Source organism: Mesorhizobium sp. WSM4830 (genome assembly GCF_055811495.1).
On record NZ_JBVVQI010000001.1, the window covers coordinates 162309 to 219979 of the forward strand.

Below are 57671 nucleotides of genomic sequence, written 5' to 3' on the forward strand. Positions count from 1 at the left end.
CTCATCGGTGATCTCGTCGGCTGTTTTCAGTTTTCCGCGCGCGATGCCCGGCTCGCCGTGAATGCCCATGCCGATCTCCATCTCGTCCGGACCGATCTCGAAATTCGGCCGGCGGGTCTGCGGCAGCGAGCAGGGCGACAGCGCCACGCCCATGGTGAAGGTGTGATCGTTGGCCTTCCTGGCGATACGCTCGCACTCGTCGAATGACAGCATCTGGTCGCATGCGGCACCGGCGGCCTTGAATATGAAGAAATTGCCGGCGACGCCGCGCCGCTTCTGCCTCTGGTCGCGCGGCGCCGAGGCGACATCGTCGGTGGTCAGCACGGTGCGCACCTCGATGTCGTCCATTGCCGCCATTTCGGCGGCCATGTCGAAGTTCATCACGTCGCCGGCATAGTTGCCGTACATGAACAGCACGCCGGCGCCACCGCTGGCCGCCTTGGCGCATTCGAGGATCGGGTCCGGCGGGGGCGAGGCGAAGACGTTGCCAATCGCCGCGGCGTCGGCCAGCCCCTTGCCGACGAAGCCGAGGAAGGTCGGCTCATGACCCGAGCCGCCGCCGATGACAAGGCCGACCTTGCCGGGGCGTGGGCCGTCGCGGGCGATGATGGAGCGGGGGCTTCCGTCCGCACGTCCGAGATGGCGCGGATGCGCGGCCAGAATGCCCTCCAGCATCTCGTCGACAGTGCGGTTGCCGTCATTGATGATCTTCTTGGTCTGCACCGGCATCCTCCTGTTTCGTGAGATACTACAGCGCCTTACCGGGATTTCCACCCGGCGGGTGGAGGTTTCACGCCGCGATGTGTTCGCGTGCCGCCAGCAGTTGCACGCAGGCATTGGCCGCCTCTTTGCCCTTGACCCTGAAATGCTCGAAGAAGAAGCGGTGATGGTCCGCGCTGTCATGGTAGTTGTGCGGCGTCAGCACCGCCGAAAGCACCGGCACACCAGTCGACAGTTGCACGTTCATCATGCCGTCGAGGACCGCGCTTGCCACAAACTCGTGCCGGTAGATGCCGCCATTGACGACAAATGCCACGCCGAGGATAGCGGCATAGCGGCCGGTTTCGGCAAGCGTCTTTGCATGCAGGGGAATCTCATAGGCGCCGGGAACATCGAAGACATCGACGGCAAAGCGTTTCTCTCCGAGAACCGCCAGTTCCGCCTCGAATGCTTCAACGCATTGGTCGACGATATCGGCGTGCCAGCGCGCCCGAATGACGGCGACGCGGATCGTTTCATAGTCGTTGTGGGAATGCTGATTCATGGGTCCATCCTTCCGTTTCGAACCAGAATCAGGACGCACGATACGGAGTCCGAACCGCGAAAGCGGACCGTCTTCCATTTCGTTCTCTTCCATCCGGACTGTGACCGTCGGCTCCGGAATCGCACCGGATCTGCTGACCCCTCCGGCTAACCGGAAAGCGCTCGCGGGCTTGGGCCGAGACCCTTACCGCCGGTGGGGACTTTCACCCCGCCCTGAGAACATTGACGGCGTTTGTATGGAAGGGCCCGATAGTGCTGTCAACCACCGGCATCGTCGCGGATTGCGCAGAAATAGCCATCCGTTCCGACCTGGTCACCGTTGCGGGCGAGGGAAGAGAGCATCAAATAGCGATCACGGGCAAGGCAGGCAGCACCTTGTCCAAGGTGATGGGAAATTCACGCACTCGCGCGCCGGTCGCGTTGTAGATGGCGTTGGCGACAGCAGCCCCCGCACCGCACACGCCGAGTTCGCCGAGACCCTTTGCGCCAAGCGGGTTGGCCTTGTCGTCGTCTTCCTCGAGGAAGACGACCTCCATCGCGGGGACGTCGCCATTGACCGGCACATGATACTCGGCAAGATCGTGATTGACGAAGTGGCCATAGCGCGGATCGAGCACCGTCTGCTCCATCAGCGCTGCACCGATCCCCCAGGTCATGCCGCCGATGATCTGCGAGCGCGCGGTCTTGGCGTTGAGGATACGGCCCGCGCCGATCACAGCCAGCATCCGGCGCATGCGGATTTCACCGGTATCGCAATCGACAGCGACCTCTGCGAAATGCGCGCCATAGGAATGCTGCGAATAAGTCTTGTATGACTGGGTGGTGGCGCCCGCGGCTACGGAGCCTTCGGCCTCGAACCCGTCGGGAGCGATCCCTCGGATGAGATCGGCCAGGCTCGCCGACCGCTGGCCGATCCTGACCGCGCTGTCGGTAAAGCTTGCCTCGGTGGTGTTCGCGCCGCGCAACGGCGAGGCTTCGCTCGACTGCGCCGCCTCCAGGATCCGTTCCTTGAGGGCGTTGCACGCATTATACAAGGCCGAACCCGCGCTTGCTGCGCCCCAGGACCCGCCGGAGCCGGCGGTGCGCGGGAAGCGGCTGTCGCCGAGCTCCACCTTGACGGACGAGATCGGCAGACCGAGGCTCTCGGCGGCAATCTGGGTCAGGATCGTATAGGTGCCGGTCCCAATATCGGTCATGTCGAGCCGCGCCGTAACCCGAGCCTCCCGGTCGATCGCAACGCGCGCCGTCGCCGCGCCGATGTAGTTCGGACGGATCGCCGCCGCCATGCCGTAGCCGATGAGCTTGCGGCCCTCCCCGGTTCGGCCCGGTGTCGGGTTTCTCCGCTTCCAACCGAAACGGCGGGCGCCTTCCTCCATGCAGGCGACGAGATTGCGGGTGGAGAACGGCACGCCGCGCTCGGGATCCTGTGCCGGTTCGTTGCGGATCCTGAGTTCGATCGGGTCCAGGCCGACCCGCTCGGCGAGTTCATCGATTGCGCATTCGAAAGCCAGCATGCCGGGCGCTTCGCCGGGCGAGCGCATCCATTCGCCGCGGTTGATGTCCAGCGGAACCAGGCGATGGCGGGTGAGACGGTTCGGCGCCGCATAGAGCGAGCGCGCAAAAACTGCCGTTTGTTCGCAGTACTCCTCGAAGCTGGACGTTGCTGACCAGACATCGTGCGCGATCCCGGTGAGCCGCCCGTCGGTGTCCGCGCCGAGACGTACCTGTTGGATCATCTCTGCGCGGTGACCGGCATTGGCGAACATCTGTTGTCGCGTCAGCGCGATCTTCACGGGGCGCTGCAGCACCTGTGCTGCAAGCGCGGCCAGGATCGTATCGACATGGGCAATCAGCTTGGAGCCGAAGCCTCCGCCGATGAAGGGGCTCACGATGCGCACTCGCTCGGGCGGGATGCGAAGCGTGCTGGCGACCCCGGCCCGGAAGTTCGCGAGAGTTTGCGCCGATGTATGGATCGTCAACTCGTTGCCTGACCAGGCAGCAAGCGTCGCATGCGGCTCCATCGGATTGTGATGTTCGAAGGGGGTCCGGTAAGTGGCATCGATCTTGACCGGGGCGGCCGCAAAGGCGCTCTCGAAGTCGCCTACCGCGCTGTCGGTCTCGAAGCCGGCATTTGTCCGCTTTGGTGCATAGGCGTCGGCCTGATGGCCCGTTAGATCGTAGAGGCCCGGCTCCTCGTCGTAGCGTACTCTGATGAGGCCGGCAGCAGCGCGTGCCGCCTCGAACGTCTCCGCAACGATCAGCGCGACGGGCTCGTCGTAATACCGCACCCGATCGCTGTTGAGCGCGGGCCGGGCGCGGGTAAAGACCTCCGGCACCGTCGGCGTGATCGATGGGCCGAAATCCGGCTGGGCCGGCGCATTGCGGTGCGTCATGACGAGCAACACCGCCGGCGCCCGTTCGGCTTCGGTCGTGTCGATCTCGGCGATGCGGCCCTTGGCGACGGAGGCGCCGAGAATGTAGCCATAGGCTGTACCATCCAGCTCATTCTCGTAAGCATATGTGGCGCCGCCCGTCACTTTGAGCGGACCGTCGATGCGGTCGATCGGCCTCCCGATGATGCCAGCATCGGGACGAGGTTTCACCCTTGAATGGGTGGCGGAGCCGGGCAGTCCGGGTATGGTCTCGTTCATAAGTCACCTAAAGATTTTCATTTGGAGTTCGGAAGCATCGAGGCTGCGACGACGCCTCTCCTCGCACCTCCATGTTCGTCGCGCGGCGGGCCGGAGCTCACGCGGCGATCTCGCCGAAATACTCGCGAAACTCGACCAGCCTCCCCGTCGGGCCGGCCCGCATGAAGATCGCATGCAGGCCAGTGTAGGGCGCGCCACTGATTGTCCCGCTCCCGCGATCGCAGACGATGACCCAGTCGGCCGCGAAGAGCTTGAGATCGACGGTCGATTTCGTGATCCTGTTTCCCTGCGCTTGATGCGCGGCGGTCCAGGCTGCGAGTGCCCGCTTGCCTTCTGGCGGTCCGTGTCGGCCTCGTTGCTCGCCGACAGGGAATTGGAAGGTCATCGTCTCATCGCAACAATCGAGGAATGCCATCCAGTCGCCAGAGGCCCAGCCGGCAAAGAAGGCGTCGACGGCCGCCTCGAGCACGTGCCGAGCTCCCGGGTCGGATGTGGCGCCCCAAGCTGCGGCGGCAGAAACAAAAAGGCCGCCACCCGCGGCGGCAACGGCGCGTCGCGTGAGTTTCATATCGATCTCCTGCTCGGCGCCTGCATCCGGGAACCGCTGTTCGGGGTCGTCGTCTCTGTCATCGTGTCACCTCACGCACTCTCGACGGCAGCAGCGATTGTGTGCCGCATCGTCCGTTTCGCCAGCGGGATCTTGAAATCATTGCCGCCATGCCCGACGGCTCCGGCGAGTGCGACTTCGGCCGCGTTGGTAAAGGCAGCGTCGGACGCCGACGCTCCTGCGAGCGTGCGCTCCGCCTCGGTCGCGCGCCAGGGCTTCGCGGCCACGCCGCCCATGGTGATCCGAGCGCTTCGGATACGATCGCCGCTTTTCTCGACGATTGCTGCCACCGACACCAGCGCGAAGGCGTAGGAAGCACGGTCGCGCACCTTCCGGTAAAGCTGCCGGCCGGGCGGTGGCGGCGGCAGGGCAACCGCGACGACCATTTCGCCGTGGCCGAGCACGGTCTCCACATGGGGCATCGTCTCGGGCAATCGATGGAAATCGTCGATCGGGATCGTGCGGGTCTCGCCGCTGGGCGAGACGGTCTCGATCCTGGCGTCGAGCCCAGACATGGCGACCGCCATGTCCGAAGGATGGACCGCGATGCAGGCTTCGCTCGCGCCGAGTACGGCGTGCATTCGGTTGAAGCCTTGAAGCGCCGCGCAGCCCGAACCCGGCTGGCGCTTGTTGCAGGGCATGTTGCGGTCGTAGAAGTAGGGGCAGCGCGTGCGCTGCAGGAGATTGCCGCTGGTCGAGGCCTTGTTGCGTATCTGGCCGGACGCTCCCGCCAGCAGCGCTTGCGTGAGCATCGGGTAGCGCGACCTCACCCGCGGGTCGGCGGCAAGATCGCTGTTGCGGACCTGGGCACCGACCCGAAGCCCGCCTTCCGCCGTCTCCTCGATCCGATCAAGCGGCAGCCGGCTGATGTCGACGAGATGCGCTGGGCGCTCGATCTCGAGCTTCATCAGGTCGAGCAGGTTGGTGCCGCCGCTGATGAACCTGGCGTCCGGCCGGGCCGCGACCGCGGCGGTCGCCTGCTCGGCACTCGTTGCACGCTCATAAGTGAAGGACTGCATTGCTCATGCCTCCTCTGCCGCGTCGCGGATTGCAGCGACAATGTTCGGATACGCGGCACAACGGCAGATGTTGCCGCTCATCCGCTCGCGGATCTCGGCATCTGTGAGAGCGACGGAAGCCGCTGCCACGTCGGCGCTCGCATGGCTTGGCCAGCCGGCCCGCGCCTCGCCCAGCATGCCAACCGCCGAGCAGATCTGGCCTGGCGTGCAGTAGCCGCACTGGAAACCGTCGCGGGCGATGAAGGCGGCCTGCACCGGATGCAGCCGGTCACCCTCGGCAAGGCCCTCGACCGTGGTGATCTCGTCGCCTTCATGCATTGCGGCAAGCGTCAGGCAGGAATTGATCCGGCGTCCATCGACAAGCACCGTGCATGCGCCGCACTGGCCGTGGTCGCAGCCCTTCTTCGAGCCGGTGAGGCCGAGATGGTTGCGCAGGGCGTCGAGCAGCGTCGTTCGCGGGTCGAGCTCGATGGCAAGATCCTTGGCGTTGATCCGCAACGACATCGTCATCGTCGGTACCGGCGTGGCCGATGCCGCCGCCGTGACGGTCTCGGCCGGCTCGGCGTCAACCGGTATGCCGGTAGCCAGGAGCACCCCGGTCGCAACACCGCCTTCCAACACCATCCGACGCGTCGGCCCGCTCGTGTTGTCCGTTTTGGCCATGCATGATCTCCCAGTCGCAATGAAGCGCAGACGGCAACTTGACCCGAGCGAACCCTCGGGTTCTGTCACCCAACGACACTGGAGGTGGGAGTGCGGGCGGCGGCTTTCTTTCAAGAAACCGGCGGCACTATCAGGATTCTGGAGAAGAATTCACCCGATAGGCACGAGGCGTCATGCCCCTCAGACGTCGGAAGGTCGTGGTGAAGTGGCTCTGGCTTGAGAAGCCGAGCCGAAAGGCAATGATACCGATCGACAAACCCGTCTCGCGCAGCAGCGCCTCCGCTTGCCGCACCCTTTCCTCGATCACATAGGCATAGGGTGGAAGGCCGGTCGTCGCCTTGAAGCGACGCGCAAAACTGTCGACGGCCATGCCCGCGACGGCTGCCAGCTCGCTTAGCGAAATGTCGGAATTCATATGCGTATCGATGTAGTTCCGAACGCGACCAAGTGCCCGGCGGCTGAGACAGCCGTGACGTACAAACCGCTGTTGCTCCCGGCTCAGGTTGGCCACGCGGAGACTGACGAGGGCGACCAGATGCTCGACATAGGCAGTGTCCGGCTTGTGGCCGAGTGCCATCTCGTCACGAAGCGAACTCAGCAGCGTGGCGACGACCGCGTCTTTCTTGTTTACCAGTATAGGCAGGTTCCTCAGGCGTTCGCATCCGGGAAGCCCGATATCGGGATCGATCCACAGGGCTGAATAGGAGAGGTTTACATCTCGATAGAAGCCGTGTCGCTCCGCGCCTGCCGGGACGAAGGTGAGGGCTCCGGGACGGTCCCTTCCGTCGTAAAGGGATCGTGCCCCGTGCCGAATGGATGTGTGGGACGTGCCGCCTTCTTCGGTCAGCACGATCAGATGATGAGGGGCTGTCCAGCGGAGCTCCGCCTCCCGGCACGCCCACCGCCGGTTGTCGAAAACGATCGAGGAGCTGACCCATGACGCGGTTTGCAGGGGCTCCGACTTCTCCTCCTGGCTCCGAATCCGTCCGTCACCAAGCAACGGTCTGAATGACATCGCGGCATCCCGCTGGTTCACTCGCCGGCCCGTGGTCAGCCCCGGCTTCGAGCGTTGGGCGCCGCCCCGCCGCTACGCATACGGCCGTCTATGTGGGACAGGCAACCGGCGTTTTTAACCGTGCCGTGTTCAAGAAATCGTGAGATCAGGCAAATCCAGAGCGCCCTCCCGGCAAAGCGGATTATCCGCGCTCGGGAAACATCGCCTTCAGGCCTTCGCGCGAGGCCGTGGCGACACCGCGTTCGGTGATCAAGCCGGTGACCAGCCGCGCCGGCGTCACGTCGAAGGCCGGATTGGCCGCCGGCGTGGCTTCCGGTGACACGCGTACCTGGGCGATCTCGCCGGAAGCGGTCTTGCCCCAGACCAGCGAGACCTCGTCGGGTGAGCGCTGTTCGATCGGGATTTCGGCCAGCCCGTCGCCCACCGTCCAGTCGATCGTCGGCGACGGCAGCGCGACATAGAACGGCACGTCGTTGTCGTGGGCCGCCAGTGCCTTGAGATAGGTACCGATCTTGTTGCACACATCGCCGTCGGCGGTGGTCCTGTCTGTGCCGACGACGACCATGTCGATCTGGCCGCGCTGCATCAGATGGCCGCCGGCATTGTCGACGATCAGCGTATGCGGCACGCCGTGGCCGGCCATCTCCCAGGCGGTCAATTGGGCACCCTGGTTGCGGGGTCGCGTTTCGTCGACATAGACATGGACTGGAATGCCGGCTTCCGTCGCCAGATAGATCGGCGCGGTTGCGGTGCCGTAGTCGACCGTGGCCAGCCAGCCGGCGTTGCAGTGGGTCAGGATATTGACCGGTTCGCCCGGCTGCTTGCGCGCCGCGATCGCCTTGATGATTTCGAGCCCATGGGCGCCGATGGCGCGATTGAGGCCGACATCCTCGTCGGCGATCTCGCCGGCACGCCGATATGCAGCCGCGGCACGTTCTGGCAGGGGAAGCGTCAGCAGGAAGCGCTGCATTTCGTTCAGCGCCCAGCGCAAATTGATCGCCGTCGGGCGCGTTTCGTGCAAGGTTGCCCAGACGGCGTCGAGTGCCGCATCCGACGGATCATCGGCCATCTGCATGGCGACGCCATAGGCCGCGGTGACGCCGATCAGCGGCGCCCCGCGAACCCACATGTCGCGGATTGCCGTGGCGATGCCGGCGACGGTATCGATCTTTTCGATGCGGAAATCATGCGGCAGCCAGCGCTGGTCGATGATCTCCACCGAACGCCCGTCGTCACTCGGCCAGATGGTGCGGTAGTGGCGGTCGCCGACGTTCAAATCCTGCTCTCCCGTTCGATCAGCGCGGCCAACCGGTTGACCTCGTCGATGCTGTGGATCTGGCGCCGGTTGACGGCGAGGTGACGGCCGAATTTCAGCGCCTTTGCTTCACATCTGGCGCGCAGATCCGGATCGGCAATGGTCTCGAAATCAGCATTATGGGCAAGGCCGAGAATGCGCCGGTGAACCTCGACGCCGGCAAAGCCGAGCAGATCGGTCCAGATCGACTGCAGCATGTGGTCGAGCGCCTGCTCGGCGCCAAGCCTGTCGCCCTGATCTTCGAACAGGCTCTTCTGGTAGAGCATGCCGGTACGCTCCGTCCGCCACAGCTGCGAGAACTCGGCGCGGAATACCGACCATGTCTCGACCGTAACGCCGAGTAGATAGTCGCGCATGGAATCGCGGCTTCCGCCCTGTTCATGGCCGCTCTGCGAGAAGTACGCCATCCAGAAATTGGCGAGCAGCATGCCGACGTCGAAGGCGATCGGCCCGTAGAAGGCGAATTCGGGATCGATCATCCGCGTTTCGGCGTCGGTCACCATGATCGAGCCGGAATGCAGGTCGCCATGCAGCAGCGTCTCGGCATTGGCAGCGAAGATGTGCTTCATCCGCTGCGCCTCGACCTTGAGGTCGCGGTCGGCACGCAGCTCGGCGACAACGCCATCGAGCTGTGGGCTGGTGTGCCGGTTCATCTTGGCATCGAAATATGGATCCGAGAAAACCAGGTTCTCGGTGATGTCGCAGAGTTCGACATTGTCGGCGAACAGCGCCAGATCGGCCTTGCGATCCCTGGTCGCCATATGCAGGTCGGAGCCGCGAAACAGCGTGCGGGCCATGAATAGGCCGATGTCTGTCGCGATGTTGGGCAATTGCCGGCCCTCGATCAGCGCCCGCCGCAAGATAATGTGCGGCGACAGATACTCCATGATGATCAGCGCCTGGCCTTCGTCGAAGTGATATATAACGGGCACCGAACCCGGCGCCCGCGCCTGTTGCCGCGTCAGCGCATGGTATTCGAAGAAGGAACGCTTCAACGGCAGCGGCCAGCTGTCGCCGACCAGCCGGACGTAGGGCAGGGCCTGCTTGACGACGGCCGCACCCTCAGCCCCCTCGACGATGAACACAAGGTTCAGATTGCCGTCGCCGACTTCACGAACCTTCCACTGGCTCGTATCCTTGCCGATCTGCGAACACAGGGGCTCGTTGGCACCGAGACGGCCCGCCAGTGTCTCGACCGACAGTGCTTCGAACGGCGATTTCCCAGTCATCCTCACCTCCCGCTCATGTGCTCCGATGATAGCGGAGCCAATGCGGCCGGGCCAAGCTAGGAACCCCGCTGGCAATTGTCAATCGTGTTGACAATTGCCGATATAGCCCATAGCGTCACGGTCAGGGAGGAACGAATGGGCAATGATGCCGTGTTCCGCGTCGACGGCCTGAGGAAATCCTTTGGCCATATCGAGGTGCTTGGCGGCGTCTCGCTCGAATTGCATGTCGGCGAAGTGACCGTGCTGATGGGCGCCAACGGCGCCGGCAAATCCACCCTCGTCAAGATCATCAGCGGCGTTTACGACCATGGCGGCGGCTCGATGTCGCTTGCCGGGCATGAGTTCGACCCGAAAACGCCGGCGGAGGCGATCCGCGCCGGCGTCGTTACCGTCCACCAGAACATCAATGACGGTGTCGTCGCCGACCTCGACGTCGCCACCAATCTCACCCTCGACAGGTTGAGCGGCAGCGGCGTGCCGACCCTGTTCAATCCAGGCCGGGTGCGTCGCGAGGCCAAGGCGGTGGCCGACCGCATGGGACTGGCCATCGACCTCAAGGCCCGCATCAGCGATCTCTCGCTTGCCGACCGCCAGATGGTGGCGATCGCCCGCGCCATGGCGCACCGGCCGAAAGTGCTGATCCTCGACGAGCCGACCTCCTCGCTGTCCAGCGCCGAGGCCGACCGGCTGTTCGCATTGCTCGACCGGCTCCGCCAGCAAGGCGTGGCGATCCTCTACATTTCGCACCGTATGTCTGACATCAGGCGGCTTGCCGATCGCATCATTTCGATGCGCGATGGGGTTATCTCAGGTATCTTCGACAAGAAGCCGCTGGATTACGAAGGTGCGGTCAACGCCATGCTCGGCCGTAAGATCCAGCTCGAGCGGATCGTCGCCAGGAATTCGGCCAAAGCAATTTTCACTGCCGACGCGCTACGGATTGCCGAAGGCGCCAGGCCGATTTCGCTGACGCTCGGCGATGGCGAGGTCGTTGCCATCACCGGCCTTGTCGGCGTCGGCAAGACCGCGCTCGCCGAGACGCTGTTCGGCCTGCGCCAGCCGCTGGCCGGCACCATGATGCTGAACGGGAAACCCTATGCGCCGGGGTCGACCGGCGAAGCGATTGCCGCCGGTGTGTTTCTCGTCGCCAAGGACCGGGGCGAAAACGGCATCGTCGGCGACTTCAACATCCAGGAGAATATCAGCCTGCCGTTCCACAGGCGCATGTCGCGTCTCGGTGTCCTCAAACGCCGTATCGAACGCGCCATTGCCCGCCAGCAGATTCAGGAGCTCGGCATCGTCTGCCGCTCGGAAAAGGACGAGATGTCCGCCCTTTCCGGCGGCAATCAGCAGAAGGTGATGGTCGCCCGCTGGATGTCGCAGGCGGCAAGGCTTTTCATCCTCGACGAGCCGTTTCAGGGCGTCGACATTTCGGCCAGGCGCGACATCGCCGCCAAGCTGCGGGCCAGCGCCCATGGCCGCGCGACACTGCTGTTCGTCACCGAACTCGACGAAGCCCTGGAGACGGCCGATCGCATCCTGGTGATGTCGGAGCAGACGATCGTCGGCGAGCACCGCAATACCGATGTCGATGTCGAGCGTCTGCTGGCCGAAGTGGCGGGCGGGCCGTTGCACAGCGCAGCCTGACGGCGGGAAGACGACGAGAATTGGAATGGAGAGGGCATGAGTTCAGGTTGGGTAAAGACGTTGCCAGCAGGCAGGAGCGCTGAATGATCCTGCGCGACAATGCTATTCGCTACGGCTTCATCGTTCTGTTGTTCGGGCTGATCGCCTATTTCGCTGTTGCCGCTGATGGTTTCGTCTCGCCGCAAAGTGCTGTCTTCATCTTCCAGTCGGTCGCCATCACCGGCGTTCTGGCGCTCGGCGTCACCGCCACGCTGGTCGTCGGCGGCTTCGACCTGTCGATCGGCTCTGTCGCCACGAGCGCCATGATGGCGGCTGCCTATGTCATGGTGGTGCTGGAGCAGAACGCAGTCGTGGCGGTCGTCGTCTGTCTTGTGATCGGCGCCGTCGTTGGCCTGATCAATGGCTGGCTGATCGTCTATATGCGGGTGCCGGACCTCTTGGCGACGCTCGGCATGATGTTCCTGCTTGTCGGCCTGCAGCGCATACCGACCGAGGGCCGTTCGATCGCCACCGGCATGACCATGCCCGACGGCTCGGTCGCCAACGGCAGCTTCGGCGCCGCCTTTCTGGCGCTTGGTCGCCATCGCTTCGATTTCTTCATCCCGAACCTCATTCCGGTGTCGGTCGTCGTCCTGCTCGTGCTGGCGGTGCTGATCTGGTTCTTTCTCGAATACACCCGTTTCGGGCGCATGATGTACGCCGTCGGCAGCAACGAACGCGCTGCCGAACTCGCCGGCGCGCCTGTCAAGGCATACAAAATCTGGGCCTATGTGATTTCGGGAGTATTTGCCTCGATCGGCGGCATTTTGCTCGCCGCCCGGCTTGGACGCGGCGACATCGCCTCGGGTAATAATCTGTTGCTCGACGCGGTGGCTGCGGCACTCATCGGTTACGCAGTTCTCGGCGCCGCCAAGCCGAACGCCTTCGGCACGGCCGTCGGCGCGGTGTTCGTCGGCGTGCTGCTGCAGGGCCTGACGATGATGAACGCGCCTTACTACACGCAGGATTTCGTCAAGGGCGTGGTTCTCGTGGTCGCCCTTGTCTTTACCTTCGCCCTGTCCGGCAGGGGCAGGAGATAGGTTTCGACCGGTTACATTTTGGGTTCAACAAGTGGAGGAAGCGACGTGAACATCACAAGAAGACTTTTGGGGAAGGCAGCGCTCGGGCTTGCCGGCGCAACATTGCTGATGCAGTGGCCGGCAATGGCGCAGGACAGGCCGGCGCCGTTCGACAAGCCGGGCGCCGTCAAGATAGCGCTGGTCCGCTATCTCTCGACCGGCGACTTCTTCCAGGCGTATTTGTCCGGCGTCGAGGCGCAGGCCAAGGCGCTCGGCGTCGACCTGCGCGTGCTCGACAGCCGCCAGGACGCGGCGCTTCAGGCGGACATGGTCGACCAGGCCATCGCGCTCGGCGTCCAGGGCATCATCATCCAGCACGGACTGACGGAATCGATGAAGGACGCCGCCCAGCGCGCGGTCGACGCCGGCATCAAGGTCGTTGCCTTCGACGTCAATGTCGAAAACCCCAAGATCCCGCAGATCGAGCAATCCGACCGCGACCTCGCGCGCCTGGCGCTCGAACAGGCGGTCAAGGACAATGGCGAGAGCTGGAAGGCCGGCTATGTCTATGTCGCCGGCATCGCGCCGCTCGATCGCCGCAACGAGACCTGGGTCGAGTTCAAGAAGAAATATCCGGGCATCGACGAAGCCGCCATGTTCGGCACGCTCGACAACCCGATCGCCAATTCGGTCGCCAACCAGGCCCGCTCGGTGTTGTCGGCCCACCCCGACATCAAGGTGATGTTCGCGCCCTATGACGAATTCGCCAAGGGCGTGAAGATCGCCGTCGACGAGGCCGGACTGAACAAGGACATCAAGATCTATTCGGCCGACATCTCGACCTCGGACATCGCTGCGATGCGCGAGCCGGACAGCGCCTGGGCGGCAACCGCCGCCACCAACCCGGCCGTCGTCGGCCAGGTCTCGGTGCGCGCGCTGGCGCAGCTTCTGGCCGGCGAAGACCCGGGCCACAACGTCATCGTGCCGCCGACGCTGATCACCCAAAAGGATCTGATCGACAAGGACATCAAGAACATGGAGGACCTCTCGGCCAAGCTGCCGCAGTTCGCCCATGCCGATGTCGCGATGCCGGCCTGGATGCCGAACCCGAACGCGAAGTAGTCTTTCACTATCGGCAAAGGAAAAGAGCGGCTCGCGGGCCGCTCTTTTTTGTTGGTCCGGTGTTTAGATCTACCTCAACGCCGCCGCGATGTTGCCACCGTCCACCGTCGTCACGTCGGCGGTGGTCCGCTCGGCCAGCGCCTGATGCAGGAAGGCCTGAGCGACGTCTTCGGCCGTTACTTCCTGCCCGAGCAGGTTGCCGGACATATATTCCTTCTCCGACACGCCGCGCGCGCCCGAGCGGCTGGCGATCATGGCATCGGTCAACAGCCCCGAACGGATGCGGTCGGCGTTGACGGCATTGGAGCGGATGCCATGCGCGCCGTAGTCGAGTGCATATTGCCTGGACAAAAACAGCGTTGCCGCCTTGGGAATGCCATAAGCGCCGAACTTCGGCCCCGGATTGACCGCCTGCTTGGAGGTGTTGAACAACAGCACGCCGCCGGTGCCCTGCTCGAGCATGATGCGCACGGCATTTTGCGCCGCCGACTGATGGGCGAAGAAATTGAGTTCGAAGCTCTTGCGCAAGGTTGCGTCGTCGAGCTCGCCGATCCGGCCCTCCCAGGCAGCACCGGCATTGGAGACGAGAATGTCGAGGCCGCCGTAGACGGCGACCGCTTTGTCGAACGCAGCGCGCATCTGCGCCGGATCGGTGATGTCGGCGCCAAAGCCGATCGAACCGTTGCCGGCCTTTTTTGCCGCCTCGGCAGCCCTTGCCGCGTCGAGATCGACGACGACGGCATGGGCACCGTTGTCGGCGAACAGCTTTGCCGTGGCAGCACCGATCGCGCCGGCGCCGCCGGTGACCAGCACCACCTGGCCGGTCAGCGGCTTCGGCTTGTTGGCGGCGAGTTTGGCCTGTTCCAGCGACCAGTATTCGAGCGGGAACAGGTCGGCTTTGGAGAGCGGGCGGAAATCGCCGACGGCTTCGGCGCCGCGTACCGCCTCGATCCACATTTCGCCGACGTCGGAGGCAATCTTCGCATCCTTAAGCGTGCGGCCGTGGCCGAACATGCCGAGGCCGGGCACCAGCGTCAGCCGCGGCATCGGGTCGAGCATGGTGCGCTTCACTTCGTCGAGCGCATCATTGGTTTCGAAATAGGCGCGATAGTCCTTGGCGAATTTCTCGACATGCTGTCGGATGACGGATTTGTAGTCGCCGACCTTGTCAGCGTCGGGCGCCGGCAGTGCCATCGGTCCGGTCTTGATGCGGATCGACAGGTCGGGTGTCGACACGCCGCGCCCGGCATAGTCGGCAATTTTCGCCGAATTGATGAAATCGACGATCGCATCCGAGGTGCGGAAATCGCTGACCATGCGGTCGAAGCGGCCTTCGCCGCGTGCCACCGCCACCGCGCCGCGTAGCATCGGCGCAATCTCCGCGGGCTTCGCCAGCCCGGCCGGCAGTGCCACCTTTTCGGTGCGCGGCTTGCCGTGGCTGGCGATGAAATCCTCGGCGACGTTCACGTAATGGATCATCCGGTCGTAGGCCTGCTTGGCATCGTCGCCGAAGGTGAAAATGCCATGCTTGTCGAGGATCAGGCCTTCGACCGTCGGATCGGCGTCGAAAACATCAGCGGCCGCCTTCGCCAGATCGAAGCCCGGCATGATGTAAGGAACGAAGCCCATCTTTTCGCCGAACACCGTCCGGCTCAGCGCCTCGCTGTCCTCCTGGTCGACGATGGCGAGGATTGCGGTCGAATGCGTGTGGTCGACGAATTTGTGCGGCAGGAAGGCGTGCAGCAGCGTCTCGACGGAGGGATTGGGCGAGGACGGATCGATGAGGTTCGCCCGCTGCAGCGCGACCATGTCCTCGTCGGAGAGCTTCTTCAGCGACCGCGCCTTCAACAGCGCGCCGAGCTTGACCGCCGGCAGGCCCTGCGGCTCGATGACGCCCATGTCCCAGCCGCTGCCCTTGACGCAGAGCACGTCCCATTCGTCGCCGACAAGATCGGTGGCCCTGGTCTTGCACGAGGTGTTGCCGCCGCCATGCAGGACGAGCCGCGGCTCGCCGCCCAGCAGCCTGGTCGTGTAGACGCGCAGCGCCAGGTCGCGGGCCACACCCTTCTTTGCATAGTCGGCGACCAGCTTCTCCGCCTCGCCGTCATTCCACAGGTTCTTCATGTCAGCTTCGTCCGATTTCTCTTTGTTGTGAACAGGAATGCCGCGACGCTTTGATGACAATGCACCGGCGGCTGGAATTAACTATCAGGCGACCTTTTCTGCTGCCGCTCCGGCATTGTCGAGCAGCCGTCGCGCCATGCGCGCGCCGACGACGAGATGGGTGCAGAGCCCGCCGGCGATCGCCGCGACGAGCGGTTCGAACTTGCTCTCTTCCTGCACTACCACAAGCCGTTTTTCGATCTGGCGCAGCGATGACAGCTCTGCCGAAATCAGTCGGCGGTTGTAGCTGCAGTCGAGCGCCTGGCCGTGGGCGTCGATGATCTGTCCGGCAATGACGCCGGCCGCACCCACTTTGCGCAATACAGCCATTTCGCTTGGCGTCAGCGCGCCGCATTTGACCAGATGGCTGTCGGTGTCCACCGAGCCTACCGAATACAGCGCCAGGTCGCATTCGCCGATGCCCGACAACTGCTCGCGGATCACCGGCTCGGCGCGCAGGCCGCGTGCCAATTCTTCCGTCGTCAGCACCAGCGGCGCGTAAAAATTCAGCCCCTTGGCATTGAGCCGGCGTGCGATTTCCATCGTACATTGGTCCGGCCGGTACGAATAGGGGGCGCCCAGATTGCCGCAGAGCTGCACCACGGTGACGTCCTGCAGATCGGCATAGGACATGATGTCGGCGATGGTGTAGATCGTCCGTCCCCAGGCGACGCCGATGCGGTCGCCCTTCCTGACCAGCTCGAGAAAGACGCTTGCCGCCAGCACGGCAATGTCGGTCGAGGGGTCGGCGACATAGCCGTTTTCCGGCGCGATCCAGACCGCGTCGAGCTTCAGCGCGTCTTCCAGCTTGCGCGCCAGCACGTCGTCGGTGAAAAGCTGGGTCGAGGTCGAGATGTTGACGATGCCGGTCTCGCGCGCCTTGCGCAGATACATCGCCACCGAGGCACGGGAAATCTTGAGCTGGCTGGCCACCTGGTCCTGGCGCAGGCCGTGTGCGTAGTAAAGCCAGGCGGCCTTGTGGATAAGCTGTTCTGCCGGTCGGATCGCCATGCCATCTCCTCGCTGACATTATTCACGGCTCTCGACAAAAGTCAAATTGAGTGAGGAGGCATGATATGGCATGGGAGCATTGCCGATGTCAGTAATTGCACATTTATTGTTATTGCGGTACCATTTGATCAGACAGGAGATCCGAGAATGAACGTATCGTTGGGAGAGCGATGGGAAACCTTCGTGTCCAATATTGTCAAACGCGGCCGCTACGGTTCTGCCAGCGAAGTTGTGCGCGAGGGCCTGCGCCTTGTCGAAGAGCGCGAAGAAAAGCTGAAGGCGCTGCGTATCATGATAGACAAATCGTTTGCTGAAGGCGGCGAAGCCACCGAGCAGGATATTGATGCCTTGGAAGCCAAGGCCAAGCAGCTCGCAAAACAAGGCTTTTAGGGGTGCCACGGCTGCGCATGCTGCCGTCGGCGATGCACAAATCCTACACCGTGTTCAAAGCCAGGTGGTAAGAAGGCCTAATAACCCATTTGGGGAGGACTGGATGGGCAATTCCTACGAACAGGACCTCGATCGAAACCCGGCCAACCATCAGCCGCTGACGCCGCTGACCTATTTTGAGCGGGCGGCAAAAACCTTTCCCGACCAGACCGCCATCATCCATGGCCGCCAGCGTACGACCTATCGCGATTTCTGGAAGCGCTCGCTGAGGCTTGCCTCGGCGCTGGCGAAGCGCGGTATCGGCAAGGGCGACACCGTCACCGTCATGCTGTCCAACACACCGCCGATGCTGGAAGCGCATTTCGGCGTGCCGATGACCAAGGCGGTGCTGCACTCGCTCAACACCCGCCTCGACGCCGCCGTCATTGCCTTCCAGCTCGATCACGCCGAAAGCAAGGTGCTGATCGTCGACCGCGAATTCGCCGGCGTGGTTCGGCAAGCGCTGACGCTGGCCAAGGTCAGGCCGCTGTTGATCGATTACGACGATCCCGACTATGCCGCCGATGCGCCCTATCCCAAGGGGGAGCGGATCGGCACGCTGGACTATGAGGCGTTTGTTGCCGACGGCGACGAGGATTTCGCCTGGTCGATGCCGGACGATGAATGGGATGCTATCTCGCTCAACTACACCTCCGGCACGACAGGCAATCCGAAGGGCGTCGTCTGTCACCATCGCGGTGCGGCACTGATGGCCTATGCCAACACCATCCATGCCGGGATGAGCAAGCACCCGGTCTATCTGTGGACGTTGCCGATGTTCCACTGCAACGGCTGGTGCTTTCCCTGGACGCTTGCCGTGCAGGCCGGCACGCATGTCTGCCTGCGTTGGGTGCGGCCGAAGCCGATCTACGACGCCATAGCCGATCACGGCGTCACCCATCTGTGCGGTGCACCCATCGTCATGTCGGTGCTGATCAACGCCAGGGACGAGGACAAGCGGCAATTCCCGCAGACCGTCACCTTCAATACCGCCGCGGCGCCGCCGCCCGAGGCGGTGCTGTCGGGCATGGCCGATGCGGGCTTTGCCGTCACCCATCTCTACGGCCTGACCGAAACCTATGGCCCGGCCGTCGTCAACGAATGGCATGGCGAGTGGGACCGACTGGAGAAAGGGGCAAGGGCGGCGAAGAAGGCCAGGCAAGGCGTACGCTATGCTGCGCTCGAAGGCCTGACGGTGATGGACCCGCAGACGATGCAAGAGACGCCGGCCGACGGCGAGACGATCGGCGAGGTGATGTTCCGCGGCAATATCGTCATGAAGGGCTATCTGAAAAACCGCAAGGCGAGCGACGAGGCCTTTGCCGGGGGCTGGTTCCATTCGGGCGACCTCGGCGTCATGCATCCGGACGGCTACATCCAGCTCAAGGACCGCTCCAAGGACATCATCATCTCCGGCGGCGAAAACATCTCCTCGATCGAGGTCGAGGAGGCGCTCTACAAGCATCCCGCCGTCGCCTCTTGCGGCGTTGTCGCCCGATCCGACGACAAATGGGGCGAGGTGCCGGTCGCCTATGTCGAGCTGAAGCCGGGCAAGGCGGCGACCGAGGCCGAAATCATCGGGCACTGCCGCGCGCTGCTCGCCCGCTTCAAGGTGCCGAAAGCGGTGATCTTCGCGGAAATCCCGAAGACTTCGACGGGCAAGATCCAGAAGTTCCGGCTGCGGGAGATGGCAAAGCAGCCTTAACGCCTGATCCGAAACGGAACCGATTTCGGAAAGCATCTTTTCAAGATCCTTCGCAAAAAAAAGACGGGCGGCTTGCAGGCGCGCCCGGCGGAAACCACATGCGTTTCATGGGCCAACTCCGTCCAGAGATGTCACCATCTGTCATCAAGGGCACCGGCTGGCGAAAATCGCGCCTTGACAGGTGATGGTTTTCAATTTACGAGTGACGAAATTCTAAATTCGTCATTCGTAAATTGGCCAACGAGATGCTTGAAACCCTAGACACCACCGCCGATTCTGCCCGCCAGGAAAATGTCACGCGCATCCTGGATTGCGCGGAGCGACTGTTCCGCCACTACGGCTACGGCAAGACCAACGTCGCCGACATAGCGCGCGAACTCGGCATGTCGACTGCCAACATCTATCGCTTCTTCGCCTCCAAGGTCGAAATCCACCAAGCGGTTTGCGGCCGTATGCTCGAGACCTGCTATCGGTTGACCTACGAAGCCTGCCATGGCCCCGGCACGGCCAGCGAAAAACTCCGCCGCTATGTGCATACGCACTATCAGTGGACGCTCGAGACCATGATCGACCAGGAGAAGGTGCACGAGATGGTCATCGTCGCCATCGAGCGCGACTGGCACGTCATCGAAAAGCACATCGACAGCATCCATGAACTGGTCGCGGAAGTGATCCGCGAGGGCATCGCCACCGGCGAGTTCATCGATCAGGATCCGGTGATCGCTTCCCGGTGCTTCGGCGCTGCCATCATCAGCCTCTGCCATCCGCAGATGATGGCCCAGTGCCTCGCCAAGAAGAACCGGGCGACGCCGGACGAGCTGACAGAGTTTGCCATCAGAGCCTTGAAGAAATGACCGTTGCCGCCCGTCGGGCGGTGATACCGGCAATTCATCCCCACAGTTCGGGAGTACGAAAAGTGTCTTTGTCCAAGTCCATCACCTACAGGCGACCGGCCGCCGGCCTGGCGCTGATTGTCATTGCCGCTCTCGGCCTCGCCGGCTGCTCGCAGGAGAAAGCCGAGGTCACCGAGATCATCCGCCCGGTCAAGGTGGTCGAGATCGCCAAGGCGAGCGATACCCGGCAGCTTTCCTATTCCGGATCGGTGCGTGCCCGCACCGAGATGAATCTCGGCTTTCGCATCAACGGCAAGATCACCGAGCGCCTTGTCGACATCGGTGACCGCGTCAAGCCGGGCGACGTTCTCGCCCGCATCGATCCCACCGACTACGAACTTTCGGTGAGAAGCGCTCAGGCCAGCCTCGATGCCGCCGACCGTCAGGTCGAGACAGTCGAGCTGACGCGCAAGCGCGCCGAACAGCTCTACGCCAAGAATTTCGCGCCGAAGTCGCAGCTCGAGCAGGCGACGCTCGCCTATAACCAGGCGGTCGCCACGCGCGATTCCGCCCGCTCGCAGCTTGCCCAGGCCCAGAACCAGGTCCGCTATACCGATCTCAAGGCGGACAAGAACGGCATCGTCACTGCCGTTGCCGCCGATGTCGGCCAGGTGGTCGGCTCCGGCACGCCGGTGGTGACCGTTGCCATCGACGGCGAGAAGGAAGTCCTGATCGCCGTTCCGGAAACCGATATCGCCGAATTCAAGCCGGGCAAGACCGTCAAGGCGGGCTTCTGGTCCGATGAGGCGCTGACGCTTGACGGCAAGGTCCGCGAAGTCGCTGGCAGCGCCGATCCGCAATCGCGCACATTTGCCGTTCGCGTCAGCCTGCCCAACGATCCGCGCGTGCTGCTGGGCATGACCGCCTCCATCGAAGCCGCGGCGGACAACCGGCAGCAGCTGGTGTCGATCCCGCTGGCCGCGTTGGCGCAAAAGGACAGCCAATCGATCGTCTGGACAGTCGACCGCAATGGCGGGACCGTCCATGCGCATCCGGTCAAGGTCGCCGCCTTCACCCCCGACGGCGTCAGTGTCGCCGACGGGCTGAAGCCGGGCGACGTGGTCGTCGCCGCCGGCACGCAGTTCATGACCGAGAATCTGAAAGTCAAGCTGACCGGTGATGCAGCGCAACAGTCGGCATCGGCCGATGACGCTGCAAGGCGCTTGCGCTGACGGCCAGGCAATTCACGGTTTCCGGGCGGCAGGCGCCCGATTGTCGAGATCTCAGGTCGATGTAACCCCCACGTCGATGCTCGCGTCCCACCGCGATGTAGATCTCTCAACTCGGTAAGGCCTCGCCGTCCGGAAGCCCACATCGGAAGTTCCGTGGGCATGCCAAGCGCGTGCTCTGTTGATCAAATTGAAATGGACTGACGCCGATGACCATCGACACCAATGAAAAGCGGTCTTTCAATCTTTCGCGCTGGGCAATCGGCCATCCGAGCATTGCCCGCTTCCTGTTCGGTCTGATCATCGTCGCCGGTGCGCTCGGCCTGATGCGCATGGGCCAGAAGGAAGACCCCGATTTCACCTTCCGCGTCATGGTCGTCCAGGCGATCTGGCCAGGCTCCTCGATCAAGGAGATGGAGGACCAGGTCGTCAACAAGATCGAGCGCAAGCTGCAGGAAACGCCGCATCTCGATTTCGTCCGCTCCTACACCCGCGCCGGCAGCGCCATCATCACCTTGCAGGTCAAGGGCGACACCAATCCCGCGCAGGTCGCCGATGCTTTCTATCAGGTGCGCAAGAAGGTCGGCGATATCGCCAATGAGCTGCCGCAGGGGCTGCTCGGGCCCTACTTCAACGACGAATTCGGCGATACTTTCATCACCCTGCATTCGATCAGCGGCGACGGCTACAGCTATCCCGAGCTGAAGAAATTCGCCATCCAGGCGCGTGACATGCTGCTGACGACGCCTGGCGTCGAGAAGGCCGTGATCATCGGCGACCAGCCGGAAAAACTCTACATCGACGTTTCATCCAAGGCGCTTGCCGAACGCGGCCTGACGCTGACCGACCTGCAGAATGCGATCCGAGGCCAGAACAATGTCGACCCGGCAGGTTCGGTCGACACCGGCCAGCGTTCGGTGCGCATTTCGGTCGAGGGCGACGTCACCAGGGCGGCCGACATCCGCGAGCTTCGCCTGCGCGCCGGCAACCAGGTAACGCGCCTCGGCGACATCGCCACCGTGACCTCCGGCCTCGAGGATCCGTACCAGCGCAAATACCGTTTCAACGGTCACGACAGCGTCCAGCTCGGCGTCGTCATGGCCAAGGGCTTCAACGTCACCGACGTCGGCAAGGACGTCGAAGCGACCTATAAGCGCTTCGAAGAGGCGCTGCCCTATGGCGTTTCGGTCAATCAGATTTCCGACCAGCCGCACGTCGTGAAAGAGGCGGTGAGCGAATTCATGGAAGCGCTCGGCGAAGCGCTGCTGATCGTGCTTTTCGTCTCGTTCCTGTCGATCGGCTGGCGTTCGGGCCTGGTGATCGCGATCGTCATTCCGCTGGTCCTGGCGGCTACGTTTGCCATCATGTACGAGCTCGGCATCGACCTGCAGCGCATTTCGCTCGGTGCGCTGATCATCGCCCTTGGCCTCTTGGTCGACGACGCGATGATCGTCGTCGAAATGATGGAGCGAAAGCTCGAGGAAGGATTGGTCAAGGTCGAAGCGGCGAGCTTCGCCTACTCCTCGACCGCCTTCCCGATGCTGACCGGCACGCTGATCACCACAGCCGGCTTCATCCCCGTCGGTTTCGCTGCCTCGACCGCCGGCGAATATGTGCGCACCCTGTTTTACGTCGTCGGCATCGCGCTGATCGTGTCCTGGTTTGCCGCGGTCTACTTCACGCCGTGGCTCGGCCACATGATCCTTAAGCAGCGCAAGCACGCCGGCAACCATCACGATGTCTTCGACACCAGCTTCTACCGCCGTCTTCGCTCGACGGTGGCATGGGCGGTGCGCCATCGCATCATCGTCCTGGTGATGACACTGATGACCTTTGCCACCAGCCTGTGGGCGTTCCAGTTCATCCCGCAGAATTTCTTCCCGCAATCGTCGCGTCCGGAAATCCTCGTCGATCTCTGGCTGCCGGAAGGCACCAGCATCAAGGAGGTCGAGACGCAGGCCAAGGCGCTCGAAGCCAGGATGATGGACGACAAGGACAAGCGCTTCATCGCCACCTATATCGGCGAAGGCGCGCCGCGCTTCTTCCTGCCGCTCGACCAACAGCTTCGCAATCCGAACTTCGCCCAGCTTCTGGTGATGGCCAATGACGAACCGGCCCGCGAGCGGCTGATCGTCAAGCTGCGCACCATCCTGGCCGAGGATTTCCCATCGATCCGCGCCAAGGTCGATCGCCTGTTCCTCGGTCCGCCGACCGGCTGGCCGGTGCAGATGCGCGTCATGGGTCCGGATCGCCAGGAGGTGCGCCGCATCGCCGACGAGGTGAAGGCGAAGTTCCAGGCAAATCCGCTGCTCGGCGCCATCCACGACGACTGGCTGGAGCCGGTCCCGGCGATGAAGCTGGTGATCGACCAGGATCGCGCCCGTGCGCTCGGCGTCACCTCGCAGCGCATCCGCCAGATGCTGCAGGCAAGCATGTCGGGAGCACCGCTCGATGACTTCCGCGACGGCGAGGAGACGGTTTCGATCGTCGCCCGCGAACCGGAGGCAAGCCGTCACCTGCTGTCGGCGGTCGACTCCGTCTATATCCCGACCGATTTCGGTGGCTCCGTGCCGCTGTCGCAGGTCGCCAAGATCGTCCCGGTGCTGGAGCAAGGCGTTGAATGGCGGCGCGACCGCTTGCCGACCATCAGCGTACGCGCCACGCTTCCGGACGGCGTGCAGCCGAACGATGTCGCCATGAAGATGTACAGCGACATGCAGGGCCTGCGCGCCGGCCTCGCCCCCGGCTACAAGATCGAGATCCAGGGCGGCGCCGAGGATGCGGCCGAAAGCCAGGCCTCGATCGCGGCGAAAGCGCCGATCATGCTGGCCGTCATCGTCGTGCTGCTGATGATCCAGCTGCAGCACTTCGGCAAGGCGATGCTGGTGCTGGCGACCGGTCCGCTCGGCATCATTGGCGCGGCGGCGGCACTTTTGATCAGCGGCGCGCCGTTCGGCTTCGTCGCCATCCTCGGCGTCATCGCCCTGCTCGGCATCATCATGCGCAACTCGATCATCCTGGTCGACCAGATCGACCAGGACATCGCCGCCGGCGTGGAGCGCTCCGAGGCCATCATCGGCTCGGCGGTCCGCCGGTTCCGGCCGATCGTGCTGACGGCGTTGACCGCGGTGCTGGCGCTGATCCCGATCTCGCGCGGCGTCTTCTGGGGGCCGCTCGCCTATGCCATGATGGGCGGCATCCTGGTCGCCACGGTGCTGACCATCCTTGTCCTGCCGGCAGCCTATGCGCTGTTCTTCGGCAGGGAGCCCAAGAAGGTGGTGGAGCAGGCGGCCGAGACGGAAGAAAAGAACGAAAGGCCGCAACTGGCCCTGGCGGCCGAATAGCGGTCGAGGCAATCGCGCAGGTTGGCGCCGCCCCTCATCTGCCTGCCGGCATCTTCTCCCCGTATAGTGACGGGGAGAAGGACGCCTCGCCAGGATTTCGCCAATGTCCAGCGCTGCAAAAGGGCACTGAGGTTGCGGCCAGCCCCTTCTCCCCGTCTCTATACGGGGAGAAGTGCCCGGCAGGGCGATGAGGGGCGGCGCCGAGATCGACAATTGGTCTGAAGCGATTCCACTTGGCGTGATACCGATCACGCCTCTTGGCGATACCAACAAATTCGTTACAGATCACCCAACAGAGACTAGCGTGCTTGGTTGGAGGACCGTCATGACCATGGCTCAGACAAAGGCACCGCTGCGGCTGCCGATCGACGGGCGCCATCGCCAGATGTTCGTCGGCGGTGGCTGGGTCGATGCCCGCTCCGGCCGGACCATGGAGAGCCGCAACCCCGCCACCGGCGCGGCCATCGCCACGGTGCCGCGCGGCGACCGCCAGGACGTCGACTTGGCGGTGACTGCTGCCCGCAATGCGTTCGAGGGCCCGTGGAGCCGGTTCAAGCCTTATGAGCGGCAGGTGCTGCTGCTGAGGATCGCCGACCTCTTCGAAAAGCACTGGGAAGAGATCAGCCTCTCCGACACCACCGACATGGGTATGCCGATCGTGCGCACCCGCGCCAATCGCAACCGCGTCATCGGCATGCTGCGCTATTATGCAGGCATGGCGACGGCGCTGCACGGCGAGACGATCGAAAACTCGCTGCCCGGCGAAATCGTCTCCTTCACCCGCAAGGAGCCGGTCGGCGTCGTCGGCGCCATCATCCCGTGGAACGCACCGACGGCAGCGTCGATCTGGAAGATCGGCCCGGCGCTGGCGACCGGCTGCACCATCGTGCTGAAACCGTCGGAAGAGGCGCCGCTGACGCCACTTTTGATCGCCGACATCATGAACGAGGCCGGCGTGCCGGACGGCGTCGTCAACATTGTCACCGGCACCGGCGCGGAGGCGGGCGCGGCACTCGCCGAGCATATGGGCGTCGACAAGATCGTCTTCACCGGCTCGACGGCAACCGGCCAGTCGATCGTGCGGGCCTCGGCCGGCAATCTCAAGCGCGTCTCGCTGGAGCTCGGCGGCAAATCGCCGGTCATCGTCTGCGCCGATGCCGATCTCGACAAAGCGGTGCCGGTGGCGGCGATGTCGGTGTTTGCCAATTCCGGCCAGATCTGCATTGCCGGTTCGCGCCTGTTTGTCGAACGCGCCGTCCATGACGAGTTCGTCGAGCGGCTCGCGGCATATGCCAAGGGTCTCAGGGTCGGCGACGGCATCGACCCGGCGACCGAGATCGGTCCGCTGGTCTCCGAAAAGCAGCTGCAGCGGGTCACTGGTTACCTCGAAGCCGGCACCGCGGAAGGGGCGAAACTCGTCACCGGAGGCACCCGGCTTGTGGAAGGCGCGCTTGCCGCCGGCAATTTCGTCGCTCCGACTGTCTTTGCCGACGTCTCGGACGAGATGAAGATCGCCCGCGAGGAGATCTTCGGGCCGGTGATTTCAGCCTTGCCGTTCGACACGTTGGACGAGGCGGTCGAGCGGGCCAACAACACGCCCTACGGCCTGGCTGCAGGGGTCTTCACCCAAAATCTCGCCACCGCCCACCAGCTGTCGCGCAAGATCCGCGCCGGCTCGGTCTGGATCAACACCTATCACGCCATCGATCCGGCCGTGCCGTTCGGCGGCTACAAGATGAGCGGTTACGGCCGCGAGGGCGGCGCCGAGCACCTCGACGAGTATCTCAACACCAAGGGCGTGTTCATCAAGATCGACTGAGCCTTGCGCCAAACAGGGTCAGAAACGAAAAACCCGCCCTGGAGGGGCGGGTCTTTTGGAGCCAGTTAGCACCATAACCAAATTAGTAGCATAGCTGCCGGCACAAAGCAAGAACAAAATAGGGCTATGCCTCAAATAATCGACGTGCCGGGCGTCTCGATGTTCCGGCAGGGGATCGGGCGCATGGCGCACCCGATCCCTCAAGGCAAGCCTCAGATGACGAACAGCCAGTTGGCGAGCAGCATCACCGCGACGCCGGCGACCAGCGTCAGATAGGGCAGCATGCCTGCCTTTCGCACCGTAAGGTCGGACGAGCTCATGCCGAGATCGGCCAGCATATGGTCGGGGAACTTGCCCTTGTCCTGGATGTAATGCCGGAAGCAGAACACCGGGATGATCAAGGCTGCAGTGATCAGCCCGGCCCACAATGCCATCGGGTTCCAGACCTTGGCGCCGGCGCCCATGAAGACCGCGTTGACATAGGCAAGGATCGCGCCGAGGCCGAGCAGCCAGCTCGGCGCCTTCCATGGCCGCGCAATGTGGCCATTGTCGATGCGGTGGATCCAGCCGGCATTGAGGTTGAGGAAGTTGAAGATGATGTAGCCGCAATTCGACACCGCCAGGATGAAGAAGAAGCTCGTCGCGTCGGCCGAAGCGATGGCCAGCACAATCAGGTTGAAGATCAGGTCGGTCCACATCGCCCGCGTCGGCGCACCATGCTCGTTGACGTGGCTGAGGTAGCGCGGCAGCCAGCCGTCGACCGAACCCTGGTAGAGCGTGCGCGAAGAGCCGGCCATCGCCGTCATGATGCAGAGCACCAGCGCCAGGATCATCAGCATGACCAGCAGGCTGTGGATCAGCTGTCCGCCGCCGACCATGCCGGCCAGCGCATCGGCAACGCCGGAGCCGTCGACGATCGGCGTCGCCAGCATACCGTTCAAGCCGAGCACGCCCTGGAAGGTGAATGGCACCAGGATGAACAGCAGCATGCATAACAGGCCGGAGTAGAAGATCGCCTTGAAGGTATCGGTGCCGGGGTTCTTGAACTCGGAGGTGTAGCAGACGGCGGTCTCGAAACCGTAGGTCGACCATGCCGCGATGAACATGCCGCCGAGCACCAGCGTCCAGCCGGCGATGTTCCACGCACCGGGCTCCGGCGCATAGGCTGCCGCAAGCGGCACCAGCGGCGAGAAGTTTGTCCAGTTGATCTGGCCGGTGACGATCGGCACCACGCCGACGATCAGCATCGGGATGATAACCAGCAGGCCGATATATTTCTGCACATTGGCCGTGCCCAGGATGCCGCGATGCTGGATCGAAAAGATGATCAGCATCAGCACCGCACCGATGAAGAAGGTGGCGTTGAAGGTGAAGGAAACCGGGCCAAGCGTGTGGCCGTAGAGCGTCCAGCTGCGGATCGCCGGCGTCGCCGCCGCGGTGACTGCGGTGATGGCGTCGGCGGCGCTGGTTCCAGCATGGGCCGCGATATAGGCGGCGACTTCCGGCGAGGTGTCGGTGAACAGCGGCACCGGCGCCAGTGCGTTGAGGATATAGGCGGCGGCGATCGAGCAGCCGAGCGACAGCACCGGCGACCAGGCGAACCAGTTGCACCACACCGAAAGCGGCGCGATGAATTTGGAGTAACGCAGCCAGGCAGTGGCGCCGTATACCGAGGCGCCGCCGGATTTGTTCGGGAACAGCCCGGCGATTTCCGCATAGGTGAAGGACTGCAGGAAGCCCATCATCATGGATACCGTCCAGATCAGGAAGGCCAGCGTTCCGGTGGTGCCGGCAATGCCGCCGATCGAAAACAGGACAAGGGCCGGAACGCCGCTTGCCACCCAGAAGGCGCCGCGCCAATCGATGTTCCGGTGCAGCTGCCCTTCGGCAGGCGGCACCAGGGTGGTGACTATCGTGCTCATTTACGTGGATTCCCCATTTTTGATGTTCCCCATCGGCAACAGCCGCAATCCCGCGAGGCGTCATCGACGCTCACGTTGACCGGCCCAGGCGTTTTCCGCTCAGTAGTATTTTTTTCTTAGCAGTGAAGATTGACCCAACGCGCTTTCACGTCAAGCGCTTTGTGACGCTATGCACATTGCGCTTGTGAAACAGGCGAGCTTCGTTGGCGCTGCCAACAGGTGCGGTCTTTCCTTCTCCCCTTGTGGAGAAGGTGGCCGAGCGTAGCTCGGTCGATGAGGGGTGTTCCAGCTTGGCAAAACCGCACTTCGTCCAGCACCCCTGAACCGTCTTGGCGCTGCGCGCCAATCCACCTTCTCCCACAAGGGAAGAAGGGGAGAAGGGAAGAACCAGGCAGCGTCGATCAGGAGCGCGGTCTGGTCTTTTGCGGGTCGTAATGGGCAAAGGCGACGACGCGCGCCGGCAGCCGCTTGCTGTGGCCGTCGAGCTTGCCGATCTCGACCTCGGTGCCGATCGCCGAATGCGCGACGTCGAGCCTGGCCAGCGCGATGGTCTTGTTCAGCACCGGCGAGCGCATGCCGGAGGTGACGACGCCGATCTGGGCCCGGCCGACATGCACGCAATCGCCGTGGCCGACCGCGACATTGGCTTCGATGTCGAGGCCGACCAGCTTCTTCTGCGGGTTTTCCTTGCGCCGGATCAGCGCCTCGCGGCCGATGAAATCGTCACTTTTGGTCTTCAGCGGCACGGTGAAGCCGATGCCGGCCTCGAACGGATCGGTCTGGTCGGAAAACTCGTAGCCGGCAAAGATCAGCCCGGCCTCGATACGCACCATATCCAGCGCCTGCAGCCCCATCGGCTTCAGGCCGTGCGGCTGGCCGGCCTGCCAGATCGCGTCGAACACCTTTTCGGCGTCGCGCGGATGGCACCAGATCTCGTAGCCGAGCTCGCCGGTGTAACCGGTGCGCGAAACCACGACCGGAATGCCGTTGCCGCCGTCGATGCGGGCGACCGCGAAACGGAACCATTCGAGCTCGTCGATCGACGGCTGCAGCGGCGAGGTCCAGATGATCTCTCTGAGGATGTCGCGGCTTTTCGGTCCCTGCACGGCGACGTTGTGCATCTGGTCGGTCGACGAGCGGACCAGCACGGTGAGGCCGAGTTTTTGCGCCGTTTCTCGCAGCCATTCGCCGGATAGATCGTCGCCGCCGACCCAGCGGAAATTATCCTTGCCGAGCCGAAGCAGCGTGCCGTCGTCGATCATGCCGCCATGCTCGTAGCACATGGCGGAATAGACGACCTGGCCGACGCCGAGCTTCTTGATGTCGCGGGTCAGCGTGTATTGCAGCAGCGCTTCCGAGTCCGGCCCGGTGACCTCGAACTTGCGCAGCGGCGACAGGTCCATGATCACGGCGTCCTGCCGGCAGGCCCAGTATTCGTCGATCGGCCCTTGCCTGGCGAAGGAATTGGCCAGCCAATAGCCCTTGTACTCGACGAAGTTGCGGGTGTGCTTGGCAAAGCTCGAATGAAAGGCGGTCTCGCGGGTCATTTTCGGTTCCGAATCGGGCGTCATGCGTCTGGCGATCGCTCGCGAGAATTTGTGCTGGCCGGAATATGTTCGCACATGGATGTCGGTCAGGTTCCAGCCATTGGCCGGCGTCGTATCGTCGGGGCAGGCGGACGAGACGCAGACGATGTCGGTCAAGGCGCGCAGCAGCACATAGTCGCCCGGCCGCGACCACGGCTCGTCGGAAACCACGACGCCATGCGCGTCGATCGCCGTGTTGAAGAAGAAGTTGATCGCCATCCAGCCGGCGCGGGGCGTCACACCCTTGTCGGCTAGCGCCCGGTTGAAATTCTCCGAGCAGTTGGGATGGCCGGGGTAGCCGATGTCGTCGTAATATTTGGCCGCGCAGGCGAGCGCGAATGCATCGTGCCGGCCGCAAGTGTCCTGGATAACCTCGACCAGCGGCTCCATGTCCTGGTCATAATATTTCGAATGCAGGCCGGGCATTGGATAGCTCGAACCCATCAGCGTGCGCGTCGTCGTCACGTCGAGCGGATGATCGCGTCCCTTGTCCAACTTGCGCGCCGAAAAGCACTGGAAATCTGTACATTGGCGCCCGTCGACATCGATGATCTGCAGATAGTCGCCGGCTTTGACGAAATAGGCCTCCGCCGTCGCCGAATGGACGCGCAGGTCGAGCACGGGATCGGCCAGCGGGTCGGCAAGCCTGGATTTCGCCGCCGGGCGGATGGTGGCGCGCCGTACGATGACGCTGAGCGGCGTCGCGGTGTCGTGGCCGTCGACCAGCATCGGACCACCGGGCGCCGCAATCACCATCGACCCATCGCGGGCGACGGTAAACGCTTGTTCGGTACCGGCAGGGGTGGCGCCGCCGAAGACGCGAACCGCCTTTGCCTGGTCGAGCCGCACCTGGCGTCGCTTGAGCCCCCGGCGCAACGAAGCGAGGCTATCGTCGCCCTCGGCCAGCAGCGCCTTGATGCCGGCGGCATTGCTGTTCGATTTCTCGCCAAAAATGCCGGGATCGGTCGCGCCGCCGCTATCCCATGCCAGCAGCTCGCAGGCCTGCCCACCTTCGACGTTGCGCACGCTGATCGTATCGCCGGCCTCGACCTCGATCAGCACCGCGCCATTGCCCTGAACCGAATGGCGCTCCATCCCGGCCGGCAGCGCAATCTGGCCTGGCCGCAAGATCAGGCTCGGCCGCGGCGGTCCGGCGGCGATTACGGGGTAGGGCGACTGGCTCATCTCAACCCTGTGGTCCGAGAAACAAGTTTGCCTGTGTGTGAAATTATTTTAGCGGGAAGAATAGGGCAGAAGAGCCGGAGTTGGCAAGGTGAAGGTGGGGCAGCTCGGCCTTACCTTTCCGACGTCGGCCCTGCCCCTCATTGCCCTGCCGGGCATTTCTCCCCGTATAGTGACGGGGAGAAAGATCCTGTCACCAACGATTTCGCCAATTATCGGCGTTGCAGGAAAGGCGCAGCCGTCGCGGCAAGCCCCTTCTCCTCGTCACTATACGGGGAGAAGATGCCGGCAGGCAGATGAGGGGCGGCGCCGACGCAGATAGTTTACCCCAACTCCTCGGAATGCCCGATGTCGACGCCATATTCCGCGGCGGCATCGAGCATCGTGTGCCACAGGCTTTCGGCGAAGGTCGCGAACACCAGAAGGTTGAACACCGCCCGTCCGTCCGTCCGGTCATTGCCGCGCCAGAAATTGATGCTGGTATGGTCGATCGATGTCGCGGCAGCGGTGCCGGCCGGGAACGCCGCGGGGTGCAGGTCCAGCGACGACAGTTTGGCCAGCATCGCGCGTGCCTTTTCTCCCGAAACGCTGATCAGCACGCGGGCATGCGACTGGTGGGACAACGAGGCGGATTGCGCAAACGCCTGGCTCAGCGGTTCGATCGCGTGCTTGCCGCCATTGGACAGGACCAGGAACTGATCCGGTCCCGACCAGATCAGCGTAGCGTCGGGAACTCGGACCGCCTTGGGCGTTACCGGGGCGGCAACGCCGAAGCGGGCTTCGGCAGCCTTCGCCAGTTCTGCCGCTTTGCCGCGCCGCGCCATCACCTGGATCAGGTCGAAATTGCGGATCTCGATGAGCGATACGCCGGCCGCCGTGCCGCGCGCGCCATAGCCGCCGACAACAAGCGCCTTCTCCAGCGGACTGCGGGCAATCCAGGAAAACTCAGCCACGCTGGCGCCCTCCATCCGGATCGTAGAAGACGGGACTGCACAGCTCGACATCGTAGTCTTCGCCGCGCAGTGGATCATGCGCATGGACGATCTCGCCAATGCGATCGCGGCCTCGTTCGACCAGGCCAAGCCCGATCCACTGGTCGAGCACCGGCGAGAAGCAGACCGAGGTGACGTAGCCCTGGTCGTTATCGGGACCGGGTGTCTTGTCCTTCGGGATGATATGCGCGCCGGAGCGCAGGCGGCGCGTCTTGTCCGTCGGCTTGATGCCGATGACGACCTGCCGGTCCGGCGCAATCAGCGCCTCGCGCCCGGCCATGACGCGGCCGATGAAATCCTTCTTGGTCGACATCATCTTGCCGAGACCAAGGTCGGCGACGGTCGTCGTGCCGTTCAGCTCCGGGCCGGCGACATGGCCCTTTTCGATGCGCATGACGCCGAGCGCCTCGGTACCGTAGGGCGTCACGCCGAACGGCTTGCCGGCCAGCATCAAATTGCGCACCAGCGCGTCGCCATAGCGGGCCGGAACGGAGATCTCGAACGCCATCTCGCCGGAGAACGAGATGCGAAACAGCCGTGCCCTGATGCCGCCGCCGAGTAGCACTTCCCGCGCGCCCATGAACGGAAAGCCCTCGTTCGACAAATCCTCGGCAGGGTCGACGATTTCGCGAAGCAGGTCCCGCGTCTTCGGCCCGGCGACCGAGAACTGCGCCCACTGGTCGGAGACCGAGGTCAACTGCACGTCGAATTCGGGGAACAGCACCTGCCGGCAGAATTCGAGATGCTGCATCACCAGCCCGGCCTTGGCGGTGGTGGTGGTCAGGAAGTAGTGATCCTCGGCCAGCCGCGACGTGGTGCCGTCGTCATAGACGATGCCGTCCTCGCGCAGCATCAGCCCGTAGCGGGCTTTGCCGACGGCAAGACTGGAGAAGGTGTTGATGTAGACGCGGTCGAGGAAGGCGCCGGCATCCGGGCCGTGCACGTCGATCTTGCCGAGTGTCGAGACGTCGCAGAAGCCGACGCCGGAGCGCACCGCCTTGACCTCTCGGGTGACCGATTCCAGCCAGTCCTTTTCGCCGGCGCGCGGATACCATTGCGCGCGCTTCCACAGGCCGGTGTCGACGAACACCGCGCCCTGTTCGGCTGCCCAGTGATGCGACGGCGTCAGCCTTGTCGCATGGAAGTTCTCGTCGCGATGATGGCCGGCGAAGGCGCCGATGGCGACCGGCACATAGGGCGGGCGATAGATCGTCGTGCCGGTTTCGGGGATCGATTTGCCGCTGATTGCCGCCATGATGGCGAGACCGGCGACGTTCGAGGTCTTGCCCTGGTCGGTGGCCATGCCGAGCGTCGTATAGCGCTTGAGATGCTCGACCGATTCGAAACCTTCGCGCTGCGCCAGTTCGATGTCGGACGCGGTCACGTCATGCTGGTAGTCGACGAAGGCTTTCCCTTTGCCGGCGACATGCCAGAGCGGCGTCAGCGAAAAGGCTTCTTCGTCGGCGACCGGCGGCGTGCCGGCATTGCCGCCGCGTCCGGCGCCTTGTGCTGCTGCCGATCCGGCGGCAAAGCCCTGGCGCAGGCACTCGCCAAGTCCGAAGGCGCCGTTGGCGGCGCCGACGGCCACCATGCCGGGTGGCGCGCCGTCCGGCACGAAGGCTGCAATATCGTCCTGCCATTTCGGCCGGCCGCGATGATAGGAAGTCAGCCCGACCGCCGGATTCCAGCCGCCGGAGACGGCAAGTCCGTCTGCCTCGACCTCGGCGCGTGCGCCGCCGGTGAGCGCCACCGCAATTTTCCTAACGCCGTCCTTGCCGCCCTCGACCCCGCTGACCGAGCCGTTGAGCACGGCAAAGCCGCCTTTGGCGGCAAGCGCGCGATGCGCGGCGGAGACGTCCGGGCGTCCATCGATCACCGCCGCGATCTGCAGACCGGCGGCAAGCGCGGTCTCGACCGTGCGCCAGCCGTCCTCATTGTTGGTGAATAGGGCGATCCGCCTTGCCGGCGTCGCCGCGTAGCGCGCGACATAAGTCCGCATCGCCGAAGCCATCATCACGCCCGGCGTGTCGTTGCCGGCAAAGACGATCGGCCGCTCGATGGCGCCGGCGGCAACGACGCAACGCCTGGCTACGATCCGCCACAGTCGCTGGCGCACCTGGTGCTCGGGCGGCGAGGGCAGGTGGTCGTTGACCCGCTCGATGGCGCCATAGGTGCCGCCATCATAGACGCCGAACAGTGTCGTGCGGTTCATGATGCGGACATCGGGGAGCGCGGCGAGTTCCCCCAGCGTGCGCGTAATCCATTCGGCTGCCGGCTCGCCGTCGATCGTGCCGCCGTCGGCAAGCAGACGGCCGCCGAACGCAAAGTCTTCCTCGCACAGGATGACGCGGGCGCCGCTGCGCCCCGCCGCCAATGCCGCCGCCAGTCCGGCCGGGCCGGAACCGGCGATCAGCACATCGCAATGCGCCCACGCCTTGTCGTAATGGTCGGGATCGGCGACGCCGGCAGCGCGTCCGAGGCCGGCGGCGCGGCGGATCGCCGGCTCGTAGACCGCTTCCCAGAATTTCGCCGGCCACATGAAGGTCTTGTAGTAGAAGCCGGCGACGAAGATTGGCGCAAACAGCTGGTTGACCGCCATCAGATCATGGCGCAGCGACGGCCAGCGGTTCTGGCTGGCCGCTTCGAGCCCGTCATAAAGTTCGGCTGTGGTCGCCTTGGTGTTCGGCTCGCGCCGCGCACCGCTGCGCAGTTCGACCAACGCGTTGGGCTCTTCGGATCCAGCGGTCAGGATGCCGCGCGGCCGATGGTATTTGAACGAGCGGCCGACCAGCTTGACGCCATTGGCGATCAGCGCCGAGGCCAGCGTGTCGCCCTGGAAGCCGGCAAAGCTCTTGTCGTCGAAGCGGAAGCCCAGCGGCGCGGAACGATCGATGAGACCGCCCGATACGAGACGATAGGGCTGGCTGGAGGTCACGTTTGCCGGCCCCCATGCACGGGCGCCGCGCTGCCCCTCATCGCCCTGCCGGGCACTTCTCCCCGTATAGTGACGGGGAGAAGGACGCCTTCGTTGAGGGTTTCGCTAATCTCCAGCGTGACAGGAAGGGCGCCGAGGTTGCGGCCATATCCCTTCTCCCCGTCTCTATACGGGGAGAAGGTGCCGGCAGGCGGATGAGGGGCAGCGCTGAGTTGGCAGAGAATACTCATTTGGCAGCCAGCCTCGCACCAACGCCCGCCGCCGGCTCGACGGAGGAAATCTCATGCGTCAGCGTGTTGCGGGCGACCTTCAGCCAGGCCCGGCAGCCGCCGCCATGGTACCAGTATTCGCTCATCGGCCCGGCGACATTGTCGCGCAGATAGACGTAGTCGAAGACCTCGTCTTCGGTGGCGCCGGCCGCCGGGCGCGCCGGCTTGGCGTCGCCGAGATAGGTGAACTCGCCGAGTTCGCGTTCGCCGCAGAAGGGACAGACAATGCGCATGCTTCTTCAGCCAGCCTTCAATGCAGGTTCGGTTGGGCGCCCTGGCCCTTTTCGTCGATCATCGCACCTCGCCGGAAGCGGTCGAGGCGGAAGCGCGCCGCCTCCTTGTGCGGCTCGTCGCGCGCCAGCAGATGGGCAAAGACCAGGCCGGAGCCGGGCGTCGCCTTGAAGCCGCCATAGCACCAGCCGGCGTTGAGATAGAGCCCGTCGACCGGCGTCTTGTCGATGATCGGCGAGCCGTCCATCGACATGTCCATGATGCCGCCCCACTGACGCAGAAGCCGTATCCGGCCGATCATCGGCATCAGCGCCATGCCGCCCTCGCAAACGTCTTCCATGACAGGCAGATTGCCGCGCTGGGCGTAGGAATTGTAGCCGTCGATGTCGCCGCCGAACACCAGCCCGCCCTTGTCGGACTGACTGACGTAGAAATGCCCGGCGCCGAAGGTCATGACATTGGGGATCAGCGGCTTGATCGCCTCCGAGACGAAGGCCTGCAGCACATGGCTTTCGATCGGCAGCCGCATGCCGGCCATCGCCGCGACGCGCGACGAGGAGCCGGCGACCGCCATGCCGACCTTGGCGGCACCGATCCTGCCGCGCGACGTCTCGACGCCGGTCACCTTGCCGCTGCCGTCGCGGACAAAGCCGGTCACCTCGCAATTCTGGATGATGTCGACGCCGAGCGCGCTCGCCGCATGCGCATAGCCCCAGACCACGGCGTCGTGGCGTGCCGTGCCGCCGCGTCGCTGCAAAAGCCCGCCCTGCACTGGAAAGCGCGCATTGTCGAAGTTCAGGAACGGCATCATCTTCCTGACCGCCGTCAGATCAAGCAGTTCGGCATCGATGCCGTTGATGCGCATGGTGTTGCCGCGCCGCGCATAGGCGTCGCGCTGTGCGTCGGAATGGTAAAGGTTGATGACGCCGCGCTGGCTGACCATGGTGTTGTAGTTGAGGTCCTGCTCCATGCGTTCCCACAGCTTCATCGAAAGCTCGTAGAAACCGGTATTTCCGGGCAGCCCGTAATTGGAGCGGATGATGGTGGTGTTGCGGCCGGCATTGCCGGAGCCGATCCAGCCCTTTTCCAGCACCGCGACATTCCTGATGCCGTATTCGCTGGCGAGGAACCATGCCGTCGCCAGGCCATGGCCGCCGCCGCCGATGATCACCACGTCGTAGTGGCTCTTCGGGCTGGCGTCGCGCCAGGTCCGCTGCCAGTTCTTGTGGCCGGAAAATGCCGCCCGGGCGAGGGAGAAGATCGAGTATTTCATGAACCTGTTTCGCGCCGGGCGTGCAACAATTCCGGATCAGATGTCGAGCGTGTGGTCGCGCTCCCACTGGGTGAAGTGGGAAGCATAGGAATTCCATTCCTGCTGCTTGAGCTTTAGATAGGCCGACGAGAATTCCTCACCCAGCGCCGCCTTGAGCGATTTGTCGTTGTCGAACTCGCGCAACGCGTCGAGCAGGTTGAGCGGCAGCTTCGGCGCGCCCTCGACCGTATGGCCGAACTGGTACATGTCGATGTCGTAGCGCCGGCCGGGATCGGCCTTGGAGCGGACGCCGTCGAGCCCGGCGGCGATGATCACGGCCTGCAGCAGATACGGGTTTGCCGCGCCATCGGGCAGGCGCAGCTCGAAGCGGCCGGGACCAGGCACGCGCACCATGTGGGTTCGGTTGTTGCCGGTCCAGGTCACCGTGTTCGGCGCCCAGGTGGCGCCGGAGATGGTGCGCGGTGCGTTGATGCGCTTGTAGGAATTGACCGTCGGGTTGGTGATGGCGGCAAATGCCGAGGCATGTTTCATGATACCGCCGAGGAAATTCCTGCCCTTGGCCGACAGGCCGAGCTCCATCGCATTGTCGGCGAAGACATTGGTCTTGCCGTCCTTGTCCCACACCGAGATATGCGCATGGCAACCATTGCCGGTCAGGCCCTGGAACGGCTTCGGCATGAAAGTCGCGCGCAAGCCGTGCTTTTCGGCAACGGATTTCACCATGAATTTGAAGAAGGAATGCTTGTCGGCGGTCGCCAGCGCATCGTCGAAGGCCCAGTTCATCTCGAACTGGCCGTTGGCGTCCTCATGATCGTTCTGGTAGGCGCCCCAGCCGAGCGCCAGCATGTGATCGCAGATCTCGGCGATCACGTCGTAGCGGCGCATCACCGCCTGCTGGTCGTAGCAGGGTTTCGACGCCGTATCGTATTCGTCGGAAATCGTCTTGCCGTCCGGCGAGATCAGGAAGAATTCGGCCTCGACGCCGGTCTTGATGTGCATGCCGTCGCCAGCGGCCTCCGCGATCAGTCGCTTCAGCGTGTTGCGCGGCGCCTGCTCGACCGATTTGTCGTCCATGATGCAGTTGGCGGCGACCCAGGCGACTTCGGGCTTCCAAGGCAACTGGATCACCGAGGCGGGATCCGGCACGGCCAGCATGTCGGGATGCGCCGGCGTCAGGTCGAGCCAGGTGGCAAAACCGGCAAAGCCGGCACCGTCCCGCTGCATGTCGGCGATCGCCTGCGCCGGCACCAGCTTGGCACGCTGCCCGCCGAACAGGTCGGTGTAGGATATCATGAAATATTTGACGCCCTTCTCCTTGGCGAAGGCGGCGAGATCGTTCCCCATTATAGTTCCTCGCTTACTGGCATTTGGTTTGTTTTAGAAGCCGTTCTTGCCCGGTATCCAGTTGGTGCCGGCCAGCGGCACGCCGGCCATGGCGGCGGCTTCGATCGTCAAGGCCACAAGATCCTCGGGCTCGAGATTGTGCAGGCTGTTCTTGCCGCAGGCGCGGGCGATTGTCTGAGCCTCAAGTGTCATCACCTTGAGATAGTTCGCCAGCCGTCGTCCGGCCGCAATCGGATCGACCCGTTTCATTAGCTCGGGATCCTGCGTGGTGATGCCGGCCGGGTCGCGTCCCTCATGCCAGTCGTCATAGGCGCCGGCGGTGGTGCCGAGCTCGTTGTATTCCGCTTCCCAGCGCGGGTCGTTGTCGCCGAGTGCGACAAGCGCTGCCGTGCCGATCGACACCGCGTCGACGCCGAGCGCCAGCGCCTTGGCGACGTCGGCGCCGTTGCGTATGCCGCCCGAGACGATCAGCTGCACCTTGCGGTGCATACCGAGATCCTGCAGCGCCTGCACGGCCGGCCTGATGCAGGCAAGCGTCGGCTGGCCGACATTTTCGATGAACACTTCCTGGGTAGCCGCCGTGCCACCCTGCATGCCGTCGACGACGATAACATCGGCGCCCGATTTCACCGCAAGCGCGGTATCGTAATAGGGCCGCGCGCCGCCGACCTTGACGTAGATCGGCTTTTCCCAGTCGGTGATTTCGCGCAGTTCGAGGATCTTGATCTCGAGGTCGTCCGGCCCGGTCCAGTCGGGGTGGCGCGAGGCCGAGCGCTGGTCGATGCCTTTCGGCAGCGTGCGCATTTCGGCGACGCGGTCGGAGATCTTCTGGCCGAGCAGCATGCCGCCGCCGCCTGGTTTCGCACCTTGTCCGACGACAACCTCGATCGCGTCGGCCCGGCGCAGATCGCGCGGGTTCATGCCGTAGCGCGACGGCAGGTACTGGTAGACCAGCGTCTTCGAATGGCCGCGCTCTTCCTCGGTCATGCCGCCGTCGCCGGTGGTGGTCGAGGTGCCCGACAGGGTCGCGCCACGGCCGAGCGCTTCCTTCGCCGGGCCGGACAGCGAGCCGAAGCTCATACCGGCAATGGTGATCGGGATTTTCAGCTCGATCGGTTTTTTCGCATAGCGCGAGCCGAGCACGACGCTGGTGTCGCAGCGCTCGCGATAGCCTTCGAGCGGGTAGCGCGAGATCGAGGCGCCGAGGAACAGAAGGTCGTCGAAATGCGGCAGCTTGCGCTTGGCGCCGGCGCCCCTGATATCATAGATGCCGGTCGCCGCGGCGCGGCGGATCTCGGAAAGCGTGTAGTCGTCGAAGGTCGCGGATTTGCGCGGCGTCGTCGGCGGGTTGCGATAGGTCATTGAGCCTCAATACGCGTCGGCGTTGTCGATATTGAAATTGTAAAGCGTGCGCGCCGAGCCGTAGCGCTTGAACTCCGCCGCCTTGACGCCGGTCACGCCGGCGCGGTCGAGCAGGTTTTGCAGCAATTCGAGATGCTCGGGCCGCATCTCCTTGGCTATGCAGTCGGCGCCGAGGCTTTCGACCTTGCCGCGCACGAAAAGCCGCGCCTCGTAGATCGAATCGCCGAGCGCATCGCCGGCATCGCCCAGCACCACCAGATTGCCGGATTGCGCCATGAAGGCCGACATGTGGCCGATATTGCCATGCACGACGATGTCGATGCCTTTCATCGAGATGCCGCAGCGTGACGACGCGTTGCCTTCGATGACCAGCAACCCGCCCCTGCCGGTGGCGCCGGCATACTGGCTGGCATCGCCCTTGACGACGATCTGGCCGGACATCATGTTTTCGCCGACGCCGGGTCCGGCCGAGCCATGCACGGTGATGCTGCCGCCGTCGTTCATGCCGCCGCAATAATAGCCGACGCTGCCGCGGACATCGATGGCGACCGGCTGGTCGACGCCGACGGCGACCGAATGGCTGCCTCGCGGGTGAAGTACTTCCCAGGCGGTCTCGTTCGAACCGGGCGCCAGATCGTGCAGCGCCTGGTTGAGCTCGCGCAGCGACATTTCGGCCAGGTCGAAGACCCTCGACGCCTGGCCCGGCTCTCGCGCGGCCTTGGAGAGGTTGCCCGTATTTAAGGCGTTGATTGCCGGCATCAGATCAATGCTCCCAGAAATAGACGGTTGCGGGCTCGGGTTCCCAGACCTTCGCATTGTCTATGCCGGGCAGTTTGGTGAGCGCTCGATATTCCGAGCCGAAGGCGACATACTGGTCGGTTTCGGCCATTACGGCAGGCTTGCAGGCGATCGGATCGCGCACCACGCCGAAACCGTTCTTGGTGCCGACGACGAAGGTGAAGAAGCCGTCGAGGTCGCTCAGCGTACCTTCCAGCGCCTCGCCCAGGTTCTTGCCATGCGCCATTTGCGAGGAGAGATAGGCGGCAGCGACCTCGGTATCGTTCTCGGTCTCGAATGTCATGCCTTCGCGGATCAGCTCGCGCCGGACATTGTTGTGGTTGGACAGCGAGCCATTGTGCACCAGGCACTGGTCGGCGCCGGTCGAGAACGGATGCGCGCCCATCGTCGTCACCGCCGATTCGGTCGCCATGCGGGTATGGCCGATGCCGTGGGTGCCGGTCATCTCGCGGACACCGAAACGGTCGACGACCGCTTCCGGCAGGCCGACTTCCTTGTAGATTTCGACGACGTCGCCGGCCCCCATGATGCGGATGTCGGGACGCAGCGCCTGGATCGCCTCGCGCGCTTGGTCGATCTTGGCAGGCGTCGTCCGGACCACCGCATGCGTCGACTTCGCAGCAATGCTCACCGGCGCGCCGATTGCCTTGGCGAGTTCGGCGTCGAGGCCGCGGAAATCGCGCTCCGGCTTGGCCGACTGGATGGTGATCTTGGCTTCACTGGAGGGCGCGCCATAGATGGCGATGCCGGCGCTGTCGGGACCGCGATCGCTGAGCGAGATCAGCATCTCCGACAGCATCGCGCCAAGCTGGGGCTCGAGCGACTTGTCCTTCAAAAACAGTCCGACGATTCCGCACATGTCAGGCTCCCGAGATTGTTCCCTTGGAGATGTATCGAATGAGTCCGGGGAATTCAATTGGTATGAAAAAAATTTTCCTGTCGTTATACATCAGCCTGGGGCGCGGCCGGGCGCACTATCGCCGCGCCCACCGCGATTGTGAACCCATTTGGCATAGCGGATGCGGGCGATCTTATAGGCATCCAGGATCGACAGGGCATAGATCAGGAAGCCGCCGGCATGGCGTCCGACGAAGCTGGCGTCGGGCGGCGCGATCTTGGCGGTGACCCAGGCCAGGATCACCATGAAGAACAGGAATTGCAGGCCGCGCACCGGCACGCCGAGCACGACATGCCCGCTCGCGGGCAAGACGATCGCAGCGCCCAGAACCAGATAGGGGCTCGGTGGTGCGGGGGAGGTGGTGATCTGGCTGGTCATGCCGCCTGCCGTTCGCTTCGATTGATGGCATCGCGCAGCGCCGAAGCCGACGACAGCAGCCTCTCGATCAGCCCCGGATCGAGCCTGACCGTGCCGAATTCGGCTTGCCGGAATACGCCGTAGCGCGCCCGCTCGGCCTCGGCCAGCAGCCAGACGATGCGCACGCCGTTCGGCGTGATTAGCAATTCCTTGGCGCGCCCCTCGGCAAAGATGTCGAGGTGACCGGCGATAAGGGCCTCGGGAAAGCGCACGCCCTTGCGGTCGGTCCGCAGCACCGCCTCGGCCGGAAATCCCGCCGCCGTCTGCAGCGTGTGGTCGAGATGATCGAAATTGGAAAAAGCCGTCGGCGATCCCGGCCGCATCATCAAATCGAAAGTGCCTGGTATCGCGACCTTTTCGGTGATCGAAACGCTCAGCCAGCGCGCCGGCAGTTTCCTGATCGCCAGCGTGTCGACGATGGTCCGCACCTGCACCCGCCGGCCGTTCCACGAGCCGGCGAAGGTGACGACGCCGGCAGTGCCATCCGAGATGATGGCCACGTCGGGGATGATTTCGCGAAGCCCCGCTTCGTCGGCGGCAAGCGCGGTCGAAGCCTTGGCGCGGTTCGAGCGCGCAAGCCAGGTTATGTGGAGGACGAGAGCCAGGGCAATCGCCCCGGCGAGCAACGCTGAGATCACCTAACGCACCTCGTCACGCAAATGCCCGCCCAGACCGGGCGCGCCGTCAGTACCCCTGCGGCTTCGGCCACGGCATGGTGAACTGGGCACCACGGCGCACGAATTTGTAGCGGTAGAAGTGGAACCACAGCGAGATCAGGAAGTAAAAGGCGACCATGGCGATCAGCTGCGAGCCGAAGCCGAGGAAGATCGCAAAGAAGGTGACCACGCAAAGGCAGAACAAGACGATCGCCGGCAGCGGATGGAACGGATGGGTGTAGCCGCGGCGGATCGAGCCGAGCGGCCACTTCTTCCTGAACATGATGATGTTGATGCTCATGAAGGTGTACTGCAGCACGCCCGACAGGATCGAGAAGGTGATCGCCTGGTTGAGGTCGGCGATGAAGGCAAAGGCGAGCGCGATCGGCAGCAGGAACAGGATCGAGCGATAGGGCGTGCGGTATTTCGGATGCACCGCCGAGAACCACGTCGGCAGATAGCGGTCGCGGCCGAGCGAGAACCAGGCGCGCGCGGCGTCGTTGATGCAGCCATTGGCGGAGGCGAGTGCGGCAAGCAGCGTCGCGATAAACAGCAGGTTCTCCAGCAGCGCGCTGCCGGTCAATTTTCCCGCGTCCCACAGCGGATAGTAGGTGATGCCGAGATATTCCCAGGGCATCAGCGAGGCGCAGACATACCAGGTCATGGCGGCCGCGATCAGAAGCGTGATCATGCCGGCCATCGTGCCGTAAGGCAGCGAGCGCGCCGGCGAGCGCACTTCCTCGGCCGCCTGCGTGGTGCCCTCGATGCCGAGATAGTACCAGATGCCGAACTGGAAGGCGGCGATGACGCCGATCCAGCCATAGGGCAGGGCGTTGCCGGGGGTGACCAGCTCGTTCAGCTTCAGCACCGCGCCTTGCGTCCACGGGCTTACCGAGAAGAACAGGATGACGATCGAGACATAGGCGATGGCGGTGATGACGAAGTTGACGTTGAGCGTCATCAGCACGCCGCGATAGTTCAGCCATGCCAGCACGACGATGGTCGCGGCAATGAAGGAATTGTGGTTGAGGCCCTCGACGCCGGCCTTGGCGACGATCGTGTCGCCGAGCAGGATCGCGTCAGACACTTCGAGCATGGTGTAGGCAAAGACCAGGAACAGCGCGACGTTGAAGGCCATCAGCGGCCCGACAATGTGCTTTGCCTGGGCATATTGGCCGCCGGCCGCAGCGACCGTCGAGGTAACTTCGGAATCGATCATCGCCACCGACGTGTAGAGCAGCCCGACGATCCAGCACACGATCAGCGCCGCCAGCGCGCCGCCCTTGTCCGCCGCGAAATTCCAGCCGGTGAATTCGCCGACCAGAACGATGCCGACGCCGAGCGCCCAGACATGGGCTGGGCCAAGCACCCTGAGCAGCGAAACCCTGTCGCCTTGCACTTGCACCGCCGGTTCAGCCGTGACCGTCATCGTTCAATCCCCCACTCAGATCCGGTGTTTTTCGGACACGGCTTCAAGTTCGCCTTCCCTCGACGAGGTCAGCGTCTCTTCGGAATAGGTCGTGTCGATCTTGAACCAGTCGTAGAGCATCCACAGCGCGAGCACGATCGAGATGCCCCAGCATGCGTAAGAGAGTGCCACCCACATGACGATGCTTCCCTATCTATTTGTCGCCGAACTTTTCGTCGATGACGTCGCGGTATTCGCGGTCCGATGCGCGGAACAGAAAGATGAAATAGCCGATCAGCACCGCGGCCATGATGACCAGCGTCGGCCAGTCGATGATGTAGTGGAACCGGTTCTGGATGATGTCATGCGCAGTTTCCGGGGTGTAGCCGAGCTTTTCCCAGATCGAGGCCATGGTCGGGTTCTGTCCGAGCGCTTCCCACGTCTTGGCGTCGAGCGCGTCGATGGATTTTGCCGCCCCTGCCAGTCCTAGTTTCAGCGGCAGCCACAGCGCGACGAAAATCGCGACAACGACGACGGCGATATCGAAAACCTGTCCGGCCTTGCTCTGTTCGGGCGGTGTATAGCGGGCCATGCGTCTCCCCCTCAGGACTTGCGGTTGCGGTAGGCGTCGGCATTCTTGATGTCGAGACCGTAGATGAAGTCCTTGTCTTCCTTGTAGTGGTTGACCATCGCCAGGATCGCGGCGGTGTTGAAGATCAGCACGGCGGCGGCGGCGACCGCGACGACGAGCTTGATGCCGGCGTCGGGGATGTACGGCCATGTCATGAACAGGACGAAGAGGATCGTCGCCCACAGGCAGACGATCAGGAGCATAGATCCACGCACGTCGGAACGGTACAACGCTTCCACGCGCTGTTGCAGGTCGGACATCGGCTTTCCCCTTTTTCAACGCCGGTCCAGATTGGCCGGTCATTGCCCTCTTTCAAGAGAGTGAAATTTTTTTCATAAAATCCGGCCGAATTCTGGAATTGTCAAGACGATTTTACGCGACGTTAACCGTTTGTTTGGGCTCGCCGGATTTGCCTGACAATGAAATTATTTGCTTACGGGTATTGCAGGCTTCCGGCGTTTGCGATCAATATTCAAGGCAACGCTCCCGCCTGTGTGCAGGGAGCAGGGGAAAGCAAAAAGTTCTTTCGAACGGAGGACCAGCGGATGACGGCATCCTGGAGATTTTCGACGCTTGCGGACCGCCATCGGGCGCTCGGCTCGAAGCTCGAGGACTGGAGCGGCATGGGCACCGCCTGGACCTACGACAAGGATGCCGACGAAGAGTATATCGCCATCCGCACCAAGGCCGGCCTGATGGATGTGTCCGGCCTGAAGAAGGTCCACATCACCGGGCCGCACGCCTCTCACCTAATCGACCTGGCGACGACGCGCGACGTCGAAAAGATCTATCCCGGCAAGTCGGCCTATGCCTGCATGCTCAACGAGGCCGGCAAGTTCACCGACGACTGCATCCTCTACCGCACAGGCCCGAATTCCTGGATGGTCGTGCATGGCTCGGGCACCGGCCATGAAGAGCTGCAGCGCGCTTCCGTTGGTCGTGACGTGTCGCTGCGCTTCGACGACAATCTGCACGACCTTTCGCTGCAAGGGCCGCTAGCCGTCGACTATCTGGCAAAGCATGTGCCGGGCATTCGCGACCTCAACTATTTCCATCACATGCAGACGCAGTTGTTCGGCTTCCCGGTGATGATCTCGCGCACCGGCTATACCGGCGAGCGCGGCTACGAGATATTCTGCCGCGGCCAGGACGCCGGCACGATCTGGGACAGGATACTCGACGAGGGCAAAAGCGCCGGCATCATCCCGTGCCGCTTCACCACGCTCGACATGCTGCGCGTCGAGAGCTACCTGCTGTTTTACCCCTACGACAATTCGCAGAAATACCCGTTCGAGAACGAGGGCCCTGGCGACACGCTATGGGAGCTCGGCCTCGACTTCACCGTCAGCCCCGGCAAGACCGGCTTTCGCGGCGCCGAGGAGCACTACCGGCTCAAGGGCAAGGAGCGCTTCAAGATCTTCGGCGTACTGCTCGAAGGCAGGGAGCCGGCCGATGAGGGCGCACCGGTCTATCGCGACGGCAAAAAGGTCGGCGTGGTGACCTGCGCCATGTATTCGCCGCTGGTCAAAAAATCGATGGGCATCGCCCGGCTCGACGTCGACTGCGCGGTGCAGGGCACCAGGCTCGAGATCCGCAACAAGAGCGGCGCCATCAGCGCAACCGCCGAGCCGCTTCCCTTCGACGATCCGAAGAAGACCAAGCGCACGGCGAAAGGCTGAGGCATACTGCGGGTATGGCAGCGAAAAGCATCATCAGCCGGCCGGTCTATGGGACTCTGTCTCCGCAGCTCGGCAAGCATCATCTTTTCATAGCGGATGCAGAGGGAGCGCTGGCCATTGCCGATCTGGCCGCCAAGGCACCGGCGGATTTCTTCGGCGGCGCCCACATCATCTTCATTCCCGGCCGCGACGGCAAATATGCCGATGCGCTCGAAGCCCTGAAGCCGGCGCAGTTCTACCTCGGCCATTCCTTCGCCAGTGCCCTGCCGCGGCTGAAGCAGACCCTGGCCAACGCGCATATGGGCCTCAGGCTCTATCTCGCCGGCACCGAAGGGCTGATCGGCCAGGCCATGCAGGCGGCGCTCGAAGCCGGCATCGATCACACCTCGATCCAGACCGAGCATCGCGGCTCGCTGGCGCGCCGCATGCAGTGCGTCCACTGTAAGGGCATCACCGAGAACGTGACGACGCAGCCGGCGACCTGTTCGCATTGCGGCCTGCTGCTTCTGGTGCGCGATCATTATTCGCGGCGCCTTGCCGCCTTCCAGGGCGTCTGTATCAACGCCGAGGACCGCAGCGAAATTCCTCCGATCGAGGAGGTCTTTCGATGAGCACCGGCACAACCAAGCTCGATGTCGTTGTCAGCGATGTCGTTCCGGTCAACGAACTGGTCACGCGCTTTCACTTCCGCAGGCGCGACGGCGAGCTCTTGCCGACCTTTTCCGGCGGCGCCCATGTCGTCGTCGAGATGCGCGATGGCGAGCGCACCAGGCTCAATCCCTATTCGCTGATGGGCTCGCCGCTCGACACCCGCGAATACACCATCTCGGTGCGCCGCGACGATGCCGGCCGCGGCGGCTCGCTGTTCATGCACAGGCAGGTCAGGCCGGGCACGGAGATGGTGGTCAGCTATCCCGTCAACCTGTTCTCGCTCGATCTGCGCGCCAGGAAGCATCTGATGCTGGCCGGCGGCATCGGCATCACCCCGTTCATGGCGCAGACCGCGCAGCTGGCGGCGGAAGGCGGCAATTTCGAATTGCATTACACCTGCCGCACCGCCTCGCTCGGCACCTATGCCGACCTGCTGAGAGAGCGCTACGACCGCCGGGTCAGGCTCTATCACGATGACCGCGACGAGCGCGTCGATCTCGACCGGCTGCTGTCGTCGCAGCCGCTCGGCACGCATCTCTATGTCTGCGGCCCGTCGGGCATGATCGGCTGGGTGCGCGAGCGCGCCGCCGCTCTCGGCTGGCCGGCGGAAACCGTGCATTTCGAGCATTTCGCGGCACCCCAGCCCGGCGCGCCGTTCGACGTGACGCTGGCGCTCAGCGGCAAGACAATCCGTGTCGACGAGCAGCAGAGCCTGCTCGAGGCGATCGAGGCGGCCGGCGTCGATCCGCCCTATCTCTGTCGCGGCGGCGTCTGCGGCCAGTGCGAGACCAACGTCATTTCGCATGACGGCAAATTCATCCACAGCGACCACTGGCTGAGCGAGGAAGACCACCGTTCGGGCTGCAAGATCATGCCCTGCGTCTCGCGCTTCGAGGGCAGGTCGCTGGTGCTGGAAAGATAGGAGGCGAGCTTGGGCATCACCTTTCGCAAGGAAACGTTCCGCGACGACTTCACTTTCAGGAACAGCCCCGAGCACATCAGGCGGTTCCCATTCCCGTTCCACGAAGACAGCTACATGTATGCGGTCAATATCGAGCCGCATGTCGTCGGGCCGAAGGGCAGCGTGCTGGAGAATCTGATCGACGTCGACGAGCACTATGTCGCCGAGATGCAGGACCGCGCTTTGGTGCTGGCGGAAGACCCGCTGCGCTGCCAGTCGCTGCCGCATATGACGCTGGCCGGCTGGGATCTGCTCGAACTTTTGATGGAGCAGCAGGCGCTGGGCTATCCAGAGCATTTCACGCTGATCCGCGACGGCGACCGCTGGCGCTGGGTCAACCGGCCGCTCGGCATCGACGACAGCTTCACCTTCGGGGACGTCTCGACGCTGCCCTATGGGCCGATGGAGTACATCACCCGGCAGAGCCAGGGCGATTTCTGCATCCTCGACCAGCGCGACGGCAATCTGTGGATGGATGCCGGCATGGTCACCACCCAGGCCGACTGGTCGCTCGATTTCGACATCGGCATGAACTTCTTCGAATGGCACGCGCCGGTGCCGCTGGCGCATGAGAAGGGCATATTCGTCCGGGCGCTGAAGTTCCTCACCAACATCCAGCAGGGCAAGCCGGCACGGCGGCTGAACTGGACGATGACCATCAATCCGCGCCTCGACACCAGCCCGGAAAACTACCACAAATGGGGTCCGGACCGCGCCACGGTGACGCCGGAAAACGTCGGCGACAAAGTGCATCTGCGCGTCGAGCTGCAGAGCTTCTGGCGGCTGCCGCGCTCGAACGCGATCGTCTTCCCGATCCGCTGCTACCTGATCAAGATGGACGAGCTGGTGACGCAGCCGAAATGGGCTCGGCGCCTGCACCGCGTCATCCGCGACCTCCCCGACGAACTCGCTAATTACAAAGGCCTGACGCGCTACCGGACGACGCTGGTCGAATGGCTGTCGAGGTTGGATGATGGCAGTGCGACGTCGCCGGGGTTCGGGCCGGATTGAGTTTTTCTTTGCGCGGTGGCGCTACCCCTAAAGCAGCCAATCTCCCCCCTTGAGGGGGAGATGCCCGGCAGGGCAGAGGGGGGCGCCGTGGAGCGCCGGCCTTGCCCAATGTCCACTCCAGCGCCTCCGCGAAGCTCACGACGCGCCGCCCAGCCCAGCCACGATCACGACATGCTGGCAGACATTGTCGATATCGCGAATGACATCGTCGTTCCAGAAGCGCAGGACTGTCCAGCCCAGCGCTTCGAACTTGGCGGTTCTTGCAGCGTCCGATTCCGATGTTTCGGCCTGGCCATGCTGGGAACCATCAAGCTCGACGATCAGCTTTTTGTCCGGGCATGCAAAATCGACGACATGGCCGGCGATAGGCATCTGGCGCCGAAACCCCAGTCCCATCAGCCTGTGTGCCCTGATCTCATTCCAAAGCTTGAGTTCGGCATCGGTCATCACCTTGCGCATCCTGCGCGCATTGCGGCGGTTGTTGGCGGATACTAGATTATGCGTCATCGCGGTTCGCCCCCCTCTGTCCTGCCGGACATCTCCCCCTCTAGGGGGGAGATCGAATGTCACTTCGGCTTTCGCCAACTACCAATGCTGCAAAAGAGTAGCCGTCGCGAAGCCGCCGATCTCGCTCCCAAGGCGACCAAGGGGGAGACCGATCTCCGTTACCCCGCGCTTTGCGGGTAGCAGATGATCGAGAGATAGCGCATCGGCAGGACGCTCAGCACTTCCGGTCCGTGCGGCGCGTCTGCGTCGAAGAACAGGCTGTCGCCGGGTTTCATCGGGTAGAGATTGCTGCCGTGCCGGTAAACCACCTCGCCTTCGAGCATATAGAGGAATTCCATGCCCTCGTGCTGGAAGGTCGGGAACACGTCGGAATCCTCGGTCAGCGTGATCAGATAGGGTTCCACGACGACGCCGCTGGTGTTGGAGCCGATATGGCCGAGCAGATTGTACTGGTGGCCGGCGCGCGTGCCGCGGCGCTCGACGTCGAGGCCTTCGCCGGCCTTGACGAAGACGGCGCTGCGCTCTTCTTCGAAGCGGCGGAAGAAAGCGGTGACAGGGACGCCGAGCGCCCGTGACAGCGCCTGCAAGGTGGTCAGCGACGGCGAGGTGATGCCGTTCTCGATCTTCGACAGCATGCCAAGCGAAATGTCGGTGGCGGCAGCCAGATCGGCGACGGTGATGCCGAGCTTCTTGCGGAAGGCCCGCACCTCGCGGCCGATGGCGACCTCCAGCACTTTTTCGCGGGTGTCGCGAATGGCGTGCGGGTTCTGGGTGAGCGGCGCGCGTATCTTGCGCGGATCGATTGCAGCGACCGACGGCTTGGCTTTGGCGGCGACGACGGCCGCAGCAGGCTTTAGACTGGATGCTTTTTTTGCCATTTTCGCCACCCCGGACCTTGCCGATTCATTTCACTCCCGGTGAACATATTCGGTGCCGATACAGAAGCGCAACTCTTACGGCAAGCCAGCCGTGTCGAATTGCGCAATGTCCGGATTTCGTCCGAGCTACCGCGTCGCCTGGAAATCCAGCTTGGTGAACCGAGGGTTTCGCGACAAGCCCTGTTGACAGCATCGAAGGGGCAATTACTGTCCTGTCAGTGAAATTTGTTTCGTTAGAGAAATGAGATCGGGAGGCCCGCAATGAAAGATCGTGTTGCCGTCATCGGAGCCGGGCCATCCGGCATGGCCCAGCTCAGGGCCTTCAAGTCGGCCGCCGACAAGGGCGCCGATATTCCCGAGATCGTCTGCTTCGAAAAGCAGTCCGACTGGGGCGGCCTGTGGAACTACACCTGGCGCACCGGCCTCGACGAGCACGGCGACCCGGTGCATGGCTCGATGTACCGTTACCTTTGGTCGAACGGCCCGAAGGAATGCCTCGAATTCGCCGACTATACGTTCGAGGAGCATTTTGGCCGGCCGATCGGCTCCTATCCGCCACGCGCCGTCCTGTGGGACTACATCAAGGGCCGCGTCGAAAAATCCGGCGTGCGCCAATGGGTGCGCTTCAACAGCCCGGTGCGCATGGTCACCTTTTCCGACGCGACGAAGAAGTTCACCGTCACCGCGCATGATCGCACCAACGACGTCACCTACTCGGAAGAATTCGACAATGTCGTCGTCGCTTCGGGGCATTTCTCCGTGCCCAACGTTCCCTATTTCGAGGGCTTCTCGACCTTCAATGGTCGCATCCTGCACAGCCACGATTTCCGCGACGCGATGGAATTCAAGGGCAAGGACATTTTGATCATCGGCCGTTCTTATTCGGCCGAGGACATCGGCTCGCAATGCTACAAATACGGCGCCAAATCGATCACCTCGAGCTACCGCTCGAAGCCGATGGGCTTCAAATGGCCGGAGAACTGGAAGGAAGTGCCGCTGCTGCAGAAGGTCGTCGGCAAGACGGCGCATTTCAAGGACGGCAGCACCAGAGACGTCGACGCCATCATCCTGTGCACCGGCTATCTCCACTCCTTCCCGTTCCTGACCGAGGACCTGAAGCTGAAGACCGCCAACCGCATGTGGCCGGACGGGCTCTACGAGGGCGTCGTCTGGGAGAAAAACCCGAAGCTGTCCTATATCGGCATGCAGGACCAGTTCTACACCTTCAACATGTTCGACGCGCAGGCCTGGTTCGCCCGCGACGTCATCATGGGCCGCATCAAGCTGCCCTCGGCCGAAGCGATGGCCGAGCACGGCAAAAAGTGGCGGGCACGCGAGGAAACGCTGGAAGACGCCGAGCAGATGATCTGGTTCCAGGGCGACTACACCAGGGAGTTGATGGAGCAGACCGACTATCCCGGCTTCGATGTCGAGGCTGTCAACCAGACCTTCATGGAATGGGAGCACCACAAGGCGGAAGACATTATGGGCTTCCGCGACAACGCCTATCGCTCGCTGATGACCGGCACGATGGCGCCGCTGCACCATACGCCTTGGCTGCAGGCGATGGACGATTCGATGGAGAGCTATCTCGAGGTAAAGGGCGTCGCGGCGGAGTAGGCAGTCCGAACGACGATTGCCTTGCCTCAGATAACTTCCCGCGCCGGGTTGGCTGCCAGCGCCAGGGAATTTGCGACGTGCTCGAGGTGCTCCTCGTCCAGGATGCTGGTCGCGACGCGGACAGCGTTCGTTTTTCCTGTCGAAAACTTCGCTCCGGCATGGACCGCGATGCCGTGCGCGGCCAGCGTGACCATTGCGTAAGGTTCCGAGGCAACCGGAATGAGGACGCTGAGACCGTATCCGGCGTCGATCGCGACATCGCGTTTCGCCAGTTCGCCGGCGAGCCGTTCGCGGCGGCGGCGATAGACCTCCTTCGCCTGCTCGACCAGGGCGGCCGTGGCCGGGTCCTGCAGCAGCCAGGCGGTGGCCGCCTGCAGGATACGGCTGGTCCATCCCGAGCTGAAGCTGCGGTAGGACTGGATCTGCTCGACGATCGTCGCCGATCCGGACAGGACGGCGAGCCGCAGGTCCGGGCCATGGGTCTTGGAATAGGACAGGATATGGACGACGCGATCGGGAAAACGCCGGCCCAGCGAGATGCGCGGCGCCGAGGCAATATCGCCGACGCCGTCATCTTCGACAATCAGCACGTCGGTGCCGGCGAGCAGGTCGCCGATGACTTCCAGCCGCGCCGACGACATGCAGGCGCCGGTCACCGAATGGACGCGCGGCTGGAACAGGAACGCGACGGGCCGCTGCCGCAGAGCGTCGGCAAGTGCATCCGGCAAGGGGCCTTCACTGTCGCAGTCCACCGGAATGATCGGCACGTCGAGATCCTCGAGGATGTCGAGCAGGCGAAGCGCCGTCGGGTTCTCGATGGCCACCGGCGCTCCCGGCGGGACCAGCGCATGCAGCAAGGTGTAGATGGCGTTGTAACCGCCATTGGTGGCCAGGAACGCGCCGGGATCGTACGGCCATGACGGGCGCACTGCGGCCTCCAGCTCGGGCAGGATGCGCACCCGCTCGTAGCTGTTGAGCTTTTCGGCGCGCGCGCCATGCGCCAGCGCGATGCCGAGCGGCGGCAAGAGCTGCACATCGGGCTCCGCGATCGCCAGGTTCAGAACGTCCGCACCGTAATTGCCGCCGCTCATGTGGCGCTCCGGCCGGGCGGCAAAGCGGTTGCCCATGATCCAGGTGCCGTTGCGCCCACGGCCGCCGATGATCTTGTAGCGCCGCAGCTCGCTCCATGCCTGCGAGACAGTCGCCGGGCTGACGCCGAGCACATAGGCCAGATCGCGCACCGGCGGAAGTTTTGCGCCAACAGGCAGCGCGCCGTTTCTGATTAGCGCACTGGTCTCGCGCGCGATGCCGCGCGTCGTGCGGTCGCCAAGGCGTTCAGCGAACCATCCTGCATCGAAATCCATCGGCACCCGCGACCGTTAAAGCTAATGTTCAATAACATAATAACATTTGATCGGCCAAAAATAAACATTTACCAATCGCCGGTCAAACATAGCTTTGAAGTTCATGCCGATGCCCGTCTCCATCACTATAGCCACCCGCGATTGGGATTATCTCACCCCTTTGGTGCTGGGTGACGTCGCCTCCAGCCGCTTGTCGGTGAAGGTTGACCGCGTCGCCACGCTGATCGCGGATCTCGGCACCGATCCGAAATACGATGCGGCGGAGGTCTCATTCAGCCGTTATGTGTCGGCCATGGCGGCGGGCCGGGATACGGTGGTTGGACTACCGTGCTTCATCATGCGCGGCTTTCGCCACCGCTGCATCATCACGGTCGAGGACAGTCCGCTGGAGCGGCTCTCCGACCTTGCCGGCAAACGCATCGGCGTGACCGGCTGGCGCGATTCCGGCAACACATGGACACGCGCGGCGCTTCGCCGGGAAGGCATCGGCGTCGAGGATGCCTATTGGTTCGCCGGCAGGCTGACATCGGAGCACCCGATCGCCGACCGCCTCGACGGATTCGGCAGGCCGGGGCGCATCGAAGCGGCACCGGGCGAACGCCCGATGATGGAGCTGCTGGCGCAAGGCGAGCTCGACGCCGTTTTCACGCCCTTCATGCCGGACGGCTTTTTCGACCCGGCTTCCGGCTTCCGGCAAGTGCTGCGCGATTTTCGTTCTGCCGAACGCGCCTATTTCGCCGACGTCGGTTATGTCCCGGGCATGCATCTGGTCGCCGTCAAGGCCGCCCTGGCCAGGGAGCATCCCTGGCTGCCTCACGAACTCGCCAGGCTGATCGACGAAAGCCAGCGCGTCTGGACGGCAAAGCGCCGAAAATATGCCGACACCTCGCCCTGGATCCTCGAGGAGCTGCTTCATGCGGGGCGCGACCTGCCTGCCTCCTGGAACGCCAGCGGCCTGCCTGCCAACCGGCGCATGATCGAGGATTTCGTCACCGAGCTCCATGCCCAGGGCATTCTGACGGAACCGATTTCCGCCGAAGCCTTGTTTCCTTTCGAAGCCAGGTCGCGGGCCACCGCAGCCTGACAACGCGCAACGAAGAACACGAAGGAGAATGCCATGAGGACAATCAGCTTCATATTCGCCTCGCTCGTCACCATGCTGGCGCAGGCCAGCTTTGCCCAGGATATCCAGAAGCAATCGGTGAACGAAGACTTGCGCGCCCGGCTGCCGGAAGAGATCCGCACGGCGGGAAAGATCACCGCCGTCAACAACGGCTCGTTCCCGCCCTATGAGATCGTCACCGGCACCGAACTGTCGGGGGCGACCAGGGACATTTCCGACGCCATCGGCCAGCTGCTCGGTGTTGAGGTCGATCACGCCTCGGTCGCCGGCCTGCCGGCTTTGCTGAGCGGCATCAATGCCGGCCGTTATCAGTTCGCGATGGGGCCTGTCGGCGACTATCCCGACCGGCAGAAATCCAACGACTTCGTCGATTGGGTGCGCGAATACGTCGTCTTCGCCGTCGAGAAGGGCAACCCGCAAGGCATCACCTCGCTCGACACCGCGTGCGGCAAGCGCATTGCCGTGATGTCGGGTGGCTCGGCAGAAAAGGTCATCAAGCAGCAGGCGCAGAAATGCACCGAGGGCGGCAAGCCGGCCGTCGAGGTGCAATCCTTCACCGACCAGCCGAGCTCGATACTGGCCGTCCGGTCGAGACGCTCTGACGCATTCTTTTCCTCGCAGGCGCCGCTGACCTTCTTCGTCGAGCAGGCGAAGGGCCAACTGGAACTTTCAGGTGTCGGCCAGGCCAATGGCTTCAAGGACATCTATCAAGGCGCCGTCGTCAAGAAGGGCTCGCCGCTGGGCGGTGTACTGCTCGACGCCTTCAAGATCCTGATGAAGAACGGCACCTACGCCGCGGTCATGAAGAAGTGGGGCCTCGAGAAGAACATGATCGACGCGCCCGGCATCAACCAGGGCCAGTAGAGGCTGCCATGACCGACGCGACCGCTGCCTACGCGGCCGAGGTGCCGCGACGTCCGGACGACGCGCTGCGCGACATCAAACGAGCCCACCGGCCGTTTCCGCTCGTCCGGCTGGCGCTCTGGGCATTCACCGTCGTGGTGGCGGCAGGCTTCGCCTATATCGTTGCGGTCAACCCGAATTTCGGCTGGCCTGTGGTCGCCCAGTATTTCTTCGATCCGACGGTCATGCAGGGGCTTTCCGTAACGCTCGGCCTGACGGTCGTGGCGATGATCCTGGGTATCGTGCTCGGATTGCTGCTCGCCATCGCGCGTATGTCGAAGGACAGGCTGGCTTCCCTTCTCTCCGGCCTGTTCATCTGGTTCTTCCGGGGAACGCCGCTGCTGGTGCAATTGATCCTGTGGTACAACCTTTCGACGTTGTTTCCGCGCATCTCCATCGGCTTCGCCAGCTGGGACACCAACGACCTGATCACGCCTTTGACGGCCGCGGTTCTTGGTCTGGCGCTGAACGAGGCCGCCTACATGGCCGAGATCATCCGTGGCGGGCTGCTGTCGGTGGACAAGGGGCAGGCCGAAACGGCTGAAGCCTTCGGCATGACCCGCGCGCGGGCCTTGCGGCGCATCATCATCCCACAGGCGATGCGGTCGATCGTCCCGCCGACCGGCAATCAGCTGATCAGCATGATCAAGGCGACGTCGCTGGTCAGCGTCATCGCCATGGCCGACCTGCTCTACTCGGTGCAGTCGATCTACAATCGCACCTTCGAAATCATTCCGCTGCTGATGGTTGCAGTGCTCTGGTATCTGCTGATCACCTCGGTTCTCAACGTCGCGCAGGGCGCGATCGAACGCCACTACAGCCGCGGCGACCGCGGCGCCCGCGAGAAGACGGCGACCGCCGCCCTGGAGGCCGCCAATGAGCGCGCATGACACGCCCCTGGTCCGGGCGCGCAACGTTCACAAGGCCTTCGGCCCGCTCGAGGTGCTGAAGGGCATCGATCTGGACGTCGCGCCTGGCGAGGTGGTGGTCATTCTCGGGCCGTCCGGCTCCGGCAAATCAACCTTCCTGCGATGCATCAATCATCTCGAGGCGATCGATCAAGGGTCGATCGAGGTGGACGGCGAGCAGATCGGTTACCGGCTGCACGACGGCCGCCTCGACAAGCTTTCCGACCGCGCGATCGCCGCGCAGCGGCGCAAGATTGGCATGGTGTTCCAGCAGTTCAATCTCTATCCCCACATGACGACCCTGCAGAACGTCATCGAGGCTCCGGTCGGCGTTCACCGGGAGAACCGCAAGGAGGCGATCGGCTACGCCCGCGAACTGCTGACCCGTGTCGGCCTCGCCGAAAAGATCGACGCCTATCCGCGCCAGCTTTCAGGCGGCCAGCAGCAGCGCGTCGCCATCGCCCGCGCGCTCGCCATCCGCCCGAAATTGATGCTCTTCGACGAGCCGACGTCGGCGCTCGATCCGGAGCTGGTCGGCGAGGTGCTCGCCACCATGCGCGATCTCGCCAGGCAGGGCTTGACCATGATCGTGGTCACGCATGAGATCGGCTTCGCGCGCGAAGCGGCGGATCGGGTGGTGTTCATGGACGACGGCAATGTGATCGAGGCCGGGCCTCCGGACGAGGTTCTCGCTAAACCCAGGCACCCGCGCACGCGGGCTTTCTTGAGCCGTTTCATCTAAAGCAAAGCCGGCGCGATTACCTGCTCGGCCGGCAAAGGACCTCCCATGCCAAAGACCTCCAACCAGTTCGCCGATATTTCCGACTTCGCCGACAAGGCCGCCGAGCTTGCGGCGGCTCGCCAGCACCTGCACGCGCATCCCGAGCTTTCCTTCCAGGAGCACGAAACCGCTGCATACGTTGCTGAACGGCTCGAAGGCTGGGGCTACGAGGTGACGCGCAATGTCGGCGGCCTCGGCGTCGTCGGCCGCCTGCGCCAGGGCAGCGGCCGCAGCATCGCCATCCGTGCCGACATGGACGCCTTGCCGATCACCGAAGCGACCAATCTCCCTTATGCCAGCCAGGCCAGCGGCAAGATGCACGCCTGCGGCCATGACGGCCATACCACAATGCTGCTCGGCGCGGCTGAATACTTGGCGCGCACAAGGCACTTCAATGGCACGGTCAACCTCATCTTCCAGCCGGCCGAGGAAGCCGGCAAGGGAAGCGGGGCGCAGGCGATGATCGCCGACGGCCTGTTCGAACGCTTTCCCTGCGATGCGATATTCGGGCTGCACAACCATCCGGGCGCGCCGGCGGGTTCATTCTTGATGCGCGCCGGGCCGCTGATGGCGGCGAGCGATACCGTCACCATCAGGATCGCCGGGCGTGGCGGCCACGCCTCGCGCCCGCACCTGACGGTCGACCCGATCGTCGCCGCCGCCAACATCGTCATGACCCTGCAGACGGTTGTGTCGCGCAACGTCAACCCGATCGAGACGGCTGTCGTTACCGTCGGCACCATTCACGGCGGCACGGCCTCCAACGTCATCCCGGAACACGCCGAGATCACGCTGAGCGTCCGCTCCTTCTCGGCCGAGATCCGCGACACGCTCGAGCAGCGTATTCGCAACATCGCAGAACTTGTGGCGCAGGCGCATGGCGCAATAGTCGAGATCGATTACGAGCGCGGCTACCCGGTGGTGATCAATTCCGAGGGCGAGACGTCCTTTGCGACAGACGTCGCTGTCGAACTCGTCGGCAAGGATAAGGTGTCCGTCTGCCCGTTGATCCCCGGCAGCGAAGATTTTTCTTATTTCCTCGAACACAAACCCGGTTGCTTCCTGCGCCTCGGCAACGGCGAGGATTCAGCCATCCTTCACAGCTCGAAATATGATTTCAACGACGGCAATTTGACCGTCGGCGCCGCGCTCTGGGCTCGTTTGACCGAAAGATTCCTGGCCGCTTGATTCATAACTGCGGCTTGGATTGTCGATCGGCCGGTCGAGCAGAATTGGGGCGACCGGCCGCGCGACGATGC

The 57671-nt window shown here is 63.6% G+C and carries 50 protein-coding genes and 1 riboswitch (1 of these 51 only partly in view); of the genes, 19 read left to right on the forward strand and 31 right to left on the reverse strand.

The window, feature by feature from the left end; genetic code table 11:
* From AC0L2Y_RS00920 to mtnK, 9 genes are all read right to left on the reverse strand, one after another.
* Positions 1-723: the 5' portion of a dihydroxyacetone kinase subunit DhaK gene (locus AC0L2Y_RS00920; protein WP_473553098.1), read on the reverse strand. 285 nt of this gene lie to the left of the window's left edge; 723 of the gene's 1008 nt are visible here — the first part of the coding sequence; it begins with the start codon at positions 721-723; the stop codon falls past the left edge of the window.
* A 67-nt stretch (positions 724-790) separates the two neighbouring features.
* Positions 791-1264, reverse strand: coding sequence for a 6,7-dimethyl-8-ribityllumazine synthase (locus AC0L2Y_RS00925; RefSeq protein ID WP_473553100.1), 474 nt, complete (start codon positions 1262-1264; stop codon positions 791-793).
* Between the two features lie 77 nt (positions 1265-1341).
* A riboswitch (FMN riboswitch) is annotated at positions 1342-1488 on the reverse strand.
* Positions 1489-1604: 116 nt separating this feature from the next.
* Complete coding sequence (locus tag AC0L2Y_RS00930; RefSeq protein ID WP_473553103.1) at positions 1605-3914, reverse strand: xanthine dehydrogenase family protein molybdopterin-binding subunit; 2310 nt, start codon at positions 3912-3914, stop codon at positions 1605-1607.
* 97 nt (positions 3915-4011) lie between these two features.
* Positions 4012-4482, reverse strand: a complete 471-nt coding sequence (locus AC0L2Y_RS00935; RefSeq protein WP_473553105.1) for a nuclear transport factor 2 family protein — start codon at positions 4480-4482, stop codon at positions 4012-4014.
* A gap of 71 nt (positions 4483-4553) precedes the next feature.
* Positions 4554-5540, reverse strand: coding sequence for an FAD binding domain-containing protein (locus tag AC0L2Y_RS00940; protein WP_473553107.1), 987 nt, complete (start codon positions 5538-5540; stop codon positions 4554-4556).
* A 3-nt stretch (positions 5541-5543) separates the two neighbouring features.
* Positions 5544-6203 (reverse strand): 2Fe-2S iron-sulfur cluster-binding protein, encoded by a 660-nt coding sequence (locus AC0L2Y_RS00945; protein ID WP_473553109.1) that lies wholly within the window; start codon positions 6201-6203, stop codon positions 5544-5546.
* Positions 6204-6333: 130 nt separating this feature from the next.
* On the reverse strand, positions 6334-7218 hold the full coding sequence (locus tag AC0L2Y_RS00950) for a helix-turn-helix domain-containing protein (protein WP_473553670.1): 885 nt from the start codon (positions 7216-7218) through the stop codon (positions 6334-6336).
* A 181-nt stretch (positions 7219-7399) separates the two neighbouring features.
* A complete protein-coding gene (mtnA, locus tag AC0L2Y_RS00955; protein ID WP_473553112.1) occupies positions 7400-8494 on the reverse strand; it encodes an S-methyl-5-thioribose-1-phosphate isomerase in 1095 nt (364 codons plus the stop codon).
* Positions 8491-9762 carry an S-methyl-5-thioribose kinase gene (gene mtnK, locus AC0L2Y_RS00960; protein WP_473553114.1) on the reverse strand — a complete coding sequence of 424 codons (1272 nt, stop codon included), beginning with the start codon at positions 9760-9762 and terminating at the stop codon, positions 8491-8493. Before mtnK ends, mtnA begins: the two co-directional genes overlap by 4 nt.
* Before the next feature lie 135 nt (positions 9763-9897).
* On the opposite strand from mtnK, the gene AC0L2Y_RS00965 reads away from it, so the two are divergent.
* The 3 genes from AC0L2Y_RS00965 to AC0L2Y_RS00975 all read left to right on the forward strand — a co-directional run bounded on the left by AC0L2Y_RS00965 (position 9898) and on the right by AC0L2Y_RS00975 (position 13589).
* Positions 9898-11409, forward strand: a complete 1512-nt coding sequence (locus tag AC0L2Y_RS00965) for a sugar ABC transporter ATP-binding protein (protein ID WP_473553116.1) — start codon at positions 9898-9900, stop codon at positions 11407-11409.
* Positions 11410-11492: 83 nt separating this feature from the next.
* Entirely contained in the window at positions 11493-12488 is a 996-nt protein-coding gene (locus AC0L2Y_RS00970; protein ID WP_352466051.1) for an ABC transporter permease, read from the forward strand.
* A 45-nt stretch (positions 12489-12533) separates the two neighbouring features.
* Positions 12534-13589 carry a substrate-binding domain-containing protein gene (locus tag AC0L2Y_RS00975; RefSeq protein WP_473553118.1) on the forward strand — a complete coding sequence of 352 codons (1056 nt, stop codon included), beginning with the start codon at positions 12534-12536 and terminating at the stop codon, positions 13587-13589.
* A gap of 69 nt (positions 13590-13658) precedes the next feature.
* Here the strand turns inward: AC0L2Y_RS00975 and AC0L2Y_RS00980 are convergent, their stop codons facing one another.
* Together AC0L2Y_RS00980 and AC0L2Y_RS00985 are read right to left on the reverse strand one after the other, a co-directional pair.
* Positions 13659-15713 carry a bifunctional aldolase/short-chain dehydrogenase gene (locus AC0L2Y_RS00980; RefSeq protein WP_473553121.1) on the reverse strand — a complete coding sequence of 685 codons (2055 nt, stop codon included), beginning with the start codon at positions 15711-15713 and terminating at the stop codon, positions 13659-13661.
* Between the two features lie 84 nt (positions 15714-15797).
* Positions 15798-16763 (reverse strand): sugar-binding transcriptional regulator, encoded by a 966-nt coding sequence (locus AC0L2Y_RS00985; RefSeq protein WP_473553124.1) that lies wholly within the window; start codon positions 16761-16763, stop codon positions 15798-15800.
* A gap of 147 nt (positions 16764-16910) precedes the next feature.
* On the opposite strand from AC0L2Y_RS00985, the gene AC0L2Y_RS00990 reads away from it, so the two are divergent.
* The 6 genes from AC0L2Y_RS00990 to AC0L2Y_RS01015 all read left to right on the forward strand — a co-directional run bounded on the left by AC0L2Y_RS00990 (position 16911) and on the right by AC0L2Y_RS01015 (position 26122).
* Positions 16911-17153 (forward strand): type II toxin-antitoxin system ParD family antitoxin, encoded by a 243-nt coding sequence (locus AC0L2Y_RS00990; protein ID WP_473553126.1) that lies wholly within the window; start codon positions 16911-16913, stop codon positions 17151-17153.
* A gap of 103 nt (positions 17154-17256) precedes the next feature.
* Positions 17257-18897 carry an acyl-CoA synthetase gene (locus AC0L2Y_RS00995; RefSeq protein WP_473553128.1) on the forward strand — a complete coding sequence of 547 codons (1641 nt, stop codon included), beginning with the start codon at positions 17257-17259 and terminating at the stop codon, positions 18895-18897.
* Between the two features lie 245 nt (positions 18898-19142).
* Positions 19143-19751 (forward strand): TetR/AcrR family transcriptional regulator, encoded by a 609-nt coding sequence (locus AC0L2Y_RS01000; protein WP_352489486.1) that lies wholly within the window; start codon positions 19143-19145, stop codon positions 19749-19751.
* Between the two features lie 62 nt (positions 19752-19813).
* Positions 19814-20962: an efflux RND transporter periplasmic adaptor subunit gene (locus AC0L2Y_RS01005; protein WP_473553130.1), complete on the forward strand. Its 1149-nt coding sequence runs from the start codon at positions 19814-19816 to the stop codon at positions 20960-20962.
* A gap of 206 nt (positions 20963-21168) precedes the next feature.
* Positions 21169-24303, forward strand: a complete 3135-nt coding sequence (locus tag AC0L2Y_RS01010; RefSeq protein WP_473553132.1) for an efflux RND transporter permease subunit — start codon at positions 21169-21171, stop codon at positions 24301-24303.
* Between the two features lie 325 nt (positions 24304-24628).
* A complete protein-coding gene (locus AC0L2Y_RS01015) occupies positions 24629-26122 on the forward strand; it encodes an aldehyde dehydrogenase family protein (protein ID WP_473553134.1) in 1494 nt (497 codons plus the stop codon).
* Positions 26123-26334: 212 nt separating this feature from the next.
* Here AC0L2Y_RS01015 and AC0L2Y_RS01020 read toward each other — a convergent pair whose 3' ends face one another.
* From AC0L2Y_RS01020 to AC0L2Y_RS01100, 17 genes are all read right to left on the reverse strand, one after another.
* A complete protein-coding gene (locus AC0L2Y_RS01020) occupies positions 26335-28044 on the reverse strand; it encodes an APC family permease (RefSeq protein ID WP_473553136.1) in 1710 nt (569 codons plus the stop codon).
* 145 nt (positions 28045-28189) lie between these two features.
* Positions 28190-28390: a hypothetical protein gene (locus tag AC0L2Y_RS01025; RefSeq protein WP_473553139.1), complete on the reverse strand. Its 201-nt coding sequence runs from the start codon at positions 28388-28390 to the stop codon at positions 28190-28192.
* A gap of 55 nt (positions 28391-28445) precedes the next feature.
* Complete coding sequence (locus AC0L2Y_RS01030) at positions 28446-30815, reverse strand: DUF1989 domain-containing protein (RefSeq protein ID WP_473553141.1); 2370 nt, start codon at positions 30813-30815, stop codon at positions 28446-28448.
* A gap of 320 nt (positions 30816-31135) precedes the next feature.
* Complete coding sequence (locus tag AC0L2Y_RS01035) at positions 31136-31765, reverse strand: sarcosine oxidase subunit gamma (protein ID WP_473553143.1); 630 nt, start codon at positions 31763-31765, stop codon at positions 31136-31138.
* Complete coding sequence (locus AC0L2Y_RS01040; RefSeq protein WP_473553146.1) at positions 31758-34739, reverse strand: sarcosine oxidase subunit alpha; 2982 nt, start codon at positions 34737-34739, stop codon at positions 31758-31760. The genes AC0L2Y_RS01035 and AC0L2Y_RS01040 overlap by 8 nt, the downstream gene beginning before the upstream one ends.
* 226 nt (positions 34740-34965) lie before the next feature.
* Complete coding sequence (locus tag AC0L2Y_RS01045; RefSeq protein ID WP_473553148.1) at positions 34966-35241, reverse strand: sarcosine oxidase subunit delta; 276 nt, start codon at positions 35239-35241, stop codon at positions 34966-34968.
* Between the two features lie 17 nt (positions 35242-35258).
* Complete coding sequence (locus AC0L2Y_RS01050) at positions 35259-36512, reverse strand: sarcosine oxidase subunit beta family protein (RefSeq protein WP_352569362.1); 1254 nt, start codon at positions 36510-36512, stop codon at positions 35259-35261.
* 36 nt (positions 36513-36548) lie between these two features.
* A complete protein-coding gene (gene glnT, locus AC0L2Y_RS01055) occupies positions 36549-37856 on the reverse strand; it encodes a type III glutamate--ammonia ligase (RefSeq protein WP_473553151.1) in 1308 nt (435 codons plus the stop codon).
* 33 nt (positions 37857-37889) lie between these two features.
* Complete coding sequence (locus tag AC0L2Y_RS01060) at positions 37890-39218, reverse strand: FMN-binding glutamate synthase family protein (protein WP_352489496.1); 1329 nt, start codon at positions 39216-39218, stop codon at positions 37890-37892.
* A 6-nt stretch (positions 39219-39224) separates the two neighbouring features.
* Positions 39225-39887, reverse strand: coding sequence for a GltB/FmdC/FwdC-like GXGXG domain-containing protein (locus AC0L2Y_RS01065; RefSeq protein WP_473553671.1), 663 nt, complete (start codon positions 39885-39887; stop codon positions 39225-39227).
* A gap of 94 nt (positions 39888-39981) precedes the next feature.
* On the reverse strand, positions 39982-40875 hold the full coding sequence (locus AC0L2Y_RS01070) for a class II glutamine amidotransferase (RefSeq protein WP_352660738.1): 894 nt from the start codon (positions 40873-40875) through the stop codon (positions 39982-39984).
* Positions 40876-40965: 90 nt separating this feature from the next.
* Positions 40966-41292 carry a hypothetical protein gene (locus tag AC0L2Y_RS01075; RefSeq protein ID WP_352489498.1) on the reverse strand — a complete coding sequence of 109 codons (327 nt, stop codon included), beginning with the start codon at positions 41290-41292 and terminating at the stop codon, positions 40966-40968.
* The gene (locus AC0L2Y_RS01080; RefSeq protein WP_473553154.1) at positions 41289-41969 is read right to left on the reverse strand and encodes a hypothetical protein; all 681 of its coding nucleotides are present in this window, start codon (positions 41967-41969) and stop codon (positions 41289-41291) included. The genes AC0L2Y_RS01075 and AC0L2Y_RS01080 overlap by 4 nt, the downstream gene beginning before the upstream one ends.
* A gap of 46 nt (positions 41970-42015) precedes the next feature.
* Entirely contained in the window at positions 42016-43416 is a 1401-nt protein-coding gene (locus AC0L2Y_RS01085) for an APC family permease (protein ID WP_473553156.1), read from the reverse strand.
* 15 nt (positions 43417-43431) lie between these two features.
* On the reverse strand, positions 43432-43593 hold the full coding sequence (locus AC0L2Y_RS01090; RefSeq protein WP_473553159.1) for a hypothetical protein: 162 nt from the start codon (positions 43591-43593) through the stop codon (positions 43432-43434).
* Positions 43594-43609: 16 nt separating this feature from the next.
* Positions 43610-43987 carry a hypothetical protein gene (locus tag AC0L2Y_RS01095; protein WP_473553161.1) on the reverse strand — a complete coding sequence of 126 codons (378 nt, stop codon included), beginning with the start codon at positions 43985-43987 and terminating at the stop codon, positions 43610-43612.
* 11 nt (positions 43988-43998) lie between these two features.
* Entirely contained in the window at positions 43999-44286 is a 288-nt protein-coding gene (locus AC0L2Y_RS01100; protein WP_352476575.1) for a hypothetical protein, read from the reverse strand.
* Positions 44287-44571: 285 nt separating this feature from the next.
* On the opposite strand from AC0L2Y_RS01100, the gene AC0L2Y_RS01105 reads away from it, so the two are divergent.
* From AC0L2Y_RS01105 to AC0L2Y_RS01120, 4 genes are read left to right on the forward strand one after another with little or no spacing between them, the layout of a single operon-like run.
* Entirely contained in the window at positions 44572-45705 is a 1134-nt protein-coding gene (locus AC0L2Y_RS01105; protein WP_352773122.1) for an aminomethyl transferase family protein, read from the forward strand.
* Between the two features lie 14 nt (positions 45706-45719).
* A complete protein-coding gene (locus tag AC0L2Y_RS01110; RefSeq protein ID WP_352489502.1) occupies positions 45720-46316 on the forward strand; it encodes a dimethylamine monooxygenase subunit DmmA family protein in 597 nt (198 codons plus the stop codon).
* Positions 46313-47278: a PDR/VanB family oxidoreductase gene (locus AC0L2Y_RS01115; protein ID WP_473553164.1), complete on the forward strand. Its 966-nt coding sequence runs from the start codon at positions 46313-46315 to the stop codon at positions 47276-47278. Before AC0L2Y_RS01110 ends, AC0L2Y_RS01115 begins: the two co-directional genes overlap by 4 nt.
* A gap of 9 nt (positions 47279-47287) precedes the next feature.
* The gene (locus AC0L2Y_RS01120) at positions 47288-48328 is read left to right on the forward strand and encodes a heme-dependent oxidative N-demethylase family protein (protein WP_473553166.1); all 1041 of its coding nucleotides are present in this window, start codon (positions 47288-47290) and stop codon (positions 48326-48328) included.
* Positions 48329-48463: 135 nt separating this feature from the next.
* Here AC0L2Y_RS01120 and AC0L2Y_RS01125 read toward each other — a convergent pair whose 3' ends face one another.
* Both AC0L2Y_RS01125 and AC0L2Y_RS01130 read right to left on the reverse strand, forming a co-directional pair.
* Entirely contained in the window at positions 48464-48835 is a 372-nt protein-coding gene (locus AC0L2Y_RS01125; protein ID WP_352489505.1) for an endonuclease domain-containing protein, read from the reverse strand.
* Between the two features lie 158 nt (positions 48836-48993).
* A complete protein-coding gene (locus AC0L2Y_RS01130; protein WP_352452528.1) occupies positions 48994-49713 on the reverse strand; it encodes a helix-turn-helix domain-containing protein in 720 nt (239 codons plus the stop codon).
* A gap of 261 nt (positions 49714-49974) precedes the next feature.
* Between AC0L2Y_RS01130 and AC0L2Y_RS01135 the strand changes: the two genes are divergently transcribed.
* On the forward strand, positions 49975-51333 hold the full coding sequence (locus tag AC0L2Y_RS01135) for an NAD(P)-binding domain-containing protein (protein WP_473553169.1): 1359 nt from the start codon (positions 49975-49977) through the stop codon (positions 51331-51333).
* A gap of 26 nt (positions 51334-51359) precedes the next feature.
* Here AC0L2Y_RS01135 and AC0L2Y_RS01140 read toward each other — a convergent pair whose 3' ends face one another.
* Positions 51360-52697: an aminotransferase-like domain-containing protein gene (locus AC0L2Y_RS01140; RefSeq protein ID WP_473553171.1), complete on the reverse strand. Its 1338-nt coding sequence runs from the start codon at positions 52695-52697 to the stop codon at positions 51360-51362.
* Positions 52698-52806: 109 nt separating this feature from the next.
* On the opposite strand from AC0L2Y_RS01140, the gene AC0L2Y_RS01145 reads away from it, so the two are divergent.
* The 5 genes from AC0L2Y_RS01145 (at position 52807) to AC0L2Y_RS01165 (ending at position 57600) form a co-directional block, all read left to right on the forward strand.
* Entirely contained in the window at positions 52807-53781 is a 975-nt protein-coding gene (locus AC0L2Y_RS01145; protein WP_473553174.1) for a substrate-binding domain-containing protein, read from the forward strand.
* 72 nt (positions 53782-53853) lie between these two features.
* The gene (locus tag AC0L2Y_RS01150; protein WP_473553673.1) at positions 53854-54684 is read left to right on the forward strand and encodes an ABC transporter substrate-binding protein; all 831 of its coding nucleotides are present in this window, start codon (positions 53854-53856) and stop codon (positions 54682-54684) included.
* Between the two features lie 8 nt (positions 54685-54692).
* The gene (locus tag AC0L2Y_RS01155; RefSeq protein WP_473553177.1) at positions 54693-55613 is read left to right on the forward strand and encodes an amino acid ABC transporter permease; all 921 of its coding nucleotides are present in this window, start codon (positions 54693-54695) and stop codon (positions 55611-55613) included.
* Positions 55600-56373 carry an amino acid ABC transporter ATP-binding protein gene (locus AC0L2Y_RS01160; protein ID WP_473553180.1) on the forward strand — a complete coding sequence of 258 codons (774 nt, stop codon included), beginning with the start codon at positions 55600-55602 and terminating at the stop codon, positions 56371-56373. Before AC0L2Y_RS01155 ends, AC0L2Y_RS01160 begins: the two co-directional genes overlap by 14 nt.
* A 45-nt stretch (positions 56374-56418) precedes the next feature.
* Entirely contained in the window at positions 56419-57600 is a 1182-nt protein-coding gene (locus AC0L2Y_RS01165) for a M20 aminoacylase family protein (protein ID WP_473553183.1), read from the forward strand.
* The last annotated feature ends 71 nt before the right edge of the window (positions 57601-57671 follow it).

Coding starts and splice junctions, on each gene's coding strand:
- AC0L2Y_RS00930 (WP_473553103.1), bottom strand. CDS start 3,914: ATGAACGAGACCATACCCGGACTGCCCGGCTCCGCCACCCATTCAAGG.
- AC0L2Y_RS01010 (WP_473553132.1), top strand. CDS start 21,169: ATGACCATCGACACCAATGAAAAGCGGTCTTTCAATCTTTCGCGCTGG.
- AC0L2Y_RS01155 (WP_473553177.1), top strand. CDS start 54,693: ATGACCGACGCGACCGCTGCCTACGCGGCCGAGGTGCCGCGACGTCCG.
- AC0L2Y_RS01095 (WP_473553161.1), bottom strand. CDS start 43,987: ATGGCCCGCTATACACCGCCCGAACAGAGCAAGGCCGGACAGGTTTTC.
- AC0L2Y_RS01020 (WP_473553136.1), bottom strand. CDS start 28,044: ATGAGCACGATAGTCACCACCCTGGTGCCGCCTGCCGAAGGGCAGCTG.
- AC0L2Y_RS01165 (WP_473553183.1), top strand. CDS start 56,419: ATGCCAAAGACCTCCAACCAGTTCGCCGATATTTCCGACTTCGCCGAC.
- AC0L2Y_RS00995 (WP_473553128.1), top strand. CDS start 17,257: ATGGGCAATTCCTACGAACAGGACCTCGATCGAAACCCGGCCAACCAT.
- AC0L2Y_RS01045 (WP_473553148.1), bottom strand. CDS start 35,241: ATGCGCATTGTCTGTCCCTTCTGCGGCGAACGCGAACTCGGCGAGTTC.
- AC0L2Y_RS01015 (WP_473553134.1), top strand. CDS start 24,629: ATGACCATGGCTCAGACAAAGGCACCGCTGCGGCTGCCGATCGACGGG.
- AC0L2Y_RS01060 (WP_352489496.1), bottom strand. CDS start 39,218: ATGACCTATCGCAACCCGCCGACGACGCCGCGCAAATCCGCGACCTTC.
- AC0L2Y_RS00965 (WP_473553116.1), top strand. CDS start 9,898: ATGGGCAATGATGCCGTGTTCCGCGTCGACGGCCTGAGGAAATCCTTT.
- AC0L2Y_RS01075 (WP_352489498.1), bottom strand. CDS start 41,292: ATGACCAGCCAGATCACCACCTCCCCCGCACCACCGAGCCCCTATCTG.
- mtnK (WP_473553114.1), bottom strand. CDS start 9,762: ATGACTGGGAAATCGCCGTTCGAAGCACTGTCGGTCGAGACACTGGCG.
- AC0L2Y_RS01160 (WP_473553180.1), top strand. CDS start 55,600: ATGAGCGCGCATGACACGCCCCTGGTCCGGGCGCGCAACGTTCACAAG.
- AC0L2Y_RS00945 (WP_473553109.1), bottom strand. CDS start 6,203: ATGGCCAAAACGGACAACACGAGCGGGCCGACGCGTCGGATGGTGTTG.
- AC0L2Y_RS01150 (WP_473553673.1), top strand. CDS start 53,854: ATGCTGGCGCAGGCCAGCTTTGCCCAGGATATCCAGAAGCAATCGGTG.
- AC0L2Y_RS00950 (WP_473553670.1), bottom strand. CDS start 7,218: ATGTCATTCAGACCGTTGCTTGGTGACGGACGGATTCGGAGCCAGGAG.
- AC0L2Y_RS00980 (WP_473553121.1), bottom strand. CDS start 15,713: ATGAAGAACCTGTGGAATGACGGCGAGGCGGAGAAGCTGGTCGCCGAC.
- AC0L2Y_RS00925 (WP_473553100.1), bottom strand. CDS start 1,264: ATGAATCAGCATTCCCACAACGACTATGAAACGATCCGCGTCGCCGTC.
- AC0L2Y_RS00940 (WP_473553107.1), bottom strand. CDS start 5,540: ATGCAGTCCTTCACTTATGAGCGTGCAACGAGTGCCGAGCAGGCGACC.
- AC0L2Y_RS01050 (WP_352569362.1), bottom strand. CDS start 36,512: ATGAAATACTCGATCTTCTCCCTCGCCCGGGCGGCATTTTCCGGCCAC.
- AC0L2Y_RS01140 (WP_473553171.1), bottom strand. CDS start 52,697: ATGGATTTCGATGCAGGATGGTTCGCTGAACGCCTTGGCGACCGCACG.
- AC0L2Y_RS01065 (WP_473553671.1), bottom strand. CDS start 39,887: ATGTCGCTGCGCGAGCTCAACCAGGCGCTGCACGATCTGGCGCCCGGT.
- AC0L2Y_RS01105 (WP_352773122.1), top strand. CDS start 44,572: ATGACGGCATCCTGGAGATTTTCGACGCTTGCGGACCGCCATCGGGCG.
- AC0L2Y_RS01030 (WP_473553141.1), bottom strand. CDS start 30,815: ATGAGCCAGTCGCCCTACCCCGTAATCGCCGCCGGACCGCCGCGGCCG.
- AC0L2Y_RS00990 (WP_473553126.1), top strand. CDS start 16,911: ATGAACGTATCGTTGGGAGAGCGATGGGAAACCTTCGTGTCCAATATT.
- AC0L2Y_RS00935 (WP_473553105.1), bottom strand. CDS start 4,482: ATGAAACTCACGCGACGCGCCGTTGCCGCCGCGGGTGGCGGCCTTTTT.
- AC0L2Y_RS01130 (WP_352452528.1), bottom strand. CDS start 49,713: ATGGCAAAAAAAGCATCCAGTCTAAAGCCTGCTGCGGCCGTCGTCGCC.
- AC0L2Y_RS00985 (WP_473553124.1), bottom strand. CDS start 16,763: ATGGCGATCCGACCGGCAGAACAGCTTATCCACAAGGCCGCCTGGCTT.
- AC0L2Y_RS01000 (WP_352489486.1), top strand. CDS start 19,143: ATGCTTGAAACCCTAGACACCACCGCCGATTCTGCCCGCCAGGAAAAT.
- AC0L2Y_RS01115 (WP_473553164.1), top strand. CDS start 46,313: ATGAGCACCGGCACAACCAAGCTCGATGTCGTTGTCAGCGATGTCGTT.
- AC0L2Y_RS01085 (WP_473553156.1), bottom strand. CDS start 43,416: ATGACGGTCACGGCTGAACCGGCGGTGCAAGTGCAAGGCGACAGGGTT.
- AC0L2Y_RS01125 (WP_352489505.1), bottom strand. CDS start 48,835: ATGACGCATAATCTAGTATCCGCCAACAACCGCCGCAATGCGCGCAGG.
- AC0L2Y_RS01135 (WP_473553169.1), top strand. CDS start 49,975: ATGAAAGATCGTGTTGCCGTCATCGGAGCCGGGCCATCCGGCATGGCC.
- AC0L2Y_RS00970 (WP_352466051.1), top strand. CDS start 11,493: ATGATCCTGCGCGACAATGCTATTCGCTACGGCTTCATCGTTCTGTTG.
- AC0L2Y_RS01090 (WP_473553159.1), bottom strand. CDS start 43,593: ATGTGGGTGGCACTCTCTTACGCATGCTGGGGCATCTCGATCGTGCTC.
- glnT (WP_473553151.1), bottom strand. CDS start 37,856: ATGGGGAACGATCTCGCCGCCTTCGCCAAGGAGAAGGGCGTCAAATAT.
- AC0L2Y_RS01145 (WP_473553174.1), top strand. CDS start 52,807: ATGCCCGTCTCCATCACTATAGCCACCCGCGATTGGGATTATCTCACC.
- AC0L2Y_RS01100 (WP_352476575.1), bottom strand. CDS start 44,286: ATGTCCGACCTGCAACAGCGCGTGGAAGCGTTGTACCGTTCCGACGTG.
- AC0L2Y_RS01070 (WP_352660738.1), bottom strand. CDS start 40,875: ATGTGCGGAATCGTCGGACTGTTTTTGAAGGACAAGTCGCTCGAGCCC.
- AC0L2Y_RS01110 (WP_352489502.1), top strand. CDS start 45,720: ATGGCAGCGAAAAGCATCATCAGCCGGCCGGTCTATGGGACTCTGTCT.